This is a genomic window from Pseudomonas sp. R45(2017) (genome assembly GCF_002112305.1).
Taxonomy (GTDB): domain Bacteria; phylum Pseudomonadota; class Gammaproteobacteria; order Pseudomonadales; family Pseudomonadaceae; genus Aquipseudomonas; species Aquipseudomonas paraglycinae.
Genome location: NZ_NEHH01000011.1, coordinates 230,278 through 282,663, shown reverse-complemented (window position 1 = coordinate 282,663; position 52,386 = coordinate 230,278). Strand labels below are relative to the sequence as shown.

General features: G+C 60.7%; 55 protein-coding genes (1 of these 55 only partly in view). 35 read left to right on the top strand and 20 right to left on the bottom strand.

Annotated elements, in window-relative coordinates:
- Positions 1-367: 367 nt before the first annotated feature.
- Positions 368-1,588 carry a CaiB/BaiF CoA-transferase family protein gene (locus CAF74_RS24730; RefSeq protein WP_085748073.1) on the bottom strand — a complete coding sequence of 407 codons (1,221 nt, stop codon included), beginning with the start codon at positions 1,586-1,588 and terminating at the stop codon, positions 368-370.
- Between the two features lie 13 nt (positions 1,589-1,601).
- Entirely contained in the window at positions 1,602-2,783 is a 1,182-nt protein-coding gene (locus CAF74_RS24725; protein ID WP_011331834.1) for an acyl-CoA dehydrogenase, read from the bottom strand.
- A gap of 158 nt (positions 2,784-2,941) precedes the next feature.
- On the opposite strand from CAF74_RS24725, the gene CAF74_RS24720 reads away from it, so the two are divergent.
- The 10 genes from CAF74_RS24720 (at position 2,942) to CAF74_RS24675 (ending at position 12,782) form a co-directional block, all read left to right on the top strand.
- Positions 2,942-3,841 (top strand): LysR family transcriptional regulator, encoded by a 900-nt coding sequence (locus CAF74_RS24720; RefSeq protein WP_085748072.1) that lies wholly within the window; start codon positions 2,942-2,944, stop codon positions 3,839-3,841.
- Positions 3,842-4,275: 434 nt separating this feature from the next.
- Entirely contained in the window at positions 4,276-5,397 is a 1,122-nt protein-coding gene (locus tag CAF74_RS24715) for a Re/Si-specific NAD(P)(+) transhydrogenase subunit alpha (protein ID WP_011331831.1), read from the top strand.
- 15 nt (positions 5,398-5,412) lie between these two features.
- Complete coding sequence (locus CAF74_RS24710) at positions 5,413-5,733, top strand: NAD(P) transhydrogenase subunit alpha (RefSeq protein ID WP_003220416.1); 321 nt, start codon at positions 5,413-5,415, stop codon at positions 5,731-5,733.
- Entirely contained in the window at positions 5,733-7,166 is a 1,434-nt protein-coding gene (locus tag CAF74_RS24705; protein ID WP_085748071.1) for an NAD(P)(+) transhydrogenase (Re/Si-specific) subunit beta, read from the top strand. Before CAF74_RS24710 ends, CAF74_RS24705 begins: the two co-directional genes overlap by 1 nt.
- Before the next feature lie 215 nt (positions 7,167-7,381).
- Positions 7,382-8,875, top strand: a complete 1,494-nt coding sequence (locus tag CAF74_RS24700; protein ID WP_064592552.1) for an acetyl-CoA hydrolase/transferase family protein — start codon at positions 7,382-7,384, stop codon at positions 8,873-8,875.
- Between the two features lie 321 nt (positions 8,876-9,196).
- A complete protein-coding gene (locus tag CAF74_RS24695; RefSeq protein WP_007911656.1) occupies positions 9,197-9,412 on the top strand; it encodes a DUF1127 domain-containing protein in 216 nt (71 codons plus the stop codon).
- Positions 9,413-9,742: 330 nt separating this feature from the next.
- The gene (locus CAF74_RS24690; protein WP_007953908.1) at positions 9,743-10,060 is read left to right on the top strand and encodes a DUF2388 domain-containing protein; all 318 of its coding nucleotides are present in this window, start codon (positions 9,743-9,745) and stop codon (positions 10,058-10,060) included.
- A gap of 107 nt (positions 10,061-10,167) precedes the next feature.
- Positions 10,168-10,476, top strand: a complete 309-nt coding sequence (locus CAF74_RS24685; RefSeq protein WP_085748070.1) for a DUF2388 domain-containing protein — start codon at positions 10,168-10,170, stop codon at positions 10,474-10,476.
- A 27-nt stretch (positions 10,477-10,503) separates the two neighbouring features.
- The gene (locus tag CAF74_RS24680) at positions 10,504-10,824 is read left to right on the top strand and encodes a DUF2388 domain-containing protein (RefSeq protein ID WP_039764795.1); all 321 of its coding nucleotides are present in this window, start codon (positions 10,504-10,506) and stop codon (positions 10,822-10,824) included.
- Positions 10,821-12,782 carry a DUF4105 domain-containing protein gene (locus tag CAF74_RS24675; protein WP_085748069.1) on the top strand — a complete coding sequence of 654 codons (1,962 nt, stop codon included), beginning with the start codon at positions 10,821-10,823 and terminating at the stop codon, positions 12,780-12,782. Before CAF74_RS24680 ends, CAF74_RS24675 begins: the two co-directional genes overlap by 4 nt.
- Positions 12,783-12,851: 69 nt before the next feature.
- Here the strand turns inward: CAF74_RS24675 and CAF74_RS24670 are convergent, their stop codons facing one another.
- From CAF74_RS24670 to trpB, 3 genes are all read right to left on the bottom strand, one after another.
- Entirely contained in the window at positions 12,852-13,295 is a 444-nt protein-coding gene (locus tag CAF74_RS24670; RefSeq protein WP_085748068.1) for an anti-virulence regulator CigR family protein, read from the bottom strand.
- A 122-nt stretch (positions 13,296-13,417) separates the two neighbouring features.
- Entirely contained in the window at positions 13,418-14,230 is an 813-nt protein-coding gene (gene trpA / locus CAF74_RS24665) for a tryptophan synthase subunit alpha (protein WP_007953915.1), read from the bottom strand.
- Positions 14,230-15,477 carry a tryptophan synthase subunit beta gene (gene trpB, locus CAF74_RS24660; RefSeq protein ID WP_085748067.1) on the bottom strand — a complete coding sequence of 416 codons (1,248 nt, stop codon included), beginning with the start codon at positions 15,475-15,477 and terminating at the stop codon, positions 14,230-14,232. The genes trpA and trpB overlap by 1 nt, the downstream gene beginning before the upstream one ends.
- Positions 15,478-15,589: 112 nt before the next feature.
- On the opposite strand from trpB, the gene CAF74_RS24655 reads away from it, so the two are divergent.
- Positions 15,590-16,507, top strand: a complete 918-nt coding sequence (locus tag CAF74_RS24655; RefSeq protein ID WP_085748066.1) for a LysR family transcriptional regulator — start codon at positions 15,590-15,592, stop codon at positions 16,505-16,507.
- Here CAF74_RS24655 and CAF74_RS24650 read toward each other — a convergent pair.
- On the bottom strand, positions 16,480-16,806 hold the full coding sequence (locus CAF74_RS24650) for a YqjD family protein (RefSeq protein ID WP_011331820.1): 327 nt from the start codon (positions 16,804-16,806) through the stop codon (positions 16,480-16,482). The genes CAF74_RS24655 and CAF74_RS24650 overlap by 28 nt on opposite strands.
- 156 nt (positions 16,807-16,962) lie before the next feature.
- Between CAF74_RS24650 and CAF74_RS24645 the strand changes: the two genes are divergently transcribed.
- Both CAF74_RS24645 and CAF74_RS24640 read left to right on the top strand, forming a co-directional pair.
- Positions 16,963-17,178 (top strand): dodecin, encoded by a 216-nt coding sequence (locus CAF74_RS24645; RefSeq protein ID WP_007953919.1) that lies wholly within the window; start codon positions 16,963-16,965, stop codon positions 17,176-17,178.
- Positions 17,179-17,306: 128 nt separating this feature from the next.
- Entirely contained in the window at positions 17,307-17,531 is a 225-nt protein-coding gene (locus CAF74_RS24640; protein WP_085748065.1) for a DUF1161 domain-containing protein, read from the top strand.
- Between the two features lie 62 nt (positions 17,532-17,593).
- Here CAF74_RS24640 and CAF74_RS24635 read toward each other — a convergent pair whose 3' ends face one another.
- Complete coding sequence (locus CAF74_RS24635; RefSeq protein WP_039764807.1) at positions 17,594-18,595, bottom strand: LLM class flavin-dependent oxidoreductase; 1,002 nt, start codon at positions 18,593-18,595, stop codon at positions 17,594-17,596.
- A gap of 243 nt (positions 18,596-18,838) precedes the next feature.
- Between CAF74_RS24635 and CAF74_RS24630 the strand changes: the two genes are divergently transcribed.
- Positions 18,839-19,270 carry an OsmC family protein gene (locus CAF74_RS24630; protein ID WP_085748064.1) on the top strand — a complete coding sequence of 144 codons (432 nt, stop codon included), beginning with the start codon at positions 18,839-18,841 and terminating at the stop codon, positions 19,268-19,270.
- A 103-nt stretch (positions 19,271-19,373) separates the two neighbouring features.
- Positions 19,374-19,613, top strand: a complete 240-nt coding sequence (locus tag CAF74_RS24625) for a DUF1161 domain-containing protein (protein ID WP_007953935.1) — start codon at positions 19,374-19,376, stop codon at positions 19,611-19,613.
- 6 nt (positions 19,614-19,619) lie between these two features.
- Here the strand turns inward: CAF74_RS24625 and CAF74_RS24620 are convergent, their stop codons facing one another.
- Positions 19,620-20,039 carry a hypothetical protein gene (locus CAF74_RS24620; protein WP_085748063.1) on the bottom strand — a complete coding sequence of 140 codons (420 nt, stop codon included), beginning with the start codon at positions 20,037-20,039 and terminating at the stop codon, positions 19,620-19,622.
- A 40-nt stretch (positions 20,040-20,079) separates the two neighbouring features.
- A complete protein-coding gene (locus tag CAF74_RS24615; protein ID WP_085748062.1) occupies positions 20,080-20,502 on the bottom strand; it encodes a hypothetical protein in 423 nt (140 codons plus the stop codon).
- Positions 20,503-20,560: 58 nt separating this feature from the next.
- Between CAF74_RS24615 and CAF74_RS24610 the strand changes: the two genes are divergently transcribed.
- Entirely contained in the window at positions 20,561-21,637 is a 1,077-nt protein-coding gene (locus CAF74_RS24610) for an aminopeptidase (RefSeq protein WP_085748061.1), read from the top strand.
- A gap of 113 nt (positions 21,638-21,750) precedes the next feature.
- Here the strand turns inward: CAF74_RS24610 and CAF74_RS24605 are convergent, their stop codons facing one another.
- On the bottom strand, positions 21,751-22,401 hold the full coding sequence (locus tag CAF74_RS24605; RefSeq protein WP_085748060.1) for an HAD family hydrolase: 651 nt from the start codon (positions 22,399-22,401) through the stop codon (positions 21,751-21,753).
- 28 nt (positions 22,402-22,429) lie between these two features.
- Positions 22,430-22,975 carry a gamma carbonic anhydrase family protein gene (locus CAF74_RS24600; RefSeq protein WP_074689744.1) on the bottom strand — a complete coding sequence of 182 codons (546 nt, stop codon included), beginning with the start codon at positions 22,973-22,975 and terminating at the stop codon, positions 22,430-22,432.
- A gap of 89 nt (positions 22,976-23,064) precedes the next feature.
- On the opposite strand from CAF74_RS24600, the gene prlC reads away from it, so the two are divergent.
- The 3 genes from prlC to CAF74_RS24585 all read left to right on the top strand — a co-directional run bounded on the left by prlC (position 23,065) and on the right by CAF74_RS24585 (position 27,560).
- Entirely contained in the window at positions 23,065-25,116 is a 2,052-nt protein-coding gene (prlC, locus tag CAF74_RS24595) for an oligopeptidase A (protein ID WP_085748076.1), read from the top strand.
- A complete protein-coding gene (locus tag CAF74_RS24590) occupies positions 25,113-25,403 on the top strand; it encodes a YheV family putative zinc ribbon protein (RefSeq protein WP_007953955.1) in 291 nt (96 codons plus the stop codon). The genes prlC and CAF74_RS24590 overlap by 4 nt, the downstream gene beginning before the upstream one ends.
- A gap of 114 nt (positions 25,404-25,517) precedes the next feature.
- A complete protein-coding gene (locus tag CAF74_RS24585) occupies positions 25,518-27,560 on the top strand; it encodes a M3 family metallopeptidase (RefSeq protein WP_085748059.1) in 2,043 nt (680 codons plus the stop codon).
- On the opposite strand, the gene CAF74_RS24580 is transcribed toward CAF74_RS24585, so the two are convergent.
- On the bottom strand, positions 27,547-28,191 hold the full coding sequence (locus CAF74_RS24580; protein WP_085748058.1) for a dual specificity protein phosphatase family protein: 645 nt from the start codon (positions 28,189-28,191) through the stop codon (positions 27,547-27,549). The two genes, CAF74_RS24585 and CAF74_RS24580, sit on opposite strands and share 14 nt — an antisense overlap.
- 297 nt (positions 28,192-28,488) lie before the next feature.
- On the opposite strand from CAF74_RS24580, the gene CAF74_RS24575 reads away from it, so the two are divergent.
- Genes CAF74_RS24575 through CAF74_RS24565 form a run of 3 tightly spaced genes read left to right on the top strand, consistent with a single transcriptional unit; the run spans position 28,489 to position 32,336 of the window.
- The gene (locus tag CAF74_RS24575; RefSeq protein WP_085748057.1) at positions 28,489-29,235 is read left to right on the top strand and encodes a gluconate 2-dehydrogenase subunit 3 family protein; all 747 of its coding nucleotides are present in this window, start codon (positions 28,489-28,491) and stop codon (positions 29,233-29,235) included.
- Positions 29,236-29,237: 2 nt separating this feature from the next.
- Positions 29,238-31,022: a GMC family oxidoreductase gene (locus CAF74_RS24570; RefSeq protein ID WP_007953975.1), complete on the top strand. Its 1,785-nt coding sequence runs from the start codon at positions 29,238-29,240 to the stop codon at positions 31,020-31,022.
- 12 nt (positions 31,023-31,034) lie between these two features.
- Complete coding sequence (locus CAF74_RS24565) at positions 31,035-32,336, top strand: cytochrome c (RefSeq protein WP_085748056.1); 1,302 nt, start codon at positions 31,035-31,037, stop codon at positions 32,334-32,336.
- A gap of 53 nt (positions 32,337-32,389) precedes the next feature.
- Here CAF74_RS24565 and CAF74_RS24560 read toward each other — a convergent pair whose 3' ends face one another.
- Positions 32,390-32,692, bottom strand: a complete 303-nt coding sequence (locus CAF74_RS24560; protein WP_085748055.1) for a hypothetical protein — start codon at positions 32,690-32,692, stop codon at positions 32,390-32,392.
- A gap of 233 nt (positions 32,693-32,925) precedes the next feature.
- Between CAF74_RS24560 and CAF74_RS24555 the strand changes: the two genes are divergently transcribed.
- The 3 genes from CAF74_RS24555 (at position 32,926) to CAF74_RS24545 (ending at position 36,571) form a co-directional block, all read left to right on the top strand.
- Entirely contained in the window at positions 32,926-33,984 is a 1,059-nt protein-coding gene (locus tag CAF74_RS24555; protein WP_085748054.1) for a PA0069 family radical SAM protein, read from the top strand.
- A gap of 238 nt (positions 33,985-34,222) precedes the next feature.
- The gene (locus CAF74_RS24550; RefSeq protein WP_039764830.1) at positions 34,223-34,954 is read left to right on the top strand and encodes a carbonic anhydrase; all 732 of its coding nucleotides are present in this window, start codon (positions 34,223-34,225) and stop codon (positions 34,952-34,954) included.
- A gap of 90 nt (positions 34,955-35,044) precedes the next feature.
- Complete coding sequence (locus CAF74_RS24545) at positions 35,045-36,571, top strand: SulP family inorganic anion transporter (protein ID WP_085748053.1); 1,527 nt, start codon at positions 35,045-35,047, stop codon at positions 36,569-36,571.
- A 51-nt stretch (positions 36,572-36,622) separates the two neighbouring features.
- On the opposite strand, the gene CAF74_RS24540 is transcribed toward CAF74_RS24545, so the two are convergent.
- The gene (locus tag CAF74_RS24540) at positions 36,623-37,255 is read right to left on the bottom strand and encodes a hypothetical protein (RefSeq protein WP_007953981.1); all 633 of its coding nucleotides are present in this window, start codon (positions 37,253-37,255) and stop codon (positions 36,623-36,625) included.
- A 369-nt stretch (positions 37,256-37,624) separates the two neighbouring features.
- On the opposite strand from CAF74_RS24540, the gene coxB reads away from it, so the two are divergent.
- The 4 genes from coxB (at position 37,625) to CAF74_RS24520 (ending at position 41,919) form a co-directional block, all read left to right on the top strand.
- Positions 37,625-38,752 (top strand): cytochrome c oxidase subunit II, encoded by a 1,128-nt coding sequence (coxB, locus tag CAF74_RS24535; protein WP_085748052.1) that lies wholly within the window; start codon positions 37,625-37,627, stop codon positions 38,750-38,752.
- An 82-nt stretch (positions 38,753-38,834) separates the two neighbouring features.
- A complete protein-coding gene (ctaD, locus tag CAF74_RS24530; RefSeq protein WP_007953983.1) occupies positions 38,835-40,427 on the top strand; it encodes a cytochrome c oxidase subunit I in 1,593 nt (530 codons plus the stop codon).
- Positions 40,428-40,454: 27 nt separating this feature from the next.
- On the top strand, positions 40,455-41,006 hold the full coding sequence (locus tag CAF74_RS24525) for a cytochrome c oxidase assembly protein (protein WP_011331799.1): 552 nt from the start codon (positions 40,455-40,457) through the stop codon (positions 41,004-41,006).
- 25 nt (positions 41,007-41,031) lie between these two features.
- Complete coding sequence (locus CAF74_RS24520; protein WP_011331798.1) at positions 41,032-41,919, top strand: cytochrome c oxidase subunit 3; 888 nt, start codon at positions 41,032-41,034, stop codon at positions 41,917-41,919.
- Between the two features lie 76 nt (positions 41,920-41,995).
- Here CAF74_RS24520 and CAF74_RS24515 read toward each other — a convergent pair whose 3' ends face one another.
- A complete protein-coding gene (locus tag CAF74_RS24515; RefSeq protein WP_085748051.1) occupies positions 41,996-42,199 on the bottom strand; it encodes a twin transmembrane helix small protein in 204 nt (67 codons plus the stop codon).
- 72 nt (positions 42,200-42,271) lie between these two features.
- Here CAF74_RS24515 and CAF74_RS24510 point away from each other — a divergent pair, with 72 nt between their 5' ends.
- Genes CAF74_RS24510 through CAF74_RS24490 form a run of 5 tightly spaced genes read left to right on the top strand, consistent with a single transcriptional unit; the run spans position 42,272 to position 46,180 of the window.
- A complete protein-coding gene (locus tag CAF74_RS24510; protein ID WP_085748050.1) occupies positions 42,272-43,012 on the top strand; it encodes an SURF1 family protein in 741 nt (246 codons plus the stop codon).
- Positions 42,978-43,571, top strand: a complete 594-nt coding sequence (locus CAF74_RS24505; protein ID WP_085748049.1) for a hypothetical protein — start codon at positions 42,978-42,980, stop codon at positions 43,569-43,571. The genes CAF74_RS24510 and CAF74_RS24505 overlap by 35 nt, the downstream gene beginning before the upstream one ends.
- 10 nt (positions 43,572-43,581) lie before the next feature.
- Positions 43,582-44,661, top strand: a complete 1,080-nt coding sequence (locus CAF74_RS24500; protein ID WP_085748048.1) for a heme A synthase — start codon at positions 43,582-43,584, stop codon at positions 44,659-44,661.
- Positions 44,649-45,548 (top strand): heme o synthase, encoded by a 900-nt coding sequence (gene cyoE, locus CAF74_RS24495; protein WP_007953992.1) that lies wholly within the window; start codon positions 44,649-44,651, stop codon positions 45,546-45,548. The genes CAF74_RS24500 and cyoE overlap by 13 nt, the downstream gene beginning before the upstream one ends.
- A complete protein-coding gene (locus tag CAF74_RS24490) occupies positions 45,545-46,180 on the top strand; it encodes an SCO family protein (protein WP_007953994.1) in 636 nt (211 codons plus the stop codon). The genes cyoE and CAF74_RS24490 overlap by 4 nt, the downstream gene beginning before the upstream one ends.
- Positions 46,181-46,474: 294 nt before the next feature.
- Here the strand turns inward: CAF74_RS24490 and CAF74_RS24485 are convergent, their stop codons facing one another.
- The 3 genes from CAF74_RS24485 to CAF74_RS24475 form a co-directional block, all read right to left on the bottom strand.
- A complete protein-coding gene (locus CAF74_RS24485; RefSeq protein WP_007953996.1) occupies positions 46,475-47,248 on the bottom strand; it encodes a MetQ/NlpA family ABC transporter substrate-binding protein in 774 nt (257 codons plus the stop codon).
- Between the two features lie 74 nt (positions 47,249-47,322).
- Positions 47,323-47,997 (bottom strand): methionine ABC transporter permease, encoded by a 675-nt coding sequence (locus tag CAF74_RS24480; protein WP_007953997.1) that lies wholly within the window; start codon positions 47,995-47,997, stop codon positions 47,323-47,325.
- Entirely contained in the window at positions 47,997-49,004 is a 1,008-nt protein-coding gene (locus CAF74_RS24475) for a methionine ABC transporter ATP-binding protein (protein ID WP_007953999.1), read from the bottom strand. The genes CAF74_RS24480 and CAF74_RS24475 overlap by 1 nt, the downstream gene beginning before the upstream one ends.
- Positions 49,005-49,264: 260 nt before the next feature.
- On the opposite strand from CAF74_RS24475, the gene katE reads away from it, so the two are divergent.
- Complete coding sequence (katE, locus tag CAF74_RS24470; RefSeq protein ID WP_085748047.1) at positions 49,265-51,406, top strand: catalase HPII; 2,142 nt, start codon at positions 49,265-49,267, stop codon at positions 51,404-51,406.
- A 38-nt stretch (positions 51,407-51,444) separates the two neighbouring features.
- Here the strand turns inward: katE and CAF74_RS24465 are convergent, their stop codons facing one another.
- Both CAF74_RS24465 and znuB read right to left on the bottom strand, forming a co-directional pair.
- Complete coding sequence (locus tag CAF74_RS24465; protein ID WP_011331786.1) at positions 51,445-52,158, bottom strand: PA5502 family lipoprotein; 714 nt, start codon at positions 52,156-52,158, stop codon at positions 51,445-51,447.
- A 37-nt stretch (positions 52,159-52,195) separates the two neighbouring features.
- A protein-coding gene (znuB, locus tag CAF74_RS24460) for a zinc ABC transporter permease subunit ZnuB (RefSeq protein ID WP_085748046.1) crosses the window boundary here: on the bottom strand, positions 52,196-52,386 show its end. It continues 598 nt past the right edge of the window; the window shows 191 of its 789 coding nt (coding positions 599-789); its start codon lies off the right edge, out of view; the stop codon is at positions 52,196-52,198.

The following is a 52,386-nucleotide window of genomic DNA, read 5'->3' as shown; positions in this document are numbered from 1 at the left end:
GCTTCCGATCTCTCGTTAGCGGGAGGCGAATTCTACAGCGTTACACGCTGCTGTCAACACCTCTTTTTCTCCGCTTTCGACCGAGAAGATCGAACCGTTAAAAGCGCCGAACAAGTCGACATTTCCAACTCCTTCCAGGCTTCGATGAACTGAAGCGACCCGCCTTCGAAACCTACCTAACTCATTGAATCTCAAGGAGTTTTCCGTTTCGTCTGCGCCGGAAGTGGGGCGAATTATAGAGACTCAGGATCTGCCGTCAACCCTTAATTTCGCTTTTCTTTCAATAACTTGCGGATAGGCCAAAAAACATCCAATTCCCTCTATATAGAAAAGGATTCAGCACCCCTTCTATATAGAGAGAGAACCATCAGAGCACTCCATCCTCTTTCATCGCAGCCACTGCTCCAGCCCCAAGACCCAGCACCCGCTGCAAAACGTCCAAGGTGTGTTCGCCCAACAAAGGAGGCGCAAGGCGATACTCGACAGGCGTCCACGACAACCGGATCGGGCTGGCCACCTGCGGCACCATCCCCGCCAGCGCGTGAGGCAGCTCAATCGCCAACCCGCGAGACTTCACCTGCGGATCCTCGAATACCTGTGACAGATCATTGATCGGCCCACACGGCACACCTGCCTGCTCCAACTGAGCCACCCACTCTGCAGTTGTCTTGAATACAGTAGCCTGACGAATCAGCGGAATCAGCACCGCACGGTTCGCCACCCGCAGCTTATTAGTCGCGAAACGCGGATCGTCCGCCCACTGGGGCTGCCCCGCCACTTCGGCAAATTTGCGGAACTGCCCGTCATTGCCCACGGTAAGAATGAAGTCGCCATCGGCCGTAGGAAAATCCTGGTACGGCACGATATTCGGGTGCGCATTCCCTAGCCGCTTTGGCGCATTGCCCGTCGTCAGGTAATTCATCGCCTGGTTAGCCAGACAAGCCACCTGCACATCCAGCAACGCCATATCGATATGCTGCCCGCCGCCATCGTGATCACGGTGAGCCAATGCCGCCAGAATCGCCACGGTCGAATACAACCCCGTCAGGATATCCGTAAGCGCCACACCCACCTTCACCGGCCCGGCACCTTCATCACCCTCAGGTCGCCCGGTCAGACTCATCAGCCCGCCAAGCCCCTGGATCATGAAGTCATAACCCGCACGCTTGGCATACGGTCCGGTCTGACCAAAACCGGTGATCGAGCAATAGATCAGATCCGGATTGATCGCCTTCAGCGACTCGTAATCCAAGCCATACGCCGCCAGACCACCCACCTTGAAGTTTTCGATCAGGATGTCGGACTTGGCTGCCAGCTCCCGAACGAGCTTCTGGCCCTCGGGACGCGTAAAGTCGATCGTCACCGATTGCTTGTTGCGATTGGCCGACAGGTAATAAGCCGCCTCGCTAGTGTTCTCGCCATAAGCGTCCTTCAGGAAGGGCGGCCCCCAGGCGCGAGTGTCGTCACCATTCCCCGGGCGCTCGACCTTGATCACTTCCGCCCCAAGGTCAGCAAGAATTTGCCCGGCCCATGGGCCGGCCAGCACTCGCGATAAATCCAGTACCCGCAGATGCGACAGCGCGCCCATGGTCGCTCTCCTATTAATAGAACGCCTGCAGGCCGGTCTGCGCACGACCGAGGATCAGCGCGTGAACGTCGTGAGTGCCTTCATAGGTATTCACCACTTCCAGGTTGACCAGGTGACGGGCCACGCCGAATTCATCGGATATCCCGTTGCCGCCCAACATGTCACGCGCCATGCGGGCGATCTCGAGAGACTTGCCGCAAGAGTTGCGCTTCATGATCGAAGTGATTTCAACCGCAGCAGTGCCTTCATCCTTCATGCGGCCCAGACGCAGACAGCCTTGCAGTGCCAAAGTGATCTCGGTCTGCATGTCAGCCAGCTTCTTCTGGATCAACTGAGTGGCGGCCAGCGGACGACCGAACTGTTGACGATCCAGGGTGTACTGGCGAGCGGTGTGCCAGCAGAACTCGGCAGCACCCAACGCGCCCCAAGAGATGCCATAACGTGCGGAGTTGAGGCAGGTGAACGGACCTTTCAGTCCACGCACATCCGGGAAGATGTTCTCTTCCGGCACGAACACATTGTCCATGACAATTTCGCCGGTGATCGAAGCCCGCAGGCCGACCTTGCCGTGAATCGCCGGAGCGCTCAGGCCTTTCCAGCCCTTCTCCAGAACGAAACCGCGAATATCGCCAGCATCGTCCTTGGCCCAGACCACGAACACATCGGCGATCGGGCTGTTGGTGATCCACATCTTGGCACCAGTCAGGCTGTAGCCGCCGTCGACTTTACGTGCACGTGTAATCATCGCGCCCGGATCGGAACCGTGGTTCGGCTCGGTCAGACCGAAGCAGCCGATCCACTCGCCGGAAGCCAGCTTCGGCAGATACTTCTGCTTCTGTGCTTCGGTACCGAATTCGTTGATCGGAACCATCACCAGCGACGACTGCACGCTCATCATCGAACGGTAGCCAGAGTCGACACGCTCGACTTCACGAGCGATCAGGCCATAGCTGACGTAGTTGAGGCCGCTGCCACCGTACTGCTCGGGGATGGTCGCGCCCAACAGGCCGACCTCACCCATTTCACGGAAGATCGCCGGGTCAGTCTTTTCATGGCGGAAGGCTTCGAGCACGCGCGGCGCGAGGCTCTGCTGGGCGAATTGCTCGGCAGTGTCGCGGATCATGCGTTCTTCTTCAGTCAGCTGTTGATCCAGCAGCAGTGGATCGATCCAGTTGAAGCTAGCTTTACCGCCCATGAGTGAGTCCTCGCAAATCGGGTGAATTAACGTGGCATTGATCCTAGGCGCGCTTCCCCATCCCGGCAAACGAGGATTTCGCATCCTGTTGTGCTAATTTCTCACTCCGAAACGTCGCGAGATGCCGATTAAGCGATGTATTAGTGAGGTTGACGTACATGCGCCGCAAGATACCCAGCACCACCGCCCTGATCAGCTTCGAGGCTGCTGCCCGTCACGAGAGCTTTACCAAGGCCGCTGAAGAACTTTCCCTCACCCAGGGCGCCATTTGCCGACAGATCGCCAGCCTGGAGGACTTCCTCAGCGTCGAACTCTTCCGACGCTCGCGTCGCGGGGTGAAGCTGACAGAAGCGGGCCTTTCCTACAGTCGTCGGGTCGCCACCCAACTCGACGCCGTTGAGCGCGACACCCTGTCGGTGATGGGTCAGCAAGGCACCAATGTGATTGAGCTCGCCGTGGTGCCCACCTTCGGCACGCAATGGCTGTTGCCAAGGCTGAAGGACTTCCAGCTCAAACATCCGGAAGTGACGGTCAACCTGACCAACCGCACCCGCCCGTTCCTGTTTGCCGACACCGAATTCGATGCCGCCATCTACTTTGGCGATGCCGACTGGTCCGGTACCGAATCCCACAGGCTGACGGGCGAGAATCCGATGCCGGTATGCAGTCCCGTCCTGCTCGGCAACAAGACGCATCTGACACCCGATGAAATCGCCGATCTGCCGCTGCTCCAGCAAACCACCCGCCCCTACGCCTGGCGACAGTGGTTCAACTCGCAACACCTGAACATCCCCCGCGACATGACAGGTCCGCGCTACGAGCTATTCTCCATGCTGGCCCAGGCCGCCATGCACGACATGGGCATCGCGCTGATCCCACCATTCCTCATTCAGCGCGAACTGGCCGAGAAACGCTTGGTGATTGCCAACCCGAACGCGCTCTCCAGCATCAAGGCGTATTACCTGATGATTCCGGAGCGAAAGGTCGAATCCGCGTCACTCAAGGCTTTTCGCGACTGGCTGGTGAACCAGGCACACAGCTACAACCTAGAAGGCTAAAGGGCTTCAGCGATTACTAACCCCGTAGTCAGGAAAACCAAAGCCCTACAGATATAACTATTTGTCGCAAATCGACAGACTGTATCCGAAAGTCGTACAGACGTCCCACAAGCGCCTGACGACGTGGCTTTGAGCCCCCATTCACGACTCATTGCGGCCTATTCACGTCACCGATGAGAAAAATCTTCAAATTCATCCAGAATCCTTGAAAGGCACGGCCTGCAAGGGATTCAACTGGCCATCTGCGACATTCGGTCACGGGATGACTTGTAGTTAATTTTCCGTCACCCGTCATAATCCCTTGAAGGGCATAAACTTCGCCTGCAAAATGCCGCGCCCCGCCCTGATTTGGCGGGATCGTGCTGATCGGCCGCCCCAGTCGCACCATCCGTAGTGCATGGGTTTACTCAATAAGATCACGCAGGAGATTTGACGTGCACATTGGTGTTCCTCTCGAAACCCAGACCGGTGAAACACGGGTTGCTGCAACCCCGGAAACCATTAAAAAGCTGATCAGCCAAGGTCATAAGGTCACTGTGCAAACCGGCGCCGGCGTTAAAGCCAGCGTTGTCGACAGTGCCTATGAAGCGGCAGGCGCAACCATTGGCAGTGCCAATGACGCGTTTGGCGCCGAGCTGATTCTCAAAGTGGTCGCGCCAAGCGATGCCGAACTGACGCTGATCAAGCGCGGAACGGTGCTGGTGGGCATGCTCAACCCGTTCAACAACGACACCATCGCGAAGATGGCCGAGTGCGGGATTACCGCGTTCGCCCTGGAAGCGGCACCACGTACCTCCCGGGCCCAGAGTCTCGACGTGCTGTCGTCCCAGGCGAATATTGCCGGCTATAAGGCGGTGCTGCTGGCCGCTCACTACTATCCGCGCTTCATGCCGATGCTGATGACCGCTGCGGGCACCGTGAAAGCTGCGCGCGTGCTGATTCTGGGGGCCGGTGTGGCCGGGTTGCAGGCGATTGCCACGGCGAAACGTCTGGGTGCCGTCATCGAAGCGTCCGACGTACGTCCGGCCGTGAAGGAACAGATCGAGTCCCTCGGCGCCAAGTTCGTCGACGTGCCTTACGAGACCGATGAAGAACGCGAATGCGCGGTCGGCGTCGGCGGTTACGCACGCCCGATGCCGGCGAGCTGGATGCAGCGTCAGGCCCAGGCCGTGCACGAGCGCGCCAAGCAGGCTGACATCGTCATCACCACCGCACTGATTCCGGGCCGCAAGGCACCGACGCTGCTGAGCGCAGACACCGTGGCGCAGATGAAACCCGGCTCGGTGGTCATCGACCTCGCGGCCGCTCAGGGTGGCAACTGCCCGCTGACCGTGGCCGATCAGGTCGTGATCGAGAACGGCGTGACCATCGTCGGCCCGACCAACCTTGCCGGTGAAGTCGCCGCAGACGCCTCGGCGCTGTACGCACGCAACCTGCTGGACTTCCTGAAGCTGGTCTTCACCAAAGAAGGCCAGTTCGAAGTGAACCTCGAAGACGACATCGTCGCCGCGTGCCTGATGTGCCGCGACGGCCAAGTCATCCGCAAAAACGCCTAAGCAGGGATTCAGACGATGGAAGAGCTTATCTCCCCCGGTATCTACAACCTGATCATCTTCGTGCTGGCGATTTATGTCGGTTACCACGTGGTCTGGAACGTTACACCCGCGCTGCACACGCCTTTGATGGCAGTGACCAACGCCATTTCGGCGATCGTGATCGTCGGCGCCATGCTCGCGGCCGCACTGACCGTCACCCCGCTGGGCAAGACCATGGGCACCCTCGCCGTGGCACTGGCTGCGGTCAACGTCTTCGGTGGCTTCCTGGTCACCCGCCGCATGCTTGAGATGTTCAAGAAGAAAGCCCCGAAAGCAAAAGAAGAGGCGCCTAAGTAATGAGCATGAACCTCGTCACGACGCTCTACCTGATCGCGTCGATCTGCTTCATCCAGGCCCTCAAGGGCCTGTCGCACCCGACCACGTCGCGCCGCGGCAACCTGTTCGGCATGCTCGGCATGGCACTGGCAATCATCACCACTGTCGGCCTCATCTATAAGGTGGGCGCCGAGCTAGCGACTGCTGGCATCGGTTATGTGATCGTCGGCCTGCTGATCGGCGGCACTGCCGGTTCGATCATGGCCAAGCGCGTTGAAATGACCAAGATGCCGGAACTGGTTGCGTTCATGCACAGCATGATCGGCCTGGCAGCGGTGTTCATCGCCATTGCTGCGGTGGTCGAGCCGCAGTCGCTGGGCATCGTCAAGCAACTGGGCGACTCGATCCCGGCGGGTAACCGTCTGGAGCTGTTCCTCGGCGCAGCCATCGGTGCAATCACCTTCTCCGGTTCGGTGATTGCGTTCGGCAAGCTGTCGGGCAAGTACAAGTTCCGTCTGTTCCAGGGTGCACCGGTACAGTTCAGCGGTCAGCACAAGCTGAACGCGGTACTGGGTCTGGCAACGCTGATCCTCGGCGTCACCTTCATGCTGACCGGCAACCTCGCCGCGTTCGCACTGATGCTGGCCCTGGCGTTCGTCATGGGCGTGCTGATCATCATCCCGATCGGCGGCGCCGACATGCCGGTGGTGGTGTCGATGCTCAACAGCTATTCCGGCTGGGCGGCGGCAGGTATCGGCTTCTCGCTGAACAACTCGATGCTGATCATTGCCGGCTCGCTGGTGGGTTCGAGCGGTGCGATCCTCTCGTACATCATGTGCAAGGCGATGAACCGTTCCTTCTTTAATGTACTGCTCGGCGGTTTCGGCAATACAGCAGATGCCGGTCCTGCCGGTGAGAAGGAAGCCCGTCCGGTGAAATCCGGTTCGGCTGACGACGCGACTTTCCTGCTGACCAACGCCGACACCGTGATCATTGTTCCGGGTTACGGCTTGGCGGTGGCTCGCGCACAGCACGCCTTGAAAGAGCTGACCGAGAAGCTGACCCACCATGGCGTGACCGTGAAGTATGCGATCCACCCGGTGGCCGGTCGGATGCCTGGCCACATGAACGTACTGCTGGCCGAGGCCGAAGTGCCGTACGACCAAGTGTTCGAGATGGAAGACATCAACTCCGAGTTCGGCCAGGCCGACGTGGTGCTGGTGCTCGGCGCCAACGACGTGGTCAACCCGGCCGCCAAGAACGATCCGAAATCGCCGATTGCCGGCATGCCGATCCTCGAAGCGTTCAAGGCCAAGACCATCATCGTCAACAAGCGCTCGATGGCCAGCGGCTATGCCGGTCTGGACAACGAACTGTTCTACCTGGACAAGACCATGATGGTCTTCGGCGACGCGAAAAAAGTCATCGAAGACATGGTCAAAGCGGTCGAATAACTCGCTCGCTGCTTCACCGGACGCCCCGACTTGTCGGGGCGTTTTTGTTTACGCAAAACGTCGGACAATTTGCCGCGTTGTTGCAGATCCAGTAACGGTGTTTTACTTGAAACCCGCTAAATAGACGCCTCGTTTGCGACCTTGGTAGCGGGACAGGCGCTCGCGAAATTCACTAGACTGCGCATCCTGCTACTCGCTGCCCGAGAAAATAATCCATGTACCGTGACCGTATTCGCCTGCCTTCGTTGTTGGATAAAGTGATGAGCGCCGCCGACGCCGCTGCGCTGATTGAGGACGGCATGACCGTCGGCATGAGCGGCTTCACCCGCGCCGGCGAAGCCAAGGCCGTGCCCCATGCGCTGGCCGAGCGAGCCAAGGTCACGCCGCTGAAGATCAGCCTGATGACCGGCGCCAGCCTGGGCAACGACCTCGACAAGCAACTGACCGAGGCTGGCGTGCTGTCGCGGCGCATGCCGTTTCAGGTCGACAGCACGTTGCGCAAGGCAATCAACGCCGGCGAAGTGATGTTCATCGACCAGCACCTGTCGGAAACTGTCGAGCAATTGCGCAACCAGCAACTGAAGCTGCCGGACATCGCCGTGATCGAAGCCGTGGCCATCACCGAACAGGGCCACATCGTGCCGACCACTTCGGTGGGTAACTCGGCGAGCTTCGCGATCTTCGCCAAACACGTGATCGTCGAGATCAATCTGGCACACAACGCCAACCTCGAAGGTCTGCACGACATCTATATCCCGACCTATCGCCCGACCCGCACGCCGATTCCGCTGGTAAAGGTCGACGACCGCATCGGCAGCACCGCGATCCCGATCCCGCCGGAGAAGATTGTCGCCATCGTCATCACCCAGCAGTCGGACTCGCCGTCCACCGTGTCGTCGCCGGATGTCGATACCAAAGCCATCGCCGATCACCTGATCACCTTCCTCAAGCAGGAAGTCGATGCCGGGCGCATGACCAACAAGCTCGGACCGCTGCAGGCCGGGATCGGCAACATTGCCAACGCGGTGATGTGCGGGCTGATCGATTCGCCGTTCGAAGACCTGACCATGTACTCCGAAGTGCTGCAGGACTCCACCTTCGACCTGATTGATGCGGGCAAGCTGAGCTTCGCCTCGGGCAGCTCGATCACCCTGTCGGAGCGGCGCAACAGCGACGTGTTCGGCAATCTGGAGAAGTACAAAGACAAGCTGGTGTTGCGCCCGCAGGAAATCTCCAACCACCCGGAAGTGGTGCGGCGTCTGGGCATCATCGGCATCAACACGGCCCTTGAGTTCGACATCTATGGCAACGTCAACTCCACCCACGTCTGCGGCACGCGGATGATGAACGGCATCGGCGGCTCGGGCGACTTCGCGCGCAACGCACACCTGGCGGTGTTCGTGACCAAGTCGATCGCCAAGGGCGGCGCGATTTCCAGCGTGGTACCAATGGTCAGCCACGTCGACCATACCGAGCATGACGTCGACATCCTGGTGACCGAGGTGGGCCTGGCAGACCTGCGCGGCCTGGCGCCACGGGAACGCGCCCGGGTCATCATCGATAACTGTGTGCACCCGGATTTCCGCCAGGCGCTGAACGACTACTTCGACAAAGCCTGCGCCATTGGCGGCCACACCCCGCATATCCTGCGTGACGCCCTGAGCTGGCACATCAATCTGGAAGAAACCGGACGCATGCTGGCGGTGTAATCCGCACAGATTTTCCGCTGGCGCAAACACAGTTTCGCCAGCGGGATTCTGAAATCCACCGCAGCCGTCAAAAACTGTACTGCTGTACCGGTCTTTTCCTACGGCTTTTGCCTACTCGAATCATCGAATTGGGTAAAAATGCACCAAATAAGCGCAGACAGGTACAGTTTGCGCAATTTTGACCCGTACACCCCCTATAAACAGTTAACTGGTCACTCACAATACAGGTGAACTGTATCTAGAGAGTCTGGCCAAACGAGAGGATCATGGGCACCAGTTAAACCACTACCTAATCCCGCCACAAGCGGAAGGATGTCAACCATGGAACGTACACTCAGTTCCGAACTGTTCTTCGAAGACAAAGCTGTAAACACCCAGGCTTCCCTGCCTCTGCGCGTTATCGCCAACCTGATGCTGTGGCAGCGCCGCATCTCCAGCCGCCATCAACTGGCTCGTCTGGATTCGCGTCTGCTGGCTGACGCCGGGATTAGCGAAGCACAACGCTACGAAGAGCTGAGCAAGCCGTTCTGGCGCTAAGCAGCGTCGCTGGCTCTGGTCAGACCCACCGCCAGCAACCCGAATTGAACACACAAGACCCGTCGCGGGAAACCGCGACGGGTCTTGTCGTTTCAGGGGAGAAAAACCTGAATATCCAACCCGAAACACCGCATAGGTACAGTTTTATAAAAATAGATTAATGACAAGTACAGTTAAGCAAAATGTGTTCAGGCCAGCATCCTGACCACTGTGCGGATTCTCCACGGAGGCCTAATATCCATGCAGAACGTGGCGAATGCTGTGCGACTGGCGTCTGACCTTCAGACACCGAGCCACCTCTCAATACGGTTTATCCACAGGAGTTCTCCCATGTCCCGTCTTCGTCTGCTCAGCGCCGCCGCACTGCTGGCCGTCGCTGCCAACGCCAGCGCCACCAGCTTCATCGTGACCACCGACGCCGTGGTTGGCGCACTCAAGTCCTCTTCCGATGCCACCTCCGACGTCACCTCGTCCTTCCGTGACGACAAGATCGTGCTCGCCGCCCGTGACGACGCTGCCAGCTTCGTGGCCAGCGAAGGCGAGATCCGTGGCGTGAAACTGGAGAGCGCACTCGATCACATCCGTCATCAGGCTCCGCAACTGAACGCGACCGACGCACAGTTGGCCCAAGCCATCCTGACGATCTAAGCGACAGAAACATCGCGGGGCACGCCGGTCGTGTCCCGATGTTTCGGCACTGGCTCTAGTCCGGGCATTGCGTTAGCCTTGGGACTCGCCAACAGCTGCCGAGTCCCATGCGTTTTCTTACAAATCTGCTTATCCCTTCTGTACTAATCACCGCCTGCTGGGTTCCTCTGGCAGACGCTTTCGATGTGTCCACACAGAACACCGTGGTCAGCGTCTGGGCCACCGGCATGGTGTCTTCCGCGCCATTCGACCGTAAACTGATCATCGCCGCGCACGACGATGCTGCAGCGTTCGTTGCCAGTGACGGCCAGATGCGCGGTGCACAGCTCGAATCCGCCCTGCATTACCTGCGCAAGAGCCGGCCAAAACTTCATGTCAGCGACCTTGAACTGGCACAGGCAATTCTCGTCCAATAGTCATCCCTGTCTTTTCGGAGTCGTTCCATGCGTAGCCCGCTGATTGCTGCCGCCCTTGGCCTGCTGTTGTTGGCCGATATGGCCCAGGCACACACCCTGGTAGCCACCAGTAACATCATCGTCCGCGCCTCCCAGCGCACCATCGATTTCACCTCCGACACCACTACGTCGATTCGCGATTCGAAAATCATCCGCGAAGCCCACGACGACGCCGCCAGTTTCGTGGCCAGCGACGGTGATATCCGTGGTGCAAACCTGGAAGCGGCCTTCAAGACCTTGCGCACCCGCGTGCCGGAAGCCCGCGATGCCAGCGATCAGGTACTCGCCGAAGCCATCCTCGCACTGTGAAGTCACTCGGCGCCTGGCTGCTGGCCGGGGCGTTGTTGCTGCTTGGCAACAGCGCCCACGCCGGCCTGCAATTGCGGCTCAAGACCGACGGCCTGAGCCCCGCCCAACAACAGTCCAGCCAGGCGCTGCTCGATGAAGCCATGCAAGCATTGCCACCGAGCTTCATCGAACGCCTGGACCGGCGCATCGATGTCGGCTGGACCGATGACATGCCCGGCAACGCCTACGGCCAGGCGACACTCGTCTCCGAGCTGGACCTGAACCGCAAACTGCTCGCCAGCCTCACCGACGGCAGCGCGGCCACGCAAAAAACCAATCGCCCCCACGGCACCGTTCGCCGGGAACTGCTGGCCACGGTGCTGCACGAAATCACCCACATTTACGATCGCGCGCGCTTGTGGCCGGCGGCCGAACGCACGCTGATCCAGCGCTGTACCCGACGCAACAACAGCGCCGGGCTGATCGGCATTCCCGATGAGTGCCGCGGCCAGAACGGTCGGCGCTTCACCCTCAGCGATGATCCACGCCTGCTCGACCTCGCCGGCTGGCAGCAATACGTCGGGCGACGGGGTGAGCGGGAACAGCACAACCGGCAGATCGCCCGCAGCCCCGACCTCTACGAAATCTCCAGCCCGAAAGAGTTTGTCGCGGTCAACATGGAGTATTTCCTCCTCGACCCGAGCTATGCCTGCCGCCGCCCGGCGCTGTATCGCTATTACCAGGAACACTTCGGCTGGGCACCGCCCGCGAAAGATGAGTGCGCCAAAACCTTCGCTTTCCTCAATGCCGGCAACGACTTTGCCAAACAGCCCCTGGGCCAGGTCGATCCGGAGCGGGTGTACGCGGTGGATTATTTGCTGGCCGAAGCCAACCAGAACTGGGTCAGCCGCTGGGGTCACAGCATGTTGCGTCTGGTGATCTGTGCACCGGGGCGGCCACGCGGGCCTGACTGCCGACTGGATCTGGACCAGCATCTGGTGCTGTCATACCGCGCCTTCGTCGGCGACGTGCAGTTGTCGAGCTGGGACGGGCTGGTCGGCAAGTACCCGTCGCGCCTGTTCGTACTGCCGCTGGCGCAGGTGATTGACGAATACACCAAGACCGAACTGCGCAGCCTCGCTTCGGTCCCGCTTAATCTCTCGCGCAGCGAAATCGAGGGCGTAGTCGAACACGCCGCCGAAATGCACTGGAGCTACGACGGCAATTACTTCTTCCTCTCCAACAACTGTGCGGTGGAAGGCCTGAAACTGTTGCGCAGCGGCAGCAACAACGCCAAGCTCACCGGTCTCGACAGCATCATGCCCAACGGCTTGCTGGAGGTGCTCAAGGGGCGAGGCCTGGCCGACACCAGCGTGCTCGATGATCCGAAAGAGGCGTTGCGCCTGGGTTATCGCTTCGACTCGTTCCGTGATCGTTATCAGGCGATGTTCGATGTGTTGAAGAAGCAATTGCCGATCAAGCAGACAACCGTTGAAGAATGGCTTTCGCTGTCTGCCGAAGAGCGTCGCCCATGGTTCGAACGGGCTGACCTGCGCACCAGCGCCGCGCTGTTATTGCTGGAGCAAGCCAGTTTCCGCCGCCAACTGTTGCTCGCTCAGGATGAGGTCAAGCAACGCTACCTCGGCGCCCGTGAGCTGGAAAACGGTGGCATGGACAAGGCCAACGCGACGTTGCAGCAGATCCTCGCCAACAGCGGCTTCCTCAGCCGGCCGGCAGAATTGCTCGACTCCCGAGGTTATGGCCTGCCGCAACCAAGCGAATTCAGCCGACTGGAAGCAGAAAGCAGCCAGCGCCAGAAACAATTGCTGGCCCTGACCGGCGATCTCGATAAGGAAGTACGCGCATTGCTCGAGCCCAAACGAGCAGCCGAAATTGCGGCCAGCGAGGCCAACGTGAAACAGATCGGCGAGCATCTGCGCAAACTGCACAAAGCCTCGGGCGGACTGGAACTGCCCTGAAAAAACAAAGGCCCTGAAAACAAAAGACCGCAGCCGGTAAAGGCTGCGGTCTTTTTTATTGCCTGACGATCAGTACAGAACGCCATCCAGTACTTCGTAAACGACCCCGCTGCCCACCGCAATCAGCACGATGTCACCGCCAGCACGACGCCATTCATAACCCGGGTAATACGGCAGACGACTCAACGCCCGGTTATCCAGCCGCTCGCCGTAATAGCCATGGGGCAGCGGTCGGCCACGGACCAGATGAATGCCTGGAGGCGGCGGCGCACCGCGAACGAAATAGCCATGATTGTCACGGATCACCTGACGCACCGGGCCGAAATCCCGAGGCGGCGGGCCGCCGCGATGGTTGTTTTGCCAATCATGGTGATCACCACCGCGATTGTCGTAGTGGCCCTGCTGCGGGCCGCCGTGGTCGTGATCGTCGCGCGGATCGGCGCTGGCCAGCAGCGGCGTCGCGCTGATCATCAGCACGCCCAGACTGGCAATCAGACGTTTCGGCATTTTCATCGGGTCTTTCCTCACTGCACTGACAGCAAAAAGGGATTCAGAACGTGGTTCTGAATCCCTCGGTCTTGCTCAATTAGTCTGTGCCGCGAGGCCCTAATTCCTCTGTATCAGGAACTTTACCTTCAGCTGACGCGAGCCTTACGCACGCCTTCGGACAGCGCCGAACACAGGCTCAGCACGCCGTCGATGGCCTGGTCCGGCGTGGTCGCGTTGGCGATGTGATCGATCAGCGCCGAGCCCACCACCACACCATCGGCCAGACGCGCGATGGACGCGGCCTGCTCCGGCGTGCGGATACCGAAACCGATGCTGATCGGCAGATCGGTATGACGACGCAGACGCGCCACCGCTTCCTCGACGTGTTCCAGAGTCGCCGCACCGGCACCGGTCACACCGGCAACCGACACGTAGTAAACGAAGCCGGAGCTGCCGTTCAACACTTTCGGCAGACGCGCATCATCGGTGGTCGGGGTGGTCAGGCGGATGAAGTCGATGCCCGCTGCCTGGGCCGGGTCGCACAGCTCCGAGTTGTGCTCCGGTGGCATGTCGACCACGATCAGGCCATCAACGCCGGCCTCTTTGGCTTCGGCGATGAAGCGCTCGACGCCGAACTTGTGGATCGGGTTGAAGTAACCCATCAGCACCAGCGGCGTGTCGCTGTTGTCCTTGCGGAACTCGCGAACCATTTGCAGGGTTTTGATCAGGTTCTGCTTGGCGCCCAAAGCACGGATGTTCGCCAGCTGAATCGCCGGGCCGTCGGCCATCGGGTCGGTGAACGGCATGCCCAGTTCGATCACGTCGGCACCGGCTTTCGGCAGGCCTTTGAGGATTGCCAGCGAGGTGTCGTAGTCCGGGTCGCCAGCAGTGACGAAGGTCACCAGGGCGGCGCGATTCTGTTCCTTGAGTTCGGCAAAACGGGTTTGCAGGCGGCTCATCAGTGTTTCTCCTGCTTCGATTGCTCTTGTTGAGAGTGTTCCATGTGGTGCATGACGGTCTGCATGTCTTTGTCGCCGCGGCCGGACAGGTTGACCACCATCAGGTGATCCTTCGGCAGTTTCGGTGCGCGTTTGAATACTTCGGCCAACGCATGAGCGCTTTCCAATGCAGGGATGATCCCCTCGAGGCGGCAGCATTTGTGGAACGCATCAAGGGCTTCGTCGTCGGTCACCGAGGTGTACTGGACGCGGCCGATGTCATGCAACCACGCGTGCTCAGGGCCGATGCCCGGATAGTCGAGGCCGGCGGAAATCGAGTGGGCGTCGATGATCTGGCCATCGTCGTCCTGCAGCAGGAAGGTACGGTTGCCGTGCAGCACACCCGGTACGCCGCCGTTGAGGCTGGCCGCGTGTTTGCCGGTCTCGATGCCGTAACCGGCGGCTTCGACGCCGATGATCTCGACGCTCTTGTCATCGAGGAACGGGTGGAACAGGCCCATGGCGTTGGAACCGCCACCGATGCACGCCACCAGGCTGTCCGGCAGACGACCTTCCTGAGCTTGCAACTGATCGCGGGTTTCCTTGCCGATCACCGCCTGGAAGTCGCGAACCATGGCTGGATAAGGGTGCGGGCCGGCCACGGTGCCGATCAGGTAAAAGGTGCTGTCGACGTTGGTCACCCAGTCACGCAGCGCTTCGTTCATCGCGTCTTTCAGGGTGCCGGTGCCGGCGACCACCGGGATCACCTCGGCGCCCAGCAGCTTCATGCGGAATACGTTCGCCTGCTGACGCTCGATGTCGGTGGTGCCCATGTAGATCACGCAGTCCAGACCGAAACGCGCAGCCACGGTGGCGGTAGCCACGCCGTGCATGCCGGCGCCGGTCTCGGCGATGATGCGTTTCTTGCCCATGCGCCGCGCCAGCAGGATCTGGCCGATGCAGTTGTTGATCTTGTGCGCGCCGGTGTGGTTCAGCTCTTCGCGCTTGAGGTAGATCTTGGCGCCACCGCAGAACTCGGTCAGGCGCTCGGCGAAATACAGCGGGCTCGGACGTCCGACGTAGTCGCGCTGGAAGTAGGCCAATTCTTCTTTGAACGCCGGATCTTCCTTGGCCGCTTCGTATTCACGAGCCAGGTCGAGGATCAACGGCATCAGGGTTTCGGCGACGTAACGGCCGCCGAACGAGCCAAACAGGCCGTTGGCGTCAGGGCCGTTACGCAGATCGGAGGTGTTCGAAGTCTGGGTCATGGTTCGCTCCAGCGGATTTCACGAGAAGACAATGGCGTTCACTCTACCCCTGACCTTCCAGACTGAAAACCGATAAGATCGCCACAACCTGTCAGGAAAACTCACAGATATCATGAGCCATGACCTCCCCCCGCTGAACGCCCTGCGCGCCTTCGAAGCCACCGCCCGCCTGAACAGTGTCAGCCAGGCTGCGGAGCAACTGCACGTGACTCACGGTGCGGTCAGCCGCCAGCTCAAGGTGCTGGAAGAGCATCTCGGCGTCAGTCTTTTCGTCAAGGACGGTCGTGGCCTGAAACTCACAGATGCCGGCATCCGTCTGCGCGATGCCAGCGGCGAGGCGTTCGACCGCTTGCGCAGCGTTTGCGCCGAACTGACCCAAAGCACCGCCGATGCGCCGTTCGTACTCGGTTGCTCCGGTAGCTTGCTGGCGCGCTGGTTCATTCCCCGACTGGGAAGGCTGAATGCCGATCTGCCGGACTTGCGTCTGCACCTGTCCGCCGGTGAAGGCGATCTCGACCCGCGTCGCCCGGGACTGGATGCATTGCTGCTGTTCGCCGAACCGCCATGGCCGGCGGACATGCAGGTGTACGAGCTGGCCAGCGAGCGAATCGGCCCGGTCATGAGTCCGCTGTTCAGCGGCTACCAGCGGCTGCAATCGGCACCGCCCATCGCCCTGCTCGACGAACCCTTGCTGCACACGACTTCTCGCCCGCAAGCCTGGCCAAGCTGGGCGCAGCAAAGCGGCCTCGACGCCAAGGCGTTGAAACTGGGGCAAGGTTTCGAGCACTTGTATTACTTGCTGGAAGCGGCCGTCGCCGGGTTGGGCGTGGCGATCGCGCCGGAACCGCTGGTGACCGAAGACTTGAAGGCCGGACGCCTGGTCGCGCCATGGGGCTTCAGTGAAACCCCGGCGCAACTGGCGTTGTGGCTACCCAAGCGCGCCGCAGACGGGCGCGCCCGGCAATTGGCGCAGTGGCTCAGGAACGAGCTGCGCCAGGCAGATCACTCGCCGCGCTTGAACAGCAAGTAAGCGGCCAGCAGACCCAGCGCACCGACCGCCACACCGGCAGTCGTCCACGGGTGTTCCTGCGCGTAATCGCGGGTGGCGATACCGGTCTCGCGGGTTTTGACTTTGACTTCTTCGTAGGCATCGCTGAGCAGGCTGCGCGAATGTTTCAGCGCACTTTCGGCATTGCTTTTCAGCGCCTTGAGGGTCTTGCGCGACTCGTCAGAAGCGTCGTCCTTCAGGCTTTCCAACGACTTGAGCAGACTCTCGATCTCCGCTTCCATGCTTTGCAACGAGGCTTTGCGTAACGAGGTGTTGGCCATGGTGGCTCTCCTGCATTGGTGATGAGTGGCGTGTGTTGTTTGGGACTTCACGGGTTCTGGAAAGTGCAGAAAATCTGAACTTCCTCTCGCCCGGATCGCCGAAATCAACACGGCAAATCGCTGCTAGGCTCAATTGCACACTTCAAGGAGAACACCATGAGTGACCATCACACCTACAAGAAAGTCGAGCTGGTCGGTTCGTCCACCAGCAGCATTGAAGACGCCATCAACAATGCGTTGGCCGAGGCCAACAAGAGCATCAAGCATCTGGAATGGTTCGAAGTGACCGAAACCCGTGGCCACATCAAGGACGGCAAGGCGGCGCACTTTCAAGTGACCCTGAAAGTCGGGTTCCGGATTGCCAGCAGCTGAGTTTGGTCTACGCTTCTGAACTTGCGCGCTGGCCGAGTGCCATAGGAATGGCAATGCGCTACGAGGTGAGTGCATCGAGCGAACGGCTCGATGCCTGCCTTTTTTAATCCGACCAGGGAGTGCGACCGATGAAGAAGTTCATGTTGGCGGTAGGTTTGTTGAGCCTTGCGGGTGGTGCGTTTGCTGCCGGCAAGCCTTGTGAAGAACTGAAGGCCGAGATTGCGGCCAAGCTGGATGCCAAGGGCGTTTCCGGGTATTCGCTGGAGATTGTCGACAAGGGTGCGGCCAGTGGCGGCAAAGTCGTCGGCACCTGCGAAGGCGGCGCCAAAGAGATCGTCTACACCCGCGGCTGATCACGCCGGAAAAACAAAAGCCGACGCTATGCGTCGGCTTTTTTTGCGCGCGGCGATCGGGCTCAGCCCTTCATGACCTGCGCCAGCAGCTCGTAGGAATGCAGGCGATCGGCGTGTTCGTACAGGTCGCAGGTGAAGATCAGTTCGTCAGCTTGGGTCTGTTCGATCAGCACTTCGAGTTTCGCGCGAATTTTCTGCGGACTGCCGACCATCGCCAGACCGAGGAAATCCCCCACCGCCTCACGCTCGTGGGGCAGCCACAGGCCGTCCATGGTTTTCACCGGCGGACGCTGCACCAGACTTTGCCCACGCATCAGCGCGAGAATTCGCTGGTACACCGAGGTCGCCAGGTAATCAGCCTGTTCATCGGTATCGGCCGCCACCAGCGGCACGCCGAGCATCACGTACGGTTTGTCGAGTACAGCCGATGGCTTGAAGTGATTGCGGTAGACGCGAATCGCCTCGTGCATGAAGCGCGGTGCGAAATGCGAGGCGAAGGCGTAGGGCAAACCGCGCTCGCCGGCCAGTTGTGCACTGAACAGACTGGAACCGAGCAGCCAGATCGGCACGTTGGTGCCAGTGCCCGGCATCGCGATCACCCGCTGATCCGGCGTGCGCGGACCAAGAAAGCGCGCCAGCTCAGCCACGTCTTCCGGGAAATCATCGGCACTGCCGGAGCGCTCACGGCGCAAGGCGCGGGCGGTCATCTGGTCGGAACCCGGCGCACGCCCCAGACCGAGGTCGATACGTCCCGGATACAGGCTTTCGAGGGTGCCGAACTGCTCGGCGATCACCAATGGTGCGTGGTTGGGCAGCATCACGCCGCCGGAGCCGACCCGGATGGTCGACGTGCCGCCGGCCAGATAACCCAGCAACACCGAGGTGGCGGAACTGGCGATGCCGTCCATGTTGTGGTGCTCGGCAACCCAGAACCGGGTGTAGCCGAACTTCTCGACGTGCTGCGCCAGATCCAGCGAGTTGCGCAGCGACTGCGCCGGGCTGCCGTTCTCGCGCACCGGCACCAGATCGAGGGTGGAAAATTTTACGTCGGACAGTTGCTTCATAAACCTGCATCTCCGATTGAGGGCGCAGGTGTGTTCTTGGCGAACGCAAACCTGCCCAATTCATAAGCGTGTTCTGTGCAATGAGGGCATATACCCGAGTTTCAATAGCCGATCTGAAATTTCCTACTAAAAAAGTCAACGATTCACATGAGCTGAACTTTGTTCCGACGTCTATCCTCAGAAGCCTTGCAGGCAAAAACCACGACGGCGCGGCATTTCGCGCCCGATTTGAAGGAGGCACACATGGCTATCGTGAAGAAGGCATCCGCGCATTGGGAAGGTGACCTGAAAACCGGCATCGGCTCGATTTCCACCGAAACCGGCGTCCTGCGCGAAGCGCCCTACGGCTTCAAGGCCCGCTTCGAAGGCGGCAAGGGCACCAATCCGGAAGAACTGATCGGCGCCGCCCATGCGGGCTGTTTCTCCATGGCGTTCTCAATGATTCTCGGTGACGCCGGGCTCAAGGCCGACAGCATCGACACCCAGGCCGAGGTCACGCTGGATCAGGTGGACGGCGGCTTTGCAATCACCACAGTGAAACTGATCCTCAAGGCAAAAATTCCGGGAGCGACCCAGGCGCAGTTCGAAGAGCTGAGCAACAAGGCCAAGGAAGGTTGCCCGGTGTCCAAGGTGCTGAATGCGAAGATCAGTCTCGACGCATCGCTGGTCAGTTGACTGCTTTGAGCCTAATCAGAACCCGCCAGGCAAAAATGTGGTCGAATAAATGACAGCAGCTTTCGCGCATCTTCGTGCGCGCTGCTTCGATGGAGCTTCAACCATGAAACGTTTTGCCTTGGCGGTTATCTGTGGCGTGCTGGCAACGTCGGCCTTCGCAGCGCCCAAAGACTGCGAAGAACTCAAGCAAGAGATCGAAATCAAGATTCAGGCGAACGCCGTGCCCTCCTACACCCTGGAGATAGTCTCCAAGGAAGAGGCTGAAAAACACGACATCGCCATGATCGTCGGCACCTGCGACAACGGCACCAAAGCCATCATCTATCAGAAGAACGACCGCTGATACGCCTCAGATGATGCAGTTGACTTCGCGGTCCTCGGCGACGATTTCCCGCTCGTCGTTGTACAGGCGGGCACTCGGGGTAAACGCCAGCGAACGGCCTTCGAGCAAGTAACGCTGGCCCGCCTCGAAATGATCGTAGCGGATGGTCAGATAGCACAGCCGCTCAACGGGGCCGGTCATCAGGCTGCCGCCTCCGCCGAACACTTCAAAGTCGAAGCGCACCCGTAGCTCGTGGCTGCCGGGCGTTACCTGAAAGAAACGCCCGTCAGTCAGCCGCCTGTTGTCGAGACGCTCGGCCATCAGCAGTTTCCCGCCGGGGGTTGGCGTGGAGAATTCGACCCAGGCCATGTTCGGGTCGACGGGGGGCAACGGTGTCTGGCACCCGGCGAGCAAGCCTGCGGCCAACAACAGCATCAACGTGCGCATGATGGATGTCCGTGAGTTCGGACATCCAGCATAACGCCGATCAGGTTCGCTGGCAGCCCGCCGGCGTGCCTTGGCCCACCACGTTGCGTTGTTGGTCATAGAGCTTGGCCCACGGGCGGAAACCGATGCTTCCCGCCTGCAACTGATAACGCTGGCCAGCGTTGAAATCCTTGAATTTCACGTTCAACTGACAATCGCGCCACAGCGGCTCGGCATCCGGGCCGATGTTGGTCGCTTCGACCGGGAATTGATAACGCACCGTCAGCTCATGACTGCCGGGCTGCACTTCGAAGTAACGATGATCGACGGAGGCCTTATTGTCGACCTCCAGCGCCTGCAACGCCGTGTCCTGTTGCCGGGCATCCAGATCGATCCAGGCTTGCGAGGGGTCAGGGGACGGCATTCCGAATCCGGCACAACCGGCCAGCGTCAGCACGCTTCCTGTCAGTATCAACATGCGCATAGCGGAGCTCCAATGGGCGGGATAGTCTTGGGCAGACTTTCCGGGGGGATTTCTTATTTTGATCAGGCCGCTTCCAAGCCATGGGTTACTTGATCGCGTTTTGCGGGTTTTGTTTCCGGGTGTGATGATTTTGTTGCTCAGCGGTTGCTCAAGCCTGAGCTATTACAGCCAGCTGGCCAGCGGTCAGCTGCAGCTTTTGCGGGCGCGGGAGCCGGTGGCCAAGGTGATCGCCGACCCGACTCGCGATGCCAAACTGCGCACTCATCTCGCCCAGTCACAAAAAGCCCGGGCCTTCGCCAGTGAACACCTGCACCTGCCGGACAACCAAAGCTATCGCCTCTACGCCGACATCGGTCGGCCGTTTGTCGTGTGGAATGTGTTCGCCACCCCGGAGTTTTCCCTGAGCCCGCAGAACCATTGCTTCCCGATTGCCGGTTGCGTGGCCTACCGCGGCTATTACAGCCAGAGCGCGGCGCGGGGCGAAGCAGCGATTCAGCGCCTGCAAGGCATGGACGTGTCGATCGGCGGCGTCGAGGCCTACTCGACCCTCGGCTGGTTCAACGATCCGATCCTCAATTCGATGATGGGCTGGGGCGACGAGCGTCTGGCGACGCTGATCTTCCATGAACTGGCCCACCAACGTTTCTATGTGAAGGATGACACCGAGTTCAACGAGTCCTTCGCGACCTTCGTCGAGCAGGAAGGTACGCGGCAGTGGCGAGCGTTTCGTGGCTTGCCCCCGGAAAACGACTCGAAACTGAAGCAGCGGGATCAATTCATTCAGCTGATCCTCGATACCCGTTCACGCCTCGAAAAACTCTATGCACAACCATTGGCGACAGCGCAGATGCGCGAGCGCAAGGCGGCAGAGTTCGAACGGTTTCGACAGGATTACCGAGCGATGCGCGATGACCAGTGGGCCGGCGACAAACGCTATGACGCCTGGGTCAATGCGCCGTTGAACAACGCACGGCTATTGCCGTTCGGGCTGTATGACCAGTGGGTACCGGCGTTTGCGGCGTTGTTCAGGCAGGTTGGTGGGGATTGGGTCAGGTTTTACGCAGAGGTCGAAAAGTTGGGTGGCTTGCCGGTCGTTGAGCGTAAGTCGGCTTTGAAAGTGCTGGCAGGCTCATAAACCTACAGCGGCTTTCAGGCCCATCGCGAGCAGGCTCGCTCCCACAGGAAACCGAGTTCCGGTACTGAAACGCGGTCACTGTGGGAGCGAGCCTGCTCGCGATGGCTGATTCATCAGCGCCGCAAAAATGCCTGATGCAACTGATCCAAAGTCTCGAAGTGATAAGCCGGCGCCTCGGCATTCAACTCTTCAAAACTGCCAAACCCATAACCAACAGCCGCCGCATCCAGCCCGTTGCTGCGAGCACCGATCAGGTCGTGCTTGCGGTCACCGATCATCAGCGTATTGGCCGGATCCAGCCCTTCCTCGGCCATCAGGTGCGCAATCAGCTCGACCTTGTTGGTACGGGTGCCGTCCAGTTCGCTGCCGTAGATCACCTTGAAGTGTCTGGCGAAATCAAAGTGCCGGGCGATTTCCCGGGCGAACACCCACGGCTTCGACGTCGCGATATACAGCTGACGGCCCTGGCCGCTCAGGGTTTCCAGCAACGGCGTGACGCCCTCGAACACCCGATTCTCGTACAGGCCGGTGACCTTGAAGCGCTCGCGATAGAAATTCACCGCCTCCCAGGCTTTCGCTTCATCAAAACTATAAAACTGCATGAACGCCTGCAACAGCGGCGGGCCGATGAAGTGTTCCAGCTTGGTCAGGTCCGGCTCATCGATGCCGAGCTTGCTCAAGGCGAACTGAATGGAACGGGTGATGCCCTCACGCGGATCGGTAAGGGTGCCATCGAGGTCGAACAGTACGGTCTGGTAATGCATGAAAAATCCCGGGCAATAGAGAGAAAAATCAGAGCTGGTCGTAGCCTTCGGCCAGATGCAGGTCCTTGAGCTTCACGTAGTTCGCCGCGCTGTAGGTGAAAAAGGCGTTTTCCTTGTCGGTCAGCGGACGGACCTGTTTCACCGGACTGCCCACGTACAGGAAACCGCTTTCCAGGCGTTTGCCCGGTGGCACGAGACTGCCGGCGCCGATGATCACATCGTCCTCGACCACCGCGCCGTCCATGACGATGCTGCCCATGCCGATAAGTACGCGGCTGCCGACCGTACAGCCATGCAGCATGACCTTGTGGGCGATGGTCACGTCATCGCCAATCAGCAGCGGAAAACCGTCCGGGTTGAACGGGCCAGCGTGAGTGATGTGCAACACACAACCATCCTGCACGCTGGTGCGCGCGCCGATGCGGATGCGGTGCATGTCGCCGCGGATCACGGTCAGCGGCCACACGGAGCTGTCTTCGCCGATTTCGACGTCGCCGATCACCACCGCGGAGCCGTCGACAAAAGCGCCTGGGCTCAAGCGTGGGGTGTGATTCTGGTACTTGCGAAGGGACACGATTAGTTCTCTCTCTGTCGCCGATAGCTGCGGTGGGTGTCGATTGTAATTAAGATGGGCGCATGTTTCTTCCAGCCAAGGTGCCAACCGTGAGCGTGAACAACCCTCTTCTGCAGTCCTACGACCTGCCGCCGTTCTCCGCGATCCGTGCCGAACACGTGCAGCCGGCCATCGAAACCATCCTGGCCGACAACCGCGCCGCCATCGCCGAAGTCCTCAAGACCCAGGGCCAGAACCCGACCTGGGCCGGGCTGGTGCTGGCGATGGACGAACTCAATGATCGCCTGGGCGCAGCCTGGAGTCCGGTCAGCCACCTCAATGCCGTGTGCAACAGCGCCGAACTGCGTGAAGCCTACGAGTCGTGCCTGCCGGCGTTGAGCGCCTATTCCACCGAAATGGGCCAGAACCGCGAACTGTTCCAGGCTTATGAAGCCCTGGCCAACAGCCCGGAAGCCGCCGGTTTCGACGTGGCGCAAAAAACCATTCTGGAACACGCCCTGCGCGATTTCCGTCTGTCGGGCATCGACCTGCCGGAAGCCGAGCAGAAGCGCTATGCCGAAGTGCAGAGCAAGCTGTCCGAGCTGGGCAGCCGCTTCTCCAACCAGTTGCTCGACGCCACTCAGGCCTGGACCAAGCACTTGACCGACGAAGCCGCCCTCGCCGGCCTGACCGATTCGGCCAAGGCGCAAATGGCCGCTGCGGCACAGGCCAAAGGCCTCGACGGCTGGCTGATCACCCTGGAATTCCCGAGCTACTACGCGGTGATGACCTACGCCCAGGACCGTGCGCTGCGTGAAGAAGTCTACGCCGCCTACTGCACCCGTGCGTCGGATCAAGGCCCGAACGCCGGCCAGAACGACAACGGCCCGGTGATGGGCGAAATCCTCGACCTGCGTCAGGAGCTGGCCAAACTGCTCGGTTTCTCCAGCTTCTCCGAGCTGAGCCTGGCCACCAAAATGGCCGAGTCCAGCGATCAGGTGCTGAGCTTCCTGCGCGATCTGGCCAAGCGCAGCAAACCGTTTGCCGCCCAGGATCTGCAACAGCTCAAGGCTTACGCCGCCGAGCAAGGCTGCGCCGATCTGCAAAGCTGGGACAGCGGTTTCTACGGTGAAAAACTCCGTGAACAACGCTACAGCGTCGCCCAGGAAACCCTGCGCGCCTACTTCCCGATCGACAAAGTGCTCGGCGGCCTGTTCGCCATCGTTCAGCGTCTGTACGGCATCGAAATCGCCGAACTGAAAGGCTTCGACACCTGGCACCCGGACGTTCGCCTGTTCGAAATCAAGGAAAACGGCCAGCACGTCGGTCGCTTCTTCTTCGACCTCTACGCTCGCGCCAACAAGCGTGGCGGCGCGTGGATGGACGGCGCCCGCGACCGTCGCCGCACCCTCGACGGTGTACTGCAAAGCCCGGTGGCCAACCTGGTGTGCAACTTCACCCCGGCCGACAGCGGCAAGCCTGCGCTGCTGACCCACGATGAAGTGACCACCCTGTTCCACGAATTCGGCCACGGCCTGCATCACCTGCTGACCCGCGTCGAGCATGCCGGCGTTTCCGGCATCAACGGCGTGGCGTGGGACGCAGTCGAGCTGCCGAGCCAGTTCATGGAGAACTGGTGCTGGGAGCCGGAAGGCCTCGCGCTGATTTCCGGCCACTACGAAACCGGCGAGCCGCTGCCACAGGATCTGCTGGAAAAAATGCTCGCGGCGAAAAACTTCCAGTCCGGCCTGATGATGGTGCGCCAACTGGAATTCTCGCTGTTCGACTTCGAACTGCACGCCACTCACGGTGACGGCCGCAGCGTCGCGCAGGTGCTCGAAGGCGTGCGTGACGAGGTGTCGGTGATGCGTCCGCCGGCCTACAACCGCTTCCCGAACAGCTTCGCCCACATCTTCGCCGGCGGTTACGCGGCGGGTTACTACAGCTACAAGTGGGCGGAAGTACTGTCGGCAGATGCCTTCTCGAAGTTCGAAGAGGACGGCGTGCTGAATGCCGACACCGGTCGCGCCTTCCGCGAAGCGATCCTGGCCCGCGGTGGTTCGCAGGCGCCGATGGTGCTGTTCGTCGACTTCCGTGGCCGTGAGCCGTCGATTGACGCACTCTTGCGCCACAGCGGCCTGAGTGAGGACGCGGCAGCATGAGTGAGGCACCCGTGAAGACCAAAAAACGCTTTATCGCCGGGGCGGTCTGCCCGGCGTGCAGCGAGCCGGACAAACTGATGATGTGGAGCGAGGACGATGTCCCGCACCGCGAATGTGTGGCGTGCGGCTACAGCGATACGCTGAATGCCCAAGGGCTGTCGGTGCCGAAAGAGCTGGGCACGCGGGTCAACACCAGCGCGCTCAAGCCTGCCCCGGACAAAACGGTTCAGGCGGTGCAGTTCTTCCCGAATCCGAAGTTGAAGAAAAAGCCCGACGAGCAGCACTGATCCTCAATCACCTTCCCCGATTCGTCGGTGGAAGGTGGTATTGGCTTAACACCTTTCCCCCGCACTTGCTTCGTAGGCTGGCCTTTTTTGCGCCACGCCTCGAAGGAAGCTGCCATGCCCGACACCAATCCCCTCCTGCAACACTGGACGCTGCCACCGTGGCCAGCGATTCGCGCCGAGCACCTGCTGCCGGCGGTCACCAGCATCATTGCGGACAACCAACGAATCATCGCCCAGGTAATCGCCAGTCAGACCGAACATTCCGGCTGGGATGATCTGGTACTGAGCATCGACGAAGCCGACGCGCGCCTCGGTGAAGTTCGCTCGATTCTTGAAACGTTGTCGATGGTCAGATCCGACGATGCGGTCTGGCTCGTGGAAAGCGCCAAAGCGCATCTGGCGATCAATCAGTATCGCTCCGATAAAGCCCGCAATCGCCCGTTGTACGAGGCTTACCAGCGTTTGGCACAAAGCTCGATCGCCGGCAGTTTCGATGAGTCGCGCAACATCGCACTGTCGCGGATTCTGCGTCGTTTCAAGCAGTCGGGCATCGAGCTTCCTGCTGAACAGCAACAGGAACTGGCGCGGTTGAACCGCGAGATCGGCGGGTTGGAGTACGTGTTTCTGGACAACCTCGAGCGCTGGGCCGAGGCGTGGAGCAAACGTATTGACGATATTGCGCTGCTCGCAGGCTTGTCGCCGGCCATGAAAGATCGGCTGGCACTCGCCGCACGCCAGACCGGGCATGACGGCTGGTTGATCCGGCTGGACCAGAACACCTGCCAGCACATCCTCAAGTACGCCGAAAACCGCGCCCTGCGGGAGGAATGCTACGTTGCCTACATGACCCGTGCCTCCGATCGCGGGCCGCTGGCCGGTCGCTTCGATAACGGCCCGGTGCTGACCAGGCTGCTTGCCCTGCGCCAGCAAAAAGCCCGTTTGCTCGGCCATGAAAACGCCGCGCAACTGAGTCTGGCCAAAAACAGCACCCGGACGACGGAATGGGTCAGTGGTTTTCTCCAGCGTCAGGTGGCGCAGCTGGCACCTGCCCTCGCGCAGGATGCAAAACAACTGGCAGCCTTCGCGCAGCAACGCGGGATTGACCGGGTTCAGCCGTGGGATGAAGATTTCCTCGCCGAACAATGGCGCCAACAGCAGTTTCCCGGTGCGCTGGAAAACCTGCGTGATTACTTTCCGCTCGAGGGCACCCTGCGCAGGCTCTTTCTGTTCTGCGAACGAATGTTCGGGATACGCATCGTCGAGCGGTCCGGTGGCGGCCACTGGCATGACGATGTGCGCCTGCTGGAAATCAGCGAGCATGAACAGGTCATCGGCTACATCTACCTCGACCCGTTTCACCGCGACAACGCGGTGGACTTCCCCGGCACCTCCACGCTGCGCAATCGCGGGATCAACGCCGAAGGCCGCCCGGCGCTGCCGATTGCCCTGCTCTACAGCAATTTCACACCGGCCACCGATACCCATCCGTGCTGGCTCGAAATCGACGATCTGCGGGTGCTGTTTCATGAGTTTGGCCATTGCCTCCAACACGTGCTGACACGCTCGCCCCATCACAGCCTGTCCGGCATCCTGCAACTGGGCCATGAAGCGGCGGAGTTTTCCGGGCAGTTGTTCGAGCAGTGGTGTTTGTCGCGGGAGTTTGTGCTGTGGCTCGGCGCGCATTTTCAGACCGGCGAACGCTTGAGCGCCACACGGGTCGACGCGGCACTGTCAGCTGCTCAGGCCCACTCCAGCCGGCAGCAGGCCTTGTTGCTGATGGGGGCGATGATTGATTTCGAGCTGCACCTGACCCCCGGCGACGGGCGCTCGGTCGAGGAGGTCTGCACCGACGTGCAGCGCAGCCTGAGTCCTCTGCAACTGCCGGGCGATCACCGGTTTGCCAATGGATTCGATTACATGGTGACCCAGTACGACGCTTCGGTTTACGCCTACGTCTGGTCGGGCGCGCTGGCTCAGGAAGCGTTCAAGCGCTTCAACCGGGACTGGGTGTTCAACGCGCAAACCGGCCGAGAGTTCCGCGCCACGTTCTTTGCACCAGGTGCGGGGCGTCCGTTGCTGGACGCGGTAGAAGCGTTCATCGGCCGGCCGGTCGCCGGTCTCGTTGACGTGGAGGCCGGACGGGTCACTTCAGATTGACCGTCTGAAACCAGCTCTTCATCGAGCACGTGGCAAACGCGCTGGTGCTGCAATCGCCATTGGCCAGCGCGGTGCGCAATTTATCGACATCGGCCTGCATCACGTAGCGCACGCTGTCCCGGAAGTGCCCACTCTCCCCAAACCCGCCCTGGGTCATTTCGTTCAGGGCGTCTTCCTTGCTCCAGCCCTGCACGACGATCCGGTACATCGCCGCCATCAGGCCGGTGCGATCGGAGCCGTGCTTGCAGTGCATCAACACCGGGCCATCGGCTTCGGCGGACTGGATGGCACGCAGGGTCTTGAGCACGTCACTGTCGTCCACGTGATTGGTGCGATAGGGCAATTGCACCTGATGGATACCGGGGGCTTTCAACCATTTGGAATCCGCTTCCGGCAGGAAGTTGATGACCGTGGCCACCTTCAGGTTGTTCAGCAACGGTACCGCGCCGTCGTCGGGGAGCGCGCTGCGATACAGCGTGGGCGACATCTGGAACAAGTTGTATTGCACTTCTACCGGTTGCGCCCACTCGACGGGACGGGAAGCCGGAGTGTCCGCAGCCTGAGCGGGAATCCAGCTAAACAGCGCAAGCAGCGACAAACAGAATGCGGAGGAAAAACGCGTCAGGAACATGCTTTACGGCGACCGTGTGGGTTTCGTCAGTGAAGGCCGCAGCTTGCTAGCCACGTAGTCAAATCCCCGTGAGGCGCTTGTAAAAGAATCGTGAAGACACCGGTTCCCTTGGTCGAAAAGCGGTCTTTTTTCGGCTGAATCGGTTCATCCGGTTGCTTAGCCTGCTACCATTTGTCACATCATGTTGCAGACGCGTCCCCTTTCTCCCGGTCATTCCGGCCACGTCGCAGCCAGAAAATTCTTGAGCCGTTCACAGAAACGGCTGACAACCATCAATGCCTGATGAGGTGCATCCCCATGTCTGATGAAGATCGAGACAACCCGCGGCGTGAGTTTTTGCGCAAATCCCTGACCCTGATTCCGGTCGTGACTCTGGCCGGAAGCGGTCTCGGCAGCACGGTGCTGCAAGCAGCGCCTGAAAGCGCGCCTGCCACAGCTCCGGCGAAAACGGCCGCCGTTGAGGCCAGCACTTATCAGCCGAGCTACTTCACCGCCGAAGAGTGGGCGTTCATCAATGCCGCCGTCGCGCAATTGATCCCCAAAGATGCGCAGGGTCCAGGTGCGCTCGAGGCCGGCGTGCCGGAATACATCGACCGTCAGATGAACACCCCGTACGCCGCCGGTGCTCTTTGGTACATGCAGGGCCCGTTCAATGCCGACGCCGCGCCAGAGATGGGCTGGCAGAGCAAACTGGTGCCAAAAGAGATCTATCGCCTCGGCATCGCCGCCACGGATCAGTGGGCAAAATCCATCAACGGTAAAACATTTGCCGAGCAAGACAGCGCTACCCGAGACGATCTGCTCAAGCAGCTTGAAGCCGGAAAACCGCAATTCGACGCGGTTCCGGCGAAGATTTTCTTCAGCTTGCTGCTGCAAAACACCAAGGAAGGGTTCTTCTGCGACCCGATCCACGGCGGCAATAAAGGCATGGTCGGCTGGACCATGATCGGCTTCCCCGGCGCCCGCGCCGATTTCATGGATTGGGTGGAACGCAACGAGCAGTACCCCTTCCCGGCAGTTTCGATTCGCGGCGAGAGGGCGTGAGCATGGCAACGGTAATGAAGAAGGTCGACGCAGTGATCGTCGGTTTCGGCTGGACAGGCGCGATCATGGCCAAGGAGCTGACCGAAGCCGGACTCAACGTGCTGGCGCTGGAACGCGGACCGATGCAGGACACCTACCCGGACGGCAACTATCCCCAGGTGATCGACGAACTCACCTACAGCGTGCGGAAAAAACTCTTCCAGGACGTTTCCAAGGAAACCGTCACCATCCGTCACAGCGTCAACGACATCGCCCTGCCGAACCGCCAACTGGGCGCGTTCCTGCCGGGCAATGGCGTGGGCGGCGCCGGTTTGCACTGGTCGGGCGTGCACTTTCGGGTCGACCCGATCGAGTTGCGCATGCGCAGCCACTACGAAGAGCGCTACGGCAAAAGTTTCATCCCCAAGGACATGACCATCCAGGACTTCGGTGTCAGCTATGAAGAGCTGGAACCGTTCTTCGATTTCGCCGAAAAAGTCTTCGGCACCTCCGGCCAGGCCTGGACCGTGAAAGGCCAATTGGTCGGCCAGGGCAAGGGCGGCAACCCGTACGCACCGGATCGCTCGAACCCGTTCCCGCTGGAAGCGCAGAAGAACACGGTTTCCGCACAGCTGTTCGGCAAAGCGGCTACCGAAGTCGGTTACAAACCCTACAACCTGCCTTCCGCGAATACTTCAGGGCCGTACACCAACCCTTACGGCGCGCAGATGGGCCCGTGCAACTTCTGCGGTTTCTGCAGCGGTTACGTCTGCTACATGTATTCCAAGGCGTCGCCGAACGTGAACATTCTGCCGGCGCTGAAACCGCTGCCGAATTTCGAACTGCGGCCCAACGCCCACGTCCTGCGGGTCAACCTCGACAGCACGAAAACCAAGGCCACCGGCGTCACCTACATCGACGGCCAGGGTCGCGAGATCGAGCAACCGGCGGATCTGGTGATCCTCGGCGCGTTCCAGTTGCACAACGTGCGCCTGATGCTGCTTTCCGGCATCGGCAAACCCTACGACCCGGTCAGCGGTGAAGGCGTGGTCGGGCGCAACTTCGCCTACCAGAACATGGCCACCATCAAGGCGTTCTTCGACAAGGACACCCACACCAACAACTTCATCGGCGCCGGCGGCAACGGTGTGGCGGTGGATGACTTCAACGCCGACAACTTCGATCACGGACCGCATGGCTTCGTCGGTGGCTCGCCGATGTGGGTCAACCAGGCCGGCAGCCGACCGATCGCCGGCACCTCCAACCCGCCGGGCACTCCGGCCTGGGGCAGTGCGTGGAAACGCGCCACCGCCGATTACTACACCCACCAAGTGTCGATGGACGCCCACGGCGCGCATCAGTCCTACCGTGGCAACTACCTCGATCTGGACCCGGTGTACCGCGATGCCTACGGCATGCCGCTGCTGCGGATGACGTTCGACTGGCAGGAAAACGACATCAAGATGAACCGCTTCATGGTCGAGAAAATGGGCAAGATAGCCGAGGCCATGGGCCCGAAAGCCATCGCCGTAATCGGCAAGAAAGTCGGCGACCACTTCAACACCGCGTCCTACCAGACCACCCACCTCAACGGTGGCGCGATCATGGGCACCGATCCGAAGACCAGCGCGCTGAACCGCTACCTGCAGAGCTGGGACGTGCACAACGTATTCGTCCCGGGCGCCTCGGCATTCCCGCAAGGCCTGGGCTACAACCCGACCGGCCTAGTTGCCGCGCTGACCTACTGGTCGGCGAAAGCGATCCGCGAGCAATACCTAAAAAACCCCGGCCCGCTGGTTCAGGCTTAAGGAGCGATGACCATGAAGACTCTCGTTATCGCGACCCTGGCCCTGCTCGGCAGCACTGCCGTTCATGGCGCCGAAGTTGATCAATCCTTGATCAAGCAAGGCGAATACCTCGCCCGAGCCGGCGACTGTGTGGCCTGCCACACGGCCAGGGACGGCAAGCCGTTCGCCGGTGGCCTGCCGATGGAAACCCCGATCGGCACGATCTACTCGACCAACATCACCCCGGATAAAACCGGCGTCGGTGACTACAGCTTCGAGGATTTCGACCAGGCCGTGCGGCATGGCGTGGCCAAAAACGGCAGTACCTTGTACCCGGCAATGCCGTACCCGTCCTACGCCCGTGTCAGCGAAACCGACATGCAGGCGCTTTACGCCTACTTCATGCACGGCGTGGAACCGGTGGCGCAAGAGAACAAGGCCAGCGACATCCCGTGGCCACTGAGCATGCGCTGGCCGCTGATGGGCTGGCGCTGGCTGTTCGCACCGAAGGTCGAGGATTACAAAGCCGCGTCGGAGGATGCCGTCGTCAGCCGTGGGGCGTATCTGGTGGAAGGCCTCGGACATTGCGGCGCCTGCCATACGCCACGGGCCCTGACCATGCAGGAAAAATCCCTGAGCGCGGCCGAAGGCAGCAGTTTTCTGTCAGGCAGTGCGCCGCTGGAAGGCTGGATCGCCAAGAGCCTGCGCGGCGACCACAAGGACGGTCTCGGCAGCTGGAGCGAAGAACAACTGGTGCAATTCCTCAAGACCGGTCGCAGCGACCGCAGCGCGGTGTTCGGCGGCATGAGCGACGTGGTCACCCACAGCATGCAGTACATGACCGACGCCGACCTGACCGCGATTGCCCGTTACCTGAAATCGCTGCCGGCCAATGATCCTGCCGACCAGCCGCACCAGTACGACGAGAAAGCCGCCAAGGCACTCTGGAACGGTGATGACAGTCAACGTGGCGCGTCTGTGTACATCGACAACTGCGCGGCGTGCCACCGCACGGACGGCCACGGATACACCCGGGTGTTCCCGGCGCTGGCAGGCAATCCGGTGCTGCAATCGGACGACCCGACCTCGCTGATTCACATCGTGTTCAAGGGCGGCACCCTGCCTGCGACGCACGCAGCGCCATCGACCTTCACCATGCCGGGTTTCGCCTGGCGACTGTCGGATCAGGAAGTGGCGGATGTCGTGAGCTTTATTCGTGGAAGTTGGGGTAACAAGGGCTCCACCGTCACCGCAAAAGATGTTGCCAAGTTACGTACCGACGATATGACTACAACATCAGCCGGTGATCTTGGACAAGTAACAAACCACAACTAAACGCAGTAACCCCTGCATGATCAGTCATGCAGGGGTTATTTATTTAATGGCTGTTACGGATTGGTAATACTGGCATAGGCTTTGGCCAGAGCAACCAGTTTGGCTCGATCCTGCTCACCGATTTCACCGTCACGATCCACATCGTGCTCCAGACGGCCGATGCTGAAGATATGGCCGCCATCCCGGGAGGTCGCGGTGACAAAAATCGGATCAACCAGCATTTCGGTCTGCACGCCAGCCTCGGCATCCCATCCCAGTTCCTTACGCGCCAGTTGCATGGAAACCAGTGTATTGGGTTCCGATGGACCGGGCTGCATCAGTTGCAGAAAAATACCGCGCGAATTAAAAAACGACATCATCAAATCCTTTTGTCTTTTATATAGTCAAGTGGTGTGAAGCGAAGTGGATACTACGAACTTGAACAGTAAACGAACAGCCAACTTATGTTTCTTCAATTTGCACAACTACAACTTTAGCTCTAGACAAACTTGCAACTAACCGCTCGATTTATTGATCGACGGCTGAACGGTAGTGGATCATCCGCCACCTTGCGGATACTGTATGCATGTACAGACAAAGGACACCCGTGATGACCAGCCCCTTGCCCCCGCGCGGTCGCGGCACCGCGACCAACCCGCACAACCGCTTCGCGCCGAGTCGTTCGGTGGCCGAGGATGACGGCTGGTTTCAGGAAGTGCCTTTGACCCAGGGCACCGAAGTCAGCTTCGAAACCGCGAAGACCATCATCACCCGCAACACCTCGCCGGACCTGCCCTTCGACCGCTCGATCAATCCCTATCGCGGCTGCGAGCACGGCTGCATTTATTGCTATGCACGACCCAGCCACGCCTATTGGGACATGTCGCCGGGGCTGGATTTCGAAACCAAACTGATCGCCAAAACCAACGCCGCCCAAGTGCTGGAAGAACAGCTGGGGAAAAAAGGCTATCAATGCGCGCCGATCAACCTCGGCTCCAATACCGATCCCTATCAGCCGATCGAACGCGAACACCGGATCACCCGCCAGACCCTCGAAGTGCTGCTGCGCTACCGGCATCCGGTGACCATCGTCACCAAGGGCTCGCTGATCCTGCGCGACCTCGACCTGCTCACCGAACTGGCGCAACAACGGCTGGTGGCGGTGATGATCAGCCTGACCACCCTGGACGACGAACTTAAACGCATTCTCGAGCCCCGCGCCGCCGCGCCCAAGGCCCGGTTGCGGGCAATCCGGGTCATGCGCGAGGCGGGGATTCCGGTCGGTGTGCTGTGTTCGCCGATGATTCCGATGATCAACGACAGCGAAATCGAAAGCCTGCTGACCGAAGCCCACGCCGCCGGTGCCCAGAGCGCGGCCTACATGATGCTGCGCCTGCCGCTGGAGGTGGCGCCGCTGTTCGAGGAATGGCTTGAGGCACACTACCCGCAACGTGCGGCGCATGTGCTAAGCCTGATCCGCCAGAGCCGTGGCGGCGAGCTTTACGACAGCCGTTTCGGTGCCCGGATGCGCGGCGAGGGTCCGTTCGCCGATCTGCTCGCCCAGCGCTTCGCCAAAGCGATCAAGCGCCTGGGGCTCAATCACCGCGAAGGCTTCAACCTCGACTGCACAGCCTTCTGTCCGCCGGGTCGCCAGATGGCGCTGATTTAGGGTCAATTGGCCTATGGTTGAGAGGAAGGAATGCTTGGCCCGGTTTACGCCGGTCACGTTTTTTGTGACCTGGAACACACGTTCTAGAGCGCTTGATTCAGTTTGAGTTAAGTTTCGGCGGTTACCTTGTTCATCGAGTGACTGACGGGTCGGGATGACCCGGATGTTCTAAACAGCCACTGGCTTCACACCGGAATACACGGGAACGACTCCCCGAATCCGCCAATGAGGATGAATCATGAGTGACAAGGATAAACAGCCGTTGGCTGCGTCGGCGCAAGCCGCCCCTGTGGCGGAATCCGCCGATGCAGCGTTGAATCGTATCGTTGACGGCTTTTTGCATTTTCATCATGAGGTCTTTCCGCAGCAGGAAGAACTCTTCAAGAAACTCGCCACGGCCCAGTCGCCACGGGCCATGTTCATCACCTGCGCCGATTCGCGCATCGTGCCCGAACTGATCACCCAGAGTTCGCCCGGCGATCTGTTCGTGACGCGGAACGTCGGCAACGTGGTGCCACCCTACGGCCAGATGAACGGCGGCGTTTCCACCGCCATCGAATATGCGGTTCTGGCACTTGGCGTGCAGCACATCATCATCTGCGGCCACTCCGACTGCGGCGCCATGCGCGCGGTGCTCAACCCGGACAGCCTGGAAAAGATGCCGACGGTCAAAGCCTGGCTGCGCCACGCCGAAGTCGCGAAAACCATGGTGCATGACAACTGCAACTGCGCCGACGAAAAAGAAAGCATGCCGATCCTCACCGAGGAAAACGTCATCGCCCAACTGCAGCACTTGCGTACCCATCCTTCGGTAGCCTCGCGCATGGCGAACGGTCATCTGTTCATCCATGGCTGGGTCTACAACATCGAAACCAGCGAAATCAAAGCTTACGACGCGGATCAGGGATGCTTCCTGCCGCTCGACGGCAGCCATCCGATCCCGGTGGCGACGCCCAAAGCGCGCTTCTAAATCCTCCTAAAAATCCGTGTGGTTTGACGCCGGCCGCTGTTTCAGCGGCCAGGCCTTGCCACGCCTGAAGAAAACTTCGGGAGTATCGCCATGCGTGCGGCTCAATTGAAAGCTATGTTGCCACGGGAGCTGCTCGCTTCAGTGGTTGTGTTTCTGGTCGCGTTGCCGCTGTGCATGGGCATTGCCATTGCGTCAGGGCTGCCGCCGGCCAAAGGCCTGATCACCGGGATCATCGGCGGTCTGGTGGTGGGCTGGCTGGCGGGGTCGCCGTTGCAGGTCAGCGGGCCGGCGGCGGGTCTGGCGGTGCTGGTGTTCGAGCTGGTGCGCCAGCACGGCATCGAAATGCTCGGGCCGATCCTGCTGCTCGCCGGTTTTCTGCAACTGGTGGCCGGACGGCTGAAGCTCGGTTGCTGGTTCCGGGTCACGGCGCCAGCGGTGGTGTACGGCATGCTCGCGGGGATTGGCGTGCTGATTGTGCTGTCGCAAGTGCATGTGATGCTCGATGCGTCACCGAAACCCTCCGGCCTCGACAACCTCACGGCATTCCCCGGCGCAGTGGCGCAGGCCTTGCCGTCCTTAGGCTGGCAGGCCGGGTTGCTCGGGCTGTCGACCATAGCCGTGATGTGGTTGTGGGAGAAATTCCGCCCGCATTCGCTGCGCTTTATTCCGGGCGCGCTGCTCGGGGTCGGGCTGGCGACAGGCGCCAGCCTGCTGTTGGCGTTGCAAGTGAAACGGGTTGAAGTGCCAGAGAACCTGGCCGAAGCCATCGACTGGCTGAAACCGGCGGATCTGCTCAGTCTCGCCGATCCAACGCTGCTGATCGCCGCATTCGCCGTGGCCTTCATCGCCAGCGCCGAAACCCTGCTGTCCGCCGCTGCGGTGGATCGCATGCACAGCGGCCCGCGTTCGGATTTCGACCGTGAGCTGTCGGCGCAAGGTGTCGGCAACATGCTCTGCGGTCTGGTCGGCGCGCTGCCGATGACCGGGGTGATCGTGCGCAGTTCGGCCAACGTCCAGGCCGGCGCCACCACACGCTACTCGACGATTTTCCATGGCCTGTGGCTGCTGGCGTTCGTGCTGTTGCTGTCGAGCGTGTTGCAGAGCATTCCGGTGGCGAGTCTGGCGGGCGTTCTGGTCTACACCGGCTTCAAACTGGTGGACCTCAAGGCATTCCGTGGTCTGGCCCGATATGGCCGGATGCCGATGTTCACCTACGCCGCCACAGCACTGGCGATCATCTTCACCGACCTGTTGACCGGCGTGCTGATCGGTTTCGGTCTGACCCTGGTGAAACTGGCGTTCAAGGCCTCACGCCTGAAAATCAGCCTGATCGATCTGCCGCAGGACGGGGAAATGGAGTTGCGCCTGGTGGGCGCCGCGACGTTCCTCAAAGTGCCGGCACTGACTCAGGTACTGGGCAGCATTCCGCCGGGCACCACGGTGCATGTGCCGCTCAATAACCTGAGCTACATCGACCATTCGTGTCTGGAACTGCTCGAGGAGTGGGGCCGGGCGAATGCGGCCAAGGGGGCGAAGCTGTTGATCGAGTCGCGCGGGTTGAAACGACGGCTCGAGGGGCGGATCCGCACCACCACCGGGATCGGAGCGGCGGGCTGAAAACATTTGGGGGAACAGAGCAATCTGTTCCCCCAATCGTTTGCGCCGGGATCAAGCCGCAGGCTGATCCAGCTCCAGGCCCACGCCCAGACGGCGGCTCATGCACGGCCAGCGTTTCCACGCCGCACCGGTGTCCGGGCTGCTGAGTTTCTCGCGGTAGGCTTCCACCGACTCCAGCGCAAAGCTGTCGTCGTCGAGCATGCTGTCCACCGCGTGATGCACCACTTCGTCGAGTTGGTTGGCAAATTCCTCACCGATCAGTTGGTGAGCAATCAGATTGGCGACCGTCATGTCCAAGGGGATCAGTGGCTGGCCGAAATGCTTGATGTACAGGTCGTTGACCTCTTCGACAAAACGGTGCGCCAGATAGGCTTCGTCCAGCAGACTGTCCAGGCCCACGGGCGGCTGGATGAAGTACTGCTCGGCGATTTTCAGCACCGGTTTGATCTGCGATTCGATTCCCGCTTCCCTGGCGACTTCATTGGCTGCATCCAGCAGGTCTGGCACTTCGTCGATGTAGGCGGCGACAAACCGCGTCAGCACGCCGTTGGCGTCGGTTTCCGGCAACTGGATGGCCGGGTGCAGGTGTTGCAGTTGGGCTTCCAGCTGACGGGTCAGCTTTCCGGTTTCAATCTCGTGTTGTCGGGCTATGTGGATCTGCTCGCGCAATGCGGCGGTGTTCATGAAAACTCCAGGAAACAAGGCAATGAAATAGGGAAGACATAACTTAGCTGGCTTACGAAAAATGCTAAGACGCATTTGTCATAATTATTTCATCCTTGATGCACCGGCGTTATATCGGTTTGCCAACACTCGTCTGCATCCTTCTCCATTCGTGCCCTGGAACGCAAGCGTCAGCTGTTCCATACGATTTACGTCCTCACATTGCATTTCTCAGCGGCTGTCTATACTCGCCATTGAATGGAGTTAGCTGATGACGCCCGACTGCCCACGCAGCAAGGCCCGGCGATTCAAGTTCGTAGTCTGATGCAGCCGCTCCCTTGCCTCTGGTGAAAGCCGGCGGGATAACAAGAACGATAAGGGGAACCCGCAATGATGCGACATCCACACGTCTGGATGGGCCTCCTGTTGTGGTCGATTTTCAGCCCGGTGCAAGCTGCCTGGACTGTGAATATGGCGCCTGGAGCGACTGAAATCAGTCACGCAGTATTCGACCTGCACATGACCATTTTCTGGATCTGTGTGGTGATCGGGATCATCGTCTTCGGCGCCATGTTCTGGTCGATGATGGTGCACCGCCGTTCTACCGGGCAGGTCGCCGCAAAATTCCACGAAAGCACCACCGTCGAAATTCTCTGGACCGTCGTCCCGCTGCTGATCCTGGTGGCGATGGCCGTTCCGGCGACCGCGACCCTGATCAAGATGTACGACACCAGTGAGCCGGATATCGATATCCAGATCACCGGTTATCAGTGGAAGTGGCACTACAAATACCTGGGCCAGGACGTCGAGTTCTTCAGCAACCTGGCCACGCCCGCCGAGCAGATCCACAACAAGGAAGCCAAGGGCGAGCATTACCTGCTCGAGGTCGACAAGCCACTGGTGCTGCCGACCGGCGCCAAGGTGCGCTTCCTCGTGACCTCCGCCGACGTGATCCACTCCTGGTGGGTGCCGGCCTTCGCGGTCAAGCGCGATGCGATTCCCGGGTTCGTCAACGAAGCCTGGACCCGCATCGACAAGCCGGGCCTCTACCGTGGCCAGTGCGCCGAACTGTGCGGCAAGGACCACGGCTTCATGCCGATCGTGGTCGACGTCAAGGAGAAGGCCGACTACGAAAAATGGCTCGCCGAGCGCAAGGCCGAAGCGATGCAGCTCAAGGAGCTGACCAGCAAGGAATGGACTCTCGACGAGCTCAAGGAGCGCGGCGACAAGATCTACCACACCACCTGCGTCGCCTGTCACCAGGCCGAAGGCCAGGGCCTGCCGCCGATGTTCCCGGCCCTCAAGGGCTCGAAAATCGCCACCGGCCCGAAAGACGCGCACCTGAGCATTGTCTTCCACGGCAAGCCCGGCACCGCCATGGCGGCGTTCGGCAAGCAGTTGTCGGAAGTCGATATCGCAGCGGTCGTGACCTACGAACGTAACGCCTGGGGCAACAACAAGGGCGACATGGTCACGCCAAAAGAAGTGCTGGAGCTGAAACAGGCGGAAAGCAAATGAGCCGGTCTATTGCGTACTTCGTGAACCGGTCGGGGCCCTGCGTCCCGGCCTGCCCAGTCCACTCACTTGAAGGAGACCGGCCATGAGCGCTGTCATCGATGACCACGGTCATGCCGACCACGACCACGCCCACGGCCCCGCCAAAGGCCTGATGCGCTGGGTACTGACCACCAACCACAAGGACATCGGCACGCTGTACCTGTGGTTTGCGTTCTGCATGTTCCTGCTCGGCGGCTCGTTCGCCATGGTGATCCGCGCCGAGCTGTTCCAGCCCGGACTGCAGATCGTGGAACCTGCGTTCTTCAACCAGATGACCACCATGCACGGCCTGGTGATGGTGTTCGGTGCGGTGATGCCGGCGTTCGTCGGCCTCGCCAACTGGATGATCCCGTTGATGGTCGGTGCGCCGGACATGGCCCTGCCGCGGATGAACAACTTCAGCTTCTGGCTGCTGCCGGCGGCGTTCCTGCTGCTGGTCTCGACCCTGTTCACCCCCGGTGGCGGGCCGAACTTCGGCTGGACGTTCTACGCGCCGCTGTCCACCACCTATGCCCCGGAAAGCGTGACGTTCTTCATCTTCGCCATCCACCTGATGGGGATCAGTTCGATCATGGGCGCGATCAACGTGATCGCCACCATCCTCAACCTGCGCGCCCCCGGCATGACCCTGATGAAAATGCCGCTGTTCGTCTGGACCTGGCTGATCACCGCGTTCCTGCTGATCGCGGTGATGCCGGTGCTGGCCGGGTGCGTGACGATGATGCTGATGGACATCCACTTCGGCACCAGCTTCTTCAGTGCTGCCGGCGGCGGTGACCCGGTGCTGTTCCAGCATGTGTTCTGGTTCTTCGGCCACCCCGAGGTGTACATCATGATCCTGCCGGCCTTCGGTGCCGTCAGCCAGATCATCCCGACCTTTTCGCGCAAGCCGCTGTTCGGCTACACCTCGATGGTCTACGCCACGGCGAGCATCGCGTTCCTGTCGTTTATCGTCTGGGCGCACCACATGTTCGTGGTGGGCATTCCGCTGGTGGGCGAGTTGTTCTTCATGTACGCGACGATGCTGATCGCGGTGCCGACCGGGGTGAAGGTGTTCAACTGGGCCAGCACCATGTGGCAGGGTTCGATGACCTTCGAGACACCGATGCTGTTTGCCGTGGCGTTCGTGATCCTGTTCTCCATCGGCGGTTTCTCCGGGCTGATGCTGGCCATCGCCCCGGCGGACTTCCAGTACCAGGATACCTACTTCGTGGTCGCGCACTTCCACTACGTGCTGGTGCCGGGGGCGATCTTCGGGATCTTCGCGTCGGCCTATTACTGGCTGCCGAAATGGACCGGTCACATGTACGACGAAACCCTGGGCAAGCTGCACTTCTGGCTGTCCTTCGTCGGCATGAACCTGACGTTCTTCCCGATGCACTTCGTGGGCCTGGCGGGCATGCCCCGGCGGATTCCGGACTACAACCTGCAGTTCGCCGACTTCAACATGGTCTCGTCGATCGGCGCGTTCATGTTCGGCGCCACGCAGATCTTCTTCCTGTTCATCGTGATCAAGACCATCCGTGGCGGCGAGCCGGCTCCGGCCAAACCGTGGGATGGTGCCGAAGGTCTGGAATGGAGCGTGCCGTCTCCGGCGCCGTATCACACCTTCACCACGCCGCCGGAAGTGAAATGAACCCTGTAGCCGTTGAGGGCCGCCACCATGGCTGACTCGATTTCGATGAAGAAGCTGGTCACCCGACTGCTCGGCGTGGTGGTGGCGATGTTCGTCTTCGGCTTTGCCCTGGTGCCGATCTACGACGTGATGTGCAAGGCGTTCGGTATCAACGGCAAGACCGCCGGGCAGTACGAGGGCGAGCAGACCGTCGATGCTTCGCGGCAGGTCCGGGTGCAGTTTCTGTCGACCAACACCGCCGACATGCCGTGGGATTTCTATCCCAAGCATGACGAACTGACGGCCAACCCCGGCGCGGTGAACGAGATGATCTTCATCGCGCGCAACCCCACCGACAAACCGATGAGCGCTCAAGCCGTACCGAGCATCGCGCCGAGCAATGCGGCGGCGTATTTCCACAAGACCGAATGCTTTTGCTTTACCCAGCAGGTGCTGCAGCCCGGTCAGCAGATCGAGATGCCGGTGCGTTTCATCGTTGACCGCGACATGCCCAAGGACGTGAAGCACCTGACGCTGTCCTACACGCTGTTCGATATCACCGCCCGACATCCTCCGGTGGCTGCAAACACTGGCGGTTAAGCGTGCCCGATAAGGAGAACAATAAATGGCAACTCATGAGCACTATTACGTCCCGGCCCAGAGCAAGTGGCCGATCGTCGCCACGGTGGGGATGTTCGTCACCGTGTACGGTCTGGCGACCTGGTTCAACGATCTGAAGGCAGCGCGTCCGGAATCCCACGGCCCGCTGATCTTTTTCGTCGGCGGCCTGTTGCTGGCGTACATGCTGTTCGGCTGGTTCGGCACGGTGATCAAGGAGAGCCGCGCGGGGTTGTACAGCCCGCAACTGGACCGCTCGTTCCGCTGGGGCATGAGCTGGTTCATCTTCTCCGAGGTGATGTTCTTCATCGCCTTCTTCGGCGCGCTGTTCTACGTGCGACACATCTCCGGCCCGGCGCTGGGCGGCGAAGGCACCAAAGGCATCGCCCACATGCTCTGGCCGAATTTCCAGTTCACCTGGCCGCTGTTGCACACGCCGGATCCGAAACTGTTCCCGCCGCCCAAGGAAGTCATCAGCCCCTGGGGCCTGCCGCTGATCAACACCATCCTGCTGGTGAGTTCCAGCGTGACCATCACCATCGCCCACCACGCGCTGAAGAAAGGTCATCGCGGCGCGCTGAAACTGTGGCTGGCGATCACCGTGCTGCTGGGTTGCGCGTTCCTCGGCTTCCAGGCCGAAGAATACATCCACGCCTACCACGAACTGGGGCTGACCCTCGGCTCGGGCATCTACGGCGCGACGTTCTTCATGCTCACCGGTTTCCACGGCGCCCACGTGACCATCGGCACGATCATTCTGTTCGTGATGCTGATGCGCATCATGAAGGGCCACTTCGACAACGAACATCAGTTCGGTTTTGAAGCGGCGAGCTGGTATTGGCACTTCGTCGATGTGGTTTGGATCGGCTTGTTCATCTTCGTTTATGTGCTTTAACAGCAGCTGCGAGCCGCGAGCTGCGAGCTTCAAGTCAAAACGGTAAGGCTTGTAGCTTGTAGCTTGGCGCTTGCAGCTACCACGGCACGTGGGACACCAGTTGGCCGCTGTAGAAACCCCAGGCAATCAAGCCGACGGTGCAAGCGGCCAACGCCACCCGAACACTCAAGGCGATCACCAGCCGATTCGAGCTGCTGTCGTCCTTGACCAGGAAAAACAGGCCGCTGAACAGGCTGACCACCGTGGCAATCAGCATCAGGACGATGGCTGCTTTGAGCATGGGAAGAACTCCGGGGGAACAAGCGATGCAGTTGAGTATAGTGATCGCACTGACTGATTTTCTGGCGCGACCATGAAGCGCTTCCGGCCGGGCGTGGTGCCGACACTGGTGGTCGGCCTGCTGCTGCCGTTGCTGATTTCGCTGGGCTTCTGGCAACTGGGCCGGGGCGCGGAGAAAACCGCCCTGCTCGCCAGCTACGCCGAACGCCGTGCCGCCGAACCGATGGCCAGCACCGAGTTGCTGCACAGCGCCGATCCGGCCTTTCGCCGGGTGCATCTGTACGGCCAGTTCGATGCCGCCCACAGCCTGTTGCTGGACAACCGTCAGCGCAACGGCAAGGTCGGCGTCGAATTGCTGCAACCGTTTCAGGATCAACGCAGCGGCCAGTGGCTGCTGGTCAATCGCGGCTGGCTGCCGTGGCCGGATCGGCGCACGGCCCCGCAATTCAACACACCGACCGACGCCGTGAATGTCGATGCCTGGGTGTACGTCGCCCCCGGCGCCACCTTCCAGCTGCATGCCGATCCGGTCAGCAGCCGCTGGCCGCAAACCGTCACCGCCGTCGAACCCGCGAAATTGTGGAAAACCCTCGAACGCGACGGCTTCGCCTACGAATTACGCGCCGAACCCGGCCCCGCCAGCTATCAGGCCGACTGGCCGGTGGTCGCAATGGGCCCGGAAAAACACCTCGGTTACGCCGTGCAGTGGTTCGCCATGGCCACCGCCCTGTTCGGTCTCTACCTCTATCTCGGCTGGCACAACGCAAAGGAGAAACACCATGGGAGCGGCCATGAATCCACCCAGCATGTCTGAAGCAAAAGCCCCGGCCAGTCGCCGTCGCGGACGTATCCAGCTGCTGTTGATCGTGCTCGGCGTGGTCGGTCCGATGATCCTCGCCACCGGCATGTACAAGTTGCAGTTCTGGGTGCCGGAAGGTCGCAGCTATCACGGCGAACTGATCGGCAACGGCCAGACCCGCGCCGACCTTGGCATCCAGGCTGACGAAACGCGCTGGCAGATGCTGGTCACCGCGCCGAAGGATTGCGCGGTGGACTGCCAGCAACTGGTGTACCTGGCGCGGCAGATCCAGATCGGCCTGGGCCGCGAAGCCGGGCGCGCCAGCCACGCCCTGGCCGCCGCGCAACCACTGGCCGCCGACTACGAAGCCAAGCTGACCCGCGAATACCCGCAGCTGCAACGCTACCCGCTGGACGCAGCCACCTTCAGCAAGGCCATGGGCGACAAGGCCACAGCGCAGCTGTGGATCATCGACCCCCACGGCAACCTCGTGCTGCGCTACGACCCGAGCGTCAAGGGCAAGGATCTGCTCAACGACCTGCGCCACCTGCTGAAACTGTCGAACATCGGATAAGGGCATCGTCATGGCCAAACCTGGATTTCGCCTCGCGCTGTTTGCCACCCTGCTGGCACTGATCGTCGTGCTGCTCGGCGCCTACACCCGCCTGACCCACGCCGGCCTCGGCTGTCCGGACTGGCCGGGCTGCTACGGGTTCATCAGCGTGCCGAAAAGCGAAGCCCAACTGGCCCATGCCGAACTGCATTACCCCGACTCGCCGGTGGAGGCGCATAAAGGCTGGAACGAGATGATCCACCGCTACTTCGCCGGCACCCTCGGCATGCTGATCTCGGTACTGGCCGGGCGCGCGTGGGTCAATCGTCGTCATCCCGGGCAACCGCTGAAACTGCCGCTGTTTCTGCTGGCGGTGGTGTTCGCCCAGGCGGCGTTCGGCATGTGGACGGTGACACTCAAGCTCTGGCCGCAAGTGGTGACCGGGCATTTGCTCGGTGGCTTCGCGACCTTGAGCCTGCTGTTTCTGCTGACCTTGCGACTGTCCGGAGTGCTGCCGGCGCTGACCGTGCCCAAGCGCCTGCAATATTGGGCCACTGCTGGATTGCTGCTGGTGATCGGCCAGATCGCACTGGGTGGCTGGGTCAGCTCCAACTATGCGGCGGTGGCCTGCATCGACTTCCCGACCTGCCACGGCCAATGGCTGCCGCCGGCAGATTTCGCCAACGGCTTTCATCTGACCCAACACATCGGCCCCAACTACCTCGGCGGGCAACTCGACAGCGATGCACGCACGGCGATTCACCTGACCCATCGCATTGGCGCGTTGCTGGTGACGCTCGTCCTGCTCGGTCTGGCCTGGCAACTGAAAGTGGTGGGCATGACCCGACTGGCCGGGCTGGTGCTGATCGCCCTCGCGGCGCAGATCACCCTCGGCATCAGCAACGTGCTGTTCCATCTGCCGCTGCCGGTGGCCGTGGCGCATAACGCCGGCGGTGCGGCGCTGCTGCTGACGATGGTGCTGGTCAACTACCACGCGCGGACCAGTCTGGTTCGGGTCAAGCAGCCGATGATCGCGCGCTGGCGCCTGAGCCCGCGCAAACACTCGGCGGCGCCCATCACTATTAAAGGAGAGACGCCATGGCGATTCTGATCGGCGAACGTCCGGCGCAGGCGCTGTGGCGTGATTATCTGGAGCTGACCAAACCGAAAGTCGTGGTGCTGATGCTGATCACCTCGCTGGTCGGCATGTTCCTCGCAACCCGCGCCGGGGTGCCGTGGACGGTGCTGGTGTTCGGCAACCTCGGGATCGCGCTGTGTGCCGGTGGCGCGGCGGCGGTCAATCATGTGGTGGACCGACGCATCGATGCGGTCATGGCCCGCACCCATAAAAGGCCGCTGGCCGAGGGCCGGGTTTCGCCCACAGGCGCACTGACCTTTGCGCTGGTGCTGGCGCTGCTCGGCCAGGCCTTGCTGCTGACTTTCACCAATCCGCTGACCGCCTGGCTGACCTTGGCCTCGCTGCTCGGCTACGCGGTGATCTACACAGGTTTTCTCAAACGTGCGACGCCGCAGAACATCGTCATCGGCGGCCTCGCCGGCGCCGCTCCGCCACTGCTCGGCTGGACCGCGGCCACCGGCCACGTCAGTGCCGAACCGCTGCTGCTGGTGCTGATCATCTTCGCCTGGACCCCGCCGCACTTCTGGGCGCTGGCCATCCATCGCAAAGAGGAATACGCCAAGGCCGACATTCCGATGCTGCCGGTCACCCACGGCGAGCACTACACCAAGGTGCACATTCTGCTGTACACCTTCGCCCTGCTGGCGGTCAGCCTGTTGCCGTACGTGATCCACATGAGCGGCCTGCTGTACCTGATCTGCGCGCTCGGTCTGGGCGCCAGGTTTCTGCAATGGGCCGTGGTGCTGTACCGTGGCACTCGACCGCACGCGGCGATCAACACCTTCAAGTACTCTATCTGGTACTTGTTTCTGCTGTTCATCGCCCTGCTCGTAGACCACTACTTACTGTTGAACCTATGACTCGAACCCAGAAAACCGTCTTCATCCTCGTCGCCGTGATCGCGCTGATCCTCGGCCTGACCGTCAACAAAGTGCTGAGCGGCAAGGGCCAGGGCGACCCGACCGCACTGATCGACGCCGGCATCATCCTGCTGCCGCAGAGCCGTAACCTGCCGGACGTGACGATGACCAATCAGGACGGCCAACCGGTCACGGTCAACGAGCTCAAGGGCAAGTGGAGCCTGCTGTTCTTCGGCTACACCTTCTGCCCGGACATCTGCCCGACCACCCTCGCCCAGTTGCGCCAGATCAAGAGCGAACTGCCGAAGGATGCGGTGGATAAATTGCAGATCGTGCTGGTCAGCGTCGACCCGAACCGCGACAACCCCGCGCAGTTGAAGCAGTACCTGGGTTACTTCGATCCACAATTCATCGGCCTGACGCCGAAGTCGATCGACGAGCTGCAGAAGGTGGCGAACGCGGTGAGCATTCCGTTCATTCCGGCGGACACCAGCAAGCCGAACTACACGGTGGATCACAGTGGGAACCTGGCGGTGATCGGGCCTGATGGTACGCAGCGCGGGTTTATTCGGGCGCCGTTAAATAATGCCAAGCTGGTGGCGCAGTTGCCGGTGATGTTGAACCGCAAGTAAGAAGATCAAAAGCTAGCCCTCACCCTAACCCTCCCGAAACGTCGGACCGCCCGGAGGGAGAGGGGACTGAATGGGGAATATTGGCGAGCTACACCGAATTGAACGTACTGCTTCGAATCCATAATCGCCAAGATCTTTCAGGTCGATGCAGGACGCAGGACACCTCGGTCGGCCCCCTCTCCCTTCGGGAGAGGGCTGGGGTGAGGGACGAATACACAGTGGGTCCAAAGCTGAACACCCGGCCACAAAAAAGGGGACGCCACTGGCGTCCCCTTTTTCGTTGCGGCGTCCGAATCAGAACGCCGGCAACACCGCGCCTTTGTACTTCTCGGTAATGAATTTCTTCACTTCCGGGCTGTGCAGCGCAGCGGCCAGTTTTTTCATGGCGTCGCTGTCCTTGTTGTCCGCGCGGGACACGAGGATGTTCACGTAAGGCGAATCGCTGCCTTCGATGACCAGCGCATCCTTGGACGGATCAAGCTTGGCTTCCAGCGCGTAGTTGGTGTTGATCAGCGCCAGGTCGACCTGGGTCAGCACGCGCGGGATGGTCGCGGCTTCCAGTTCACGGATCTTCAGGTCTTTCGGGTTCTGGGCGATGTCCTTGACGGTCGACAGGATGTTGGTCGGATCCTTCAGGGTGATCACGCCGGCCTTGGCCAGCAGCAACAGCGCACGGCCGCCGTTGGTGGCGTCGTTCGGGATCACCACGTTGGCGCCGCTTGGCAGCTCTTCGATTTTCTTGAATTTGCTGGAGTAGGCGCCCAGCGGTTCCAGGTGCACGCCGGTCACGGACACCAGGCTGGTGCCCTTGGCCTTGTTGAACTCATCGAGGTACGGCTGGTGCTGGAAGAAGTTGGCGTCCAGACGCTTCTCGGCCACCTGGACGTTCGGCTGAACGTAGTCGGTGAAGACCTTGACCTTCAGATCCACGCCTTCTTTGGCCAGTACCGGCTTCACGAACTCGAGGATTTCCGCGTGCGGCACCGGAGTGGCAGCAACGGTCAGGGTTTCGTCGGCGTGGGCCGAGAACGCTGCAACGGCAGCCAGGGCAACGATCAGTTTTTTCATTCAGCTAACTCCTTTTTACGGCGCCCGTCTGGCGCCTGCCAGCGAATGGCCGGCTCATGTCATTACAAAACCGGTTATTTGCGCGAGAAGTGCACGACCAGTCGGTCGCCTACCATTTGCAGCACTTGCACCAGAATCAGCAGCAACACCACGGTGACGATCATCACGTCGGTCTGGAACCGCTGATAGCCGAAACGGATCGCCAGGTCACCCAGGCCACCGGCGCCGACCACACCGGCCATCGCCGTGTAGGAAACCAGTGTAATCGCCGTCACCGTAATCGCTGCGAAGATGCCCGGACGGGCCTCCGGCAGCAAGGCGTTCATGATGATCTGGCGAGTGGTCGCGCCCATCGACTGGGTCGCTTCGATGATGCCGCGATCGACTTCACGCAGGGCGGTTTCCACCAGCCGCGCGAAGAACGGCGTCGCGCCCACTACCAGCGGCGGAATCGCACCGGCCACGCCCAGCGAGGTGCCGGTGATCAGCACGGTGAACGGGATCATCACGATCAACAGAATGATGAACGGCAGCGAACGCAGGATGTTCACCACCAGCGACAGCAAGGCGTACACGCCTTTGGCTTCGAGCAACTGGCGTGGGCTGCACAGGAACAGCAGCACGCCCAGCGGCAGGCCGAGCAGCACGGTGAACAGCAGCGAACCGCCGAGCATCATCATGGTGTCGCCGGTGGCGAGCCAGATTTCGTACCAGTCGATATTGGTGAAGAAACTCATCAGGTCTTCCATTAGCGCAACACCTCCATGTGAACGTCAGCGGCGGTGAAGCGGGCGAAGGCTGCTTCCATGTCGCCACCGGTGACGGCGAGGGTCAATTGCCCGTAAGGAATGTCTTTGATGCGGTCGATACGACCGGCCAGGATGCTGTAGTCCACACCGGTTTCCCGGGCGACGGTACCGAGCAACGGCGCGTAGGTCGCTTCGCCCTGGAAGGTCAGACGCACGATGCGGCCCGGCACGTGAGCAAAGTCATCGCGCTGCTCGCTTTCGTCGATCTGCTCGCTTTCCTGAACAAAGCGCTTGGTGGTCGGGTGTTTCGGATGCAGGAACACATCGGCCACCGAACCTTGCTCGACGATCACGCCGGCATCCATCACGCCGACCTGATCGCACACGCGGCGGATCACATCCATCTCGTGGGTGATCAGGACGATGGTCAGTTTCAGCTCGCGGTTGATCTCGGCCAGCAGTTGCAGGACCGACGCCGTGGTCTGCGGGTCGAGGGCGCTGGTGGCTTCGTCGCACAGCAGGATCTTCGGCTTGGTCGCCAGGGCGCGGGCGATGCCGACGCGCTGCTTCTGACCGCCGGACAGCTGCGCCGGGTACTTTTTGGCGTGATCGGACAGACCGACCCGCGCCAGCAACTCGGCCACACGCTGGTCGATCTCGGCGCGGGACAGTTCACCGGCCAGGGTCAGTGGCAGCGCGACGTTGTCGGCCACGGTCTTGGATGCCAGCAGGTTGAAGTGCTGGAAGATCATCCCGACCTGCTGACGGAAACGGCGCAGGCCGTTGGCGTCCAGCGCGGTGACTTCTTCGCCGTCGACGATAATCTTGCCGCCACTGGATTGCTCCAGGCGATTGATCAGACGCAGCAGGGTACTTTTTCCCGCGCCGGAATGGCCAATCAGGCCGAACACCTGACCGTTCTCGATGGAGAAGCTGGTCGGGTGCAGCGCGGTGATGTCCTTACCGGCGACGCGGTAAGTCTTATGGACGTTTTGAAACTCGATCACGTAGCGAACCTTGTGGGGCGCGTTGGAAAAGGATCAGCGGTTAGCCGGGCGCGCATTTTAGCCTGTCCGTATAGAGGTTCTTAGCATTTATTTCGCGAATAACCTTCGATTTGGCAATAACAGGATCAAAGGTCATAAAAAAGGAACGCCCGAAACCCTCGTCAGTCACTACTTAAGCGACTTGAAAACCCTGGGTGCCGTGCCTGGGAAACACTCAAGCGTTCCGGAGCAATCCCGGGACAAACAGGAGTTCATGACTGATGAGTACCAAGAAACCTGCCAATGACAAAAGCCAACTGGCCGGCACCGATACCCCGGATCGCGCCAACACCAATGCCAAACTCGACAGCCTGGAGAAGTTTCGCTCCGACGCTACCGGTCAGGCCCTGCGCACCAACCAGGGCGTGAAAATTGCTGATAATCAGAACACCCTCAAGGCCGGAGCTCGCGGGCCGTCGCTTTTGGAAGACTTCATCATGCGTGAAAAGATCACGCACTTTGACCATGAACGGATTCCCGAGCGCATCGTCCACGCCCGCGGCACCGGCGCCCATGGTTTCTTTCAGAGCTACGAGAACCATTCGACGCTGACCAAGGCTGGCTTCCTGCAGGATCCGGGGAAGAAAACCCCAGTGTTCGTGCGTTTTTCCACGGTGCAGGGGCCGCGTGGTTCCGGCGACACCGTGCGTGACGTGCGTGGTTTTGCCGTGAAATTCTTCACCGACGAAGGCAACTTCGATCTGGTCGGTAACAACATGCCGGTGTTCTTCATTCAGGACGCGATCAAGTTTCCTGACTTCGTCCACGCGGTAAAACCCGAGCCGCACAATGAAATCCCCACCGGCGGCTCGGCACACGACACCTTCTGGGACTTCGTGTCGCTGGTGCCGGAGTCGGCGCACATGGTTATCTGGGCCATGTCCGACCGGGCCATCCCGAAAAGCCTGCGCAGCATGCAGGGCTTCGGCGTGCACACCTTCCGGCTGATCAACGCCGAGGGCAAATCGCGCTTCGTCAAATTCCACTGGCGCCCTACTGCCGGCACTTGTTCGCTGGTATGGGACGAGGCGCAAAAACTCGCGGGTAAAGACACCGACTACCATCGGCGCGATCTGTGGGAAGCCATCGAGATGGGCGATTACCCGGAGTGGGAACTCGGTGTACAGATCATCGAGGAGGAAAACGAGCACGACTTCGACTTCGACATCCTCGACCCGACCAAACTGATTCCCGAGGAAATCGTTCCGATTACGCCGCTGGGCAAGATGACCCTCAATCGCAACCCGGACAATTTCTTCGCCGAGACCGAGCAGGTCGCGTTCTGCCCCGGCCATATCGTGCCGGGGATCGACTTCTCCAATGACCCGCTGCTGCAAGGTCGGCTGTTTTCCTACACCGACACGCAGATCAGCCGACTCGGTGGGCCGAACTTTCATGAGCTGCCGATCAATCGTCCGGTCGCGCCGTTCCACAACGGCCAGCGCGATGCCCAACACCGCACGGTGATCGACAAGGGTCGCGCGTCCTACGAACCGAACTCCATCGATGGCGGCTGGCCGAAAGAAACCCCGCCGGCCGCGCAGGACGGCGGTTTCGAGAGTTATCCGGAGCGTATCGACGCCAACAAGATCCGCCAGCGCAGCGAGTCGTTCAGCGACCACTTTTCCCAGGCGCGGCTGTTCTTCAACAGCATGAGCCCGCACGAGAAAGAGCACATCATCGCCGCCTACAGTTTCGAACTCGGCAAGGTTGAGCGTGAGTTCATCCGGGCGCGGCAAGTGAACGAGATTCTCGCCAACATCGATCTGGAGCTGGCCAAACGCGTGGCGGCCAACCTGGGTCTGCCAGCGCCAGGCAAAGGCACCGTCGACGTACCGAAAACATCACTGGATCACTCGCCATCGCTGAGTCAGGCCAACTTGTTGCCGGAAAACATCAAGACGCGGAAAGTCGCGATCCTTGCGGCCAACGGCGTCGATGGTGCAGCGATTGATGCGATGAAGAAGGCGCTGGCGGCAGAAGGTGCGCACGCCAAACTGCTCGGCCCGACCTCGGCGCCGGTGAAAACCGCCGATGGCAAAAGCCTGGCGGTGGATGCGTCGATGGAAGGTTTGCCTTCGGTGGCGTTCGACGCGGTGTTCGTGCCGGGTGGCGCGGCGTCGGTCAAGGCATTGAGCGGTGACGGCGTGGCGTTGCATTACCTGCTGGAGGCGTACAAACACTTGAAGGCGATTGCGCTGCATGGCGAGGCCAAACAGTTGCTGGATGTGCTGAAGCTGGAGACGGATGCGGGGTTGATCGAGGGCAAGGATGTGAAGGCGCTGACCCAGCCGTTCTTTGCGGCGATCGGGCAGCATCGGGTCTGGGATCGTGAGGCGAAGGCCAAGGCGATTCCGGCCTGAAAAAAACCGCAGCCTGCGAAAAGCAGGCTGCGGTTAATTCAAGGTTTACGCGGGCTCAGAACCATCTGCGCCGGCACCGTGCGCAGGATCTGTTTTTCGATCTTCAGATCGAAATCCGGATCCAGCTTCTTCACGCGCTTGGTGATCAACGTCGCCAGCCACGGGTAATCATTGGTGCGCGGGGCCTGAATGCTCACCGCACAGTCGTAATTCACCACATCGGCGGCGATCGCATCCAGTTGGCGGCGAAGTTTGCGGCTATCGGTGATATTCAGCGCGACCGTGGTGCTTTCGGCAGTCGGATCGATCACCTTGGCTTTGGGCTTGGCTTCAGCGGCTTGGAGCGCCGCTTCGGCTTTCTCCAGCTCGGCTTTGCGCGCTTCGGTGATGGCGCCGTTGACGCCACCGGTCAGCGCCGGGGCCTTGGGCATCAGCACACGTGCACGGGCCAGTGCGGTCGCGGCCGCATTCACATCGCCCTTCTGCAGGACGATCTGGCTGCGACGCAGATAGGCTTCAGCCAACTGGCGCTGGTATTGCTCAAGGGATTGATCGTTGGGGGTTTCGGCCTGCAAGGCTGCCAATTGGTCTTCGGCAGTGGCCAGTTCGCTGCTGGCCAGGCTTTGCTCCAGCTGTGCGATGGCCGTGGCCCGCGCATCGGGGACTTCGGCCACCGGCGGCGTGCTTTGGCAGGCGCCCAGCAGCACTGAAAAGGCCACAAGGAGCAGATAACGGGAGGCGAACGGCTTCATTCCTGCGACTCTCTATTTGCGCAAAAAACGAGCAAGTCTACACCCCTCGACGGGGCAGAACAAAACTCAGCAGAAACAGTGCGGCCGCCGTCACAACGATTGACGGGCCGGCCGGGGTGTCCTTGAACCAGGACAGCGCCAGCCCGCCACACACGGCGAGCATGCCCAGCACGCTCGCGCCCAGTGCCATCTGCTCGGGCGAACGGGCGTGACGTTGTGCCGCAGCCG

Coding starts and splice junctions, on each gene's coding strand:
- CAF74_RS24730 (WP_085748073.1), bottom strand. CDS start 1,588: ATGGGCGCGCTGTCGCATCTGCGGGTACTGGATTTATCGCGAGTGCTG.
- CAF74_RS24725 (WP_011331834.1), bottom strand. CDS start 2,783: ATGGGCGGTAAAGCTAGCTTCAACTGGATCGATCCACTGCTGCTGGAT.
- CAF74_RS24720 (WP_085748072.1), top strand. CDS start 2,942: ATGCGCCGCAAGATACCCAGCACCACCGCCCTGATCAGCTTCGAGGCT.
- CAF74_RS24710 (WP_003220416.1), top strand. CDS start 5,413: ATGGAAGAGCTTATCTCCCCCGGTATCTACAACCTGATCATCTTCGTG.
- CAF74_RS24705 (WP_085748071.1), top strand. CDS start 5,733: ATGAGCATGAACCTCGTCACGACGCTCTACCTGATCGCGTCGATCTGC.
- CAF74_RS24700 (WP_064592552.1), top strand. CDS start 7,382: ATGTACCGTGACCGTATTCGCCTGCCTTCGTTGTTGGATAAAGTGATG.
- CAF74_RS24695 (WP_007911656.1), top strand. CDS start 9,197: ATGGAACGTACACTCAGTTCCGAACTGTTCTTCGAAGACAAAGCTGTA.
- CAF74_RS24690 (WP_007953908.1), top strand. CDS start 9,743: ATGTCCCGTCTTCGTCTGCTCAGCGCCGCCGCACTGCTGGCCGTCGCT.
- CAF74_RS24685 (WP_085748070.1), top strand. CDS start 10,168: ATGCGTTTTCTTACAAATCTGCTTATCCCTTCTGTACTAATCACCGCC.
- CAF74_RS24680 (WP_039764795.1), top strand. CDS start 10,504: ATGCGTAGCCCGCTGATTGCTGCCGCCCTTGGCCTGCTGTTGTTGGCC.
- CAF74_RS24670 (WP_085748068.1), bottom strand. CDS start 13,295: ATGAAAATGCCGAAACGTCTGATTGCCAGTCTGGGCGTGCTGATGATC.
- trpA (WP_007953915.1), bottom strand. CDS start 14,230: ATGAGCCGCCTGCAAACCCGTTTTGCCGAACTCAAGGAACAGAATCGC.
- trpB (WP_085748067.1), bottom strand. CDS start 15,477: ATGACCCAGACTTCGAACACCTCCGATCTGCGTAACGGCCCTGACGCC.
- CAF74_RS24655 (WP_085748066.1), top strand. CDS start 15,590: ATGAGCCATGACCTCCCCCCGCTGAACGCCCTGCGCGCCTTCGAAGCC.
- CAF74_RS24650 (WP_011331820.1), bottom strand. CDS start 16,806: ATGGCCAACACCTCGTTACGCAAAGCCTCGTTGCAAAGCATGGAAGCG.
- CAF74_RS24645 (WP_007953919.1), top strand. CDS start 16,963: ATGAGTGACCATCACACCTACAAGAAAGTCGAGCTGGTCGGTTCGTCC.
- CAF74_RS24640 (WP_085748065.1), top strand. CDS start 17,307: ATGAAGAAGTTCATGTTGGCGGTAGGTTTGTTGAGCCTTGCGGGTGGT.
- CAF74_RS24635 (WP_039764807.1), bottom strand. CDS start 18,595: ATGAAGCAACTGTCCGACGTAAAATTTTCCACCCTCGATCTGGTGCCG.
- CAF74_RS24630 (WP_085748064.1), top strand. CDS start 18,839: ATGGCTATCGTGAAGAAGGCATCCGCGCATTGGGAAGGTGACCTGAAA.
- CAF74_RS24625 (WP_007953935.1), top strand. CDS start 19,374: ATGAAACGTTTTGCCTTGGCGGTTATCTGTGGCGTGCTGGCAACGTCG.
- CAF74_RS24620 (WP_085748063.1), bottom strand. CDS start 20,039: ATGCGCACGTTGATGCTGTTGTTGGCCGCAGGCTTGCTCGCCGGGTGC.
- CAF74_RS24615 (WP_085748062.1), bottom strand. CDS start 20,502: ATGCGCATGTTGATACTGACAGGAAGCGTGCTGACGCTGGCCGGTTGT.
- CAF74_RS24605 (WP_085748060.1), bottom strand. CDS start 22,401: ATGCATTACCAGACCGTACTGTTCGACCTCGATGGCACCCTTACCGAT.
- CAF74_RS24590 (WP_007953955.1), top strand. CDS start 25,113: ATGAGTGAGGCACCCGTGAAGACCAAAAAACGCTTTATCGCCGGGGCG.
- CAF74_RS24585 (WP_085748059.1), top strand. CDS start 25,518: ATGCCCGACACCAATCCCCTCCTGCAACACTGGACGCTGCCACCGTGG.
- CAF74_RS24580 (WP_085748058.1), bottom strand. CDS start 28,191: ATGTTCCTGACGCGTTTTTCCTCCGCATTCTGTTTGTCGCTGCTTGCG.
- CAF74_RS24575 (WP_085748057.1), top strand. CDS start 28,489: ATGTCTGATGAAGATCGAGACAACCCGCGGCGTGAGTTTTTGCGCAAA.
- CAF74_RS24570 (WP_007953975.1), top strand. CDS start 29,238: ATGGCAACGGTAATGAAGAAGGTCGACGCAGTGATCGTCGGTTTCGGC.
- CAF74_RS24565 (WP_085748056.1), top strand. CDS start 31,035: ATGAAGACTCTCGTTATCGCGACCCTGGCCCTGCTCGGCAGCACTGCC.
- CAF74_RS24560 (WP_085748055.1), bottom strand. CDS start 32,692: ATGTCGTTTTTTAATTCGCGCGGTATTTTTCTGCAACTGATGCAGCCC.
- CAF74_RS24555 (WP_085748054.1), top strand. CDS start 32,926: ATGACCAGCCCCTTGCCCCCGCGCGGTCGCGGCACCGCGACCAACCCG.
- CAF74_RS24550 (WP_039764830.1), top strand. CDS start 34,223: ATGAGTGACAAGGATAAACAGCCGTTGGCTGCGTCGGCGCAAGCCGCC.
- CAF74_RS24545 (WP_085748053.1), top strand. CDS start 35,045: ATGCGTGCGGCTCAATTGAAAGCTATGTTGCCACGGGAGCTGCTCGCT.
- CAF74_RS24540 (WP_007953981.1), bottom strand. CDS start 37,255: ATGAACACCGCCGCATTGCGCGAGCAGATCCACATAGCCCGACAACAC.
- coxB (WP_085748052.1), top strand. CDS start 37,625: ATGATGCGACATCCACACGTCTGGATGGGCCTCCTGTTGTGGTCGATT.
- ctaD (WP_007953983.1), top strand. CDS start 38,835: ATGAGCGCTGTCATCGATGACCACGGTCATGCCGACCACGACCACGCC.
- CAF74_RS24525 (WP_011331799.1), top strand. CDS start 40,455: ATGGCTGACTCGATTTCGATGAAGAAGCTGGTCACCCGACTGCTCGGC.
- CAF74_RS24520 (WP_011331798.1), top strand. CDS start 41,032: ATGGCAACTCATGAGCACTATTACGTCCCGGCCCAGAGCAAGTGGCCG.
- CAF74_RS24515 (WP_085748051.1), bottom strand. CDS start 42,199: ATGCTCAAAGCAGCCATCGTCCTGATGCTGATTGCCACGGTGGTCAGC.
- CAF74_RS24510 (WP_085748050.1), top strand. CDS start 42,272: ATGAAGCGCTTCCGGCCGGGCGTGGTGCCGACACTGGTGGTCGGCCTG.
- CAF74_RS24505 (WP_085748049.1), top strand. CDS start 42,978: ATGGGAGCGGCCATGAATCCACCCAGCATGTCTGAAGCAAAAGCCCCG.
- CAF74_RS24500 (WP_085748048.1), top strand. CDS start 43,582: ATGGCCAAACCTGGATTTCGCCTCGCGCTGTTTGCCACCCTGCTGGCA.
- cyoE (WP_007953992.1), top strand. CDS start 44,649: ATGGCGATTCTGATCGGCGAACGTCCGGCGCAGGCGCTGTGGCGTGAT.
- CAF74_RS24490 (WP_007953994.1), top strand. CDS start 45,545: ATGACTCGAACCCAGAAAACCGTCTTCATCCTCGTCGCCGTGATCGCG.
- CAF74_RS24485 (WP_007953996.1), bottom strand. CDS start 47,248: ATGAAAAAACTGATCGTTGCCCTGGCTGCCGTTGCAGCGTTCTCGGCC.
- CAF74_RS24480 (WP_007953997.1), bottom strand. CDS start 47,997: ATGGAAGACCTGATGAGTTTCTTCACCAATATCGACTGGTACGAAATC.
- katE (WP_085748047.1), top strand. CDS start 49,265: ATGAGTACCAAGAAACCTGCCAATGACAAAAGCCAACTGGCCGGCACC.
- CAF74_RS24465 (WP_011331786.1), bottom strand. CDS start 52,158: ATGAAGCCGTTCGCCTCCCGTTATCTGCTCCTTGTGGCCTTTTCAGTG.